We start from the raw sequence: 57,156 nt of genomic DNA, 5'->3' as shown, positions 1-57,156 counted from the left end.
GCATGGTGTTCCAGAAGCCGGTGCCGTTCCCGATGACCATCTTCGAGAACGTCGCCTACGGCATCCGCCACCACGAGAAGCTGTCCAAGGCGGACATGACCGACCGCGTCGAGCAGGCGCTGCGCCAGGGCGCGCTGTGGGACGAGGTCAAGGACAAGCTCGGGCAGAGCGCGCTGGGCCTGTCCGGCGGCCAGCAGCAGCGCCTGTGCATCGCCCGCGCCGTCGCCCTGCGCCCGGACGTGCTGCTGCTCGACGAGCCGACCTCGGCGCTGGACCCGATTTCCACCAGCCGCATCGAGCAGCTGGTCGAAGAGCTGAAGAGCGACTACACCATCGTCATCGTCACCCACAACATGCAGCAGGCCGCGCGCGTGTCCGACTACACCGCCTTCATGTACCTGGGCGACCTGATCGAGCACGACCGCACCGAGATCATCTTCTCGCAGCCCAGCAAGCAGCAGACCGAAGACTACATCACCGGCCGCTTCGGCTGAGACGCCCCGACGCCAGCCCCGCGACGCCAGGACGGCCGCGGCGACACTAACGAATCCAACGGACCTACGACATGAACACCCAGCCGAACGAGCACATCGTGAAGAGCTACGACGAAGAACAGCACCGCATCGCCGCGGAGATCGTGCGCATGGGCGAGACCGCGGTGGCGCAGCTGGAAGCGGCGCTGGACGTGGTCGAGCGCCGCGACGACAACGCCGCGCTGCGCATCGTCGTCAACGACGAGGCGATCGACGCGCTCGAGCATGCGATCAGCAGCGACGTGATGCGGCTGGCGCTGCGTGGACCGATGGCGCGCGACCTGCGCGAGATCCTCGCCGGCCTGCGCATCCCGGCCGACATCGAGCGCATCGGCGACTACGCGGCGAACGTGGCCAAGCGCTCGATCGCGCTGAACACCTCGCCGCCGATGCCGCAGACGCTGGGCCTGCGCCAGCTCGGCAAGCTCGCCGCGCAGCAGGTCCGCGAAGCGCTGCTCGCCTACCAGAGCAACGACGCCGACGCCGCGCTGCGGGTCCGCCAGGGCGATGCGCTGCTGGACGCGCAGTACACCGCGCTGTTCCGCGAACTGCTGACCTACATGATGGAAGATCCGCGCAACATCACCCCGTGCACGCATCTGCTGTTCATGGCCAAGAACCTGGAGCGGATCGGCGACCACGCCACCAACATCGCCGAGAACGTGTGGTTCCTGGTGCATGGCGACCAGCCGTTGCCGCCGCGCGACAAGCGCGACGAAACCAGCAGCACCTCGGGCATCTGAGTCCGGATTCACGCGGCCTCGACGCGGTCGATACGTGGCGACACATATCGACACGTGCAAATGATTGAATCTCCTGGAAATTTTATCGCCTATTCATCGGCTGGCGCCTAGCGTGTCGGTACGCGTGGAGCCGTTCTCCACCGACCACCCAGGAGACACCATGAAGCGCATCATCGGTTCGGTCCTCGCCCTGTCCTTGCTGGCCTCCGGCGGCGCATTCGCCGCCGGCCAGGACGACCACGATCGCGACCGCGATCCGCAGCAGGTGCGCAAGGACCATCAGGACGACAAGGGCCGCAAGGACCAGCACGGCGATCGCGGTCCGCAACAGGCGCGCAACGACGGCCGCCGCGACGATCATCGCGACGACCGCCACGACAACGGCCGCCATGAAGGTCCGCGCCACTACAAGCGCGGCGAACGCCTGGCCTCCGATCATCGCGGCGACCGCGTGCCCGACTACCGCAAGCGCGGCCTGAAGGCGCCGCCGCGCGGCCACGAGTGGCGCCGGGTCGACAACCAGTACGTGCTGATCGCCGTCGCCACCGGCGTCATCAGCAGCGTCATCGCCAACAGCCGCTGAGGCGGCGGCGCACACCAGGCCCCGCTTCGGCGGGGCCTTTTCGTTGGCGGACGGCGCAGCGCCGCATGCGGCGCACGGCGCCAGCGGGTACGCTTGGCGGACACGGCCAGCGTGGCGACGCCGGCACCACGACCGCCTGCCAGGAGAGTCCGCATGTCCATTCCCTCGCGTCCGTCCACCGCCCTCGCCGGCGCCGTCCTGCTCGGCGGCCTGGGCCTGTCCGCCTCCGCGCTGGCGATGACCGACCTGGCCCAGGGCTATGCGCTTGGCGCGCAGTCCGCGGCGCCGCCGAGCGCCGACACCGCAGCGTCCAAGGCGCCGGCGCAGCCGAAGTCCAAGTCCGCAAATGCCGCCGGCGCCGACAAGGCCGCCGAGGGCAGCTGCGGCGCGCATGCGCAGCAAGCCACCACGGCCACACCGGACAAGCCCGCTGCCGCCCCGGCCGAGCACGACGACAAGGCGATGGCCGAAGGCAAGTGCGGCGAAGGCAAGTGCGGTGGCGGCGGCTGATTCCTCCGCGCGCAGGCCGGCCGCGGCGAGCGCCGGACTCGGCCTGCGCCGCGGCCTGCTGCCGGAGCTGCTGCAGGCCGCGCCGGGAGCGTTCGATTTCCTCGAGTGCGCGCCGGACAACTGGATCGGCGTCGGCGGCCGCCTGGGCGCGATGCTGGATACGCTGGCCGCGCGCCATCCGCTGAGCTGCCATGGCCTGTCGCTGTCGCTCGGCGGCATGGCGCCGCTGGACGCGGACCTGCTGCGGCAGACCCGGCAATTCGTGGATCGGCACCGCGTCGCGCTGTACAGCGAACACCTGAGCTACAGCGCCGACGACGGCCAGCTCTACGAACTGCTGCCGCTGCCGTTCACCGACGAGGCGGTGCGCCATGCCGGCGCACGCATCGCCCAGGCGCAGGATGCGCTGGGCCGGCGCATCGCGGTGGAGAACGTGTCCTACTACGCCGCGCCCGGCCAGGCGTTGAGCGAAGCCGAGTTCGTTGCCGCGGTGCTGGCCGAAGCCGACTGCGACCTGCTGCTCGACGTCAACAACGTCTGCGTCAACGCCGCCAACCACGGCTACGACGCCCGCGCCTTCCTTGCCGCGATGCCGAGCGCACGCATCGCCTCGTACCATATCGCCGGGCATCGCGACGACGCCGCCAGCGCGCTCAAGATCGACACCCACGGCGCGGCGGTGGCTGCCGACGTGTGGGATCTGCTCGACGCCGCCTATCGGCTGCATGGCGTGCGCCCCACCCTGCTCGAGCGCGACAGCCAGTTCCCGCCGCTGTCCGAGCTGCTGCACGAGGTGCAGCGCATCCGCGACGCACAGGCGCAGGCCACGTCGGCGCAAGCAGCGCAGATGGCGCAAGCGGCGCATGGCTGACTCCCTGCACGCGCAGCAGTTCGCGCTGGCCCTGCACCTGCGCGATCCGCAGCGGCACGCGCCGCCGGCGGACATCGAGCCGCGGCGGCTGGCGGTGTACCGCGCGCTGTTCTTCGACAACCTCGCGCAATTGCTCGCCTCGCATTTCCCGGTGCTGCGCGCCACCCTGGGCGAGGACGCATGGCAGGCACTACTGCGCGCGTTCTGCGCCGGGCACCGCGCGCGCACGCCGCTGTTCCCGCGCATCGGCGGCGAGTTCGTGCGCTTCCTGCAGCAACGCGGCGAGGACGCGCAACGGCCATGGCTGGCGGAACTGGCGCACTACGAAACGGTCGAGCTGGAGGTGCAGATCGACGATGCGCCATTGCCGCCGCACGATCCGCACGGCGACCTGCTCGACGGCGTTCCGCAGCTCTCGCCCTGGCTGCGCCTGCTGCGCTATCGCTGGCCGGTGCAGCGCATCGGCCCGGCCTGGCAACCGGGCGAGGCACCGGCGCAGGCGACCTGCCTGCTGGCGCGGCGCGATGCCGACGGCCAGGCCCGCTTCGCCGAACTGGCGCCGCTGGCGCATGCCCTGGTCGAGCGGCTGCGCGACGGCGAGCACAGCGGACGCGCGCTGCTGCTGCGCCTGGCCGCCGAGCACGACCAGGACCCCGCCGCGCTGCTGCACGACGGCGCCGCGCTGCTCGAGCGCCTGCGCCAGCAGGGCAGCGTGCTCGGTACCCGCGTGCCGGCCTGAGGCGCAAAGGTGACTGATCCAGATCCAGAGCATGCCCCTGTAGGAGCGGTTTCAACCGCGACAAACGAAGCGGTATGCCTTCCGACCTCGGACAGTGTCGGGGCTGAAGCCCCTCCTACAGTGCACCCAGCCGGCGGCAAGTCGATGTGGGAGCCATTCCCAATGGCCTCGAGCCATCACCGCGACGCACAAAGCGGCAGCCAACAATCGCCTGCGCTGCCGCCTCCTGCCACGCGATGACAACCGTGATGCCGCTCGCGCAGGCCACGCCCGGCCCATCGCCACACTCGCGGCGCCTCCACCGCGGCAGCCGTTTAGCCGCGCTCTGCTACCCTGCACGCATGAACGATCACGTCGAAAGCCCGTCCCAGCCCCTCGCCGCCACTCCGATGTCGCGGCGTTTCCGCGGCTATCTGCCGGTGGTGGTGGACGTGGAGACCGGCGGCTTCGACTGGAACCGGCACGCGCTGCTGGAGATCGCCGTGGTTCCGATCGAGATGGACGACGCCGGCCAGCTGTACCCCGGCGCCACCGCCAGCGCGCATGTGGTGCCGGCGCCCGGCACCGCCATCGACCCGAAGTCGCTGGAAGTCACCGGCATCATCCTCGACCACCCGTTCCGCTTCGCCAAGCCCGAGCGCGAGGCGCTGGACCACGTGTTCGCGCCGGTACGCGCGGCGGTGAAGAAGTACGGCTGCCAGCGCGCGATCCTGGTCGGCCACAACGCCCACTTCGACCTGAACTTCCTCAACGCCACCGTGGCCCGCTGCGGCCACAAGCGCAACCCGTTCCACCCCTTCAGCGTGTTCGACACCGTGACCCTGGCCGGCATCGCCTACGGCCAGACCGTACTGGCCCGCGCCGTACAGGCGGCCGGCTTCGACTGGAACGCCGCCGACGCGCACAGCGCGGTCTACGACACCGAGCAGACCGCGCGCCTGTTCTGCAAGATCGCCAACGCGTGGCCGGCGCCGCAGATCGGCTGAGGGTCCAGCACCGACCGCAGCCGCACCGCATTGTCGGCCAGAGGGCCAGCGCTTCACCAAGCTCGCTTCGCCTTGCGGCTCTCAACTCAGGTATCAGCTGGCTATGGGAATGTTCCGGCAAACGATCATTATGGCCGCCCTGCTCTTGGCAGGCAGCGCGCAAGCGGACGATTTCCTGCGCCAAAACGTCCTTTACTTCCTGCAACACGCGTCCGTGACTGCACATGTCCGCATTGATCGCACTCGTACCGTCAATGAATTTCGCGACCTCACGACCGGGCGGGTCGGATACAAGACGTTCGAGGTGATGGCCACCGTCATCGAGGGATTCAAGGGCGTCGGACAAGGCAAGATTACGTTCCTCGTCGTCCAGGAGCAGCCTTCCGACCCGCCACGCAACGGCCAATTCATCGTCAGCCTGAATCGCGACAAGGATGGCCGTCTCGTCTTTGCGGATGACAGCGTCTTGTGGGTAGCCGCCAGCCCAGACCTGCTTGCCGCAGTCCGCGCGGGCGAATAACGAAAGAGTGCATTTGGGCAGAGCCGCCTCGCGGCTCGATGCAGGCTGAGAGCCAGATAAAAAATGTCTCAGGATCAACATCAAGAGCTTTGGTACCAGGCCGCGGGCGGGCAGTCGCTTTGCGCACTCATAAACGGTCGCGTCGGTTGTTTGATGTACCTGCGCGAAGCCGGAGACGCTGGATTCAGTTCACGCAACCCGGACTATTCCGGCCCTGAGGATGCGATGATCGAGTTCATCCTTGGCAACGGCCAATTGGATCTCTATCCGGCGTCGTGGACACTCCCGCTGACGCATATCACGCGGGCCATTGACTACTTTCAATCGACAGGATTACCGCCGCCCTTTATCGCTTGGAATAACGACTCAGAAGATGGCAGCCTGCCCGGCCCTATCACCTAAACAATTCTGATGTTGCCGATTCGAATACCTGGCCTTCGCGCGACCATGGACATGGCCACTCTCAGACCAACCATAATTGATCGATGCTCGATTTCATCGGAGAACTTGGCGGACTCGATCCATGGCTGTGGCGTGGGTGGGCGTATCTGTTTTCCTCTTCCTACCGTGCGAACCGGCACGCGCGATGGGCTGCAGAAGGCCGCATCTACGCTTTAGCGGATATCGCGTTCTCACTGGCGATCATGGCACTGGAGATTTATCTGGCCGTTGTTTTTTCAAATATTGCACTTGAGAGCATTGGCAGTCATCGCTGACAGTTCCTCAGATCAAAAGCCGCGACTGCACGCGCCAAGCGGTTACCCCACACACACCCGATCCCGCCCCCCGCTCTTCGCCCGATACAAGGCCACATCCGCACGCTGCAACAACTGGCTCGGCGTTTCCTCCCCGCTCAGCGCGACCAGGCCGGCGCTGAAGGTCACCCGCAGCGCCGGGGCGTCGGCCCACTGCAGGCGCGCGTGGAACAGGTCGCGCAGGCGCGCGGCCATGCGCTCGGCGTCGGCCAGCGGGGTGTCGCCGAGCAGCACCGCGAATTCCTCGCCGCCCAGCCGCGCCGGCAGGTCGGAGCCGCGGCAGGCGCTCAGCAACAGTTGCCCGACCTCGCGCAGCACCGCATCGCCGGTGGCGTGCGAGTAGCCGTCGTTGATCTGCTTGAAGCGGTCGATGTCGATCACCAGCAGGCACAGCGGAGTGCCGCTGCGCTGCGCGCGGCGCAACTCGCGCAGCAGCACTTCGTCGAAATGGCGGCGGTTCGGCAGCGCGGTCAATGCGTCCTCGTGGGCCTGGCGCTCGAACGCGTCGGCCTGGTCCTGCAGTTCGGCCAGCAGCTGGCTCTTGTCGGCGTCGGCGCGCAGCAGCCGTTCGGTCTGCAGTTGCAGGGCGCCGGTGCGCTGCTTGACCAGCCGCTCCAGGCGCAGATTGCGCCGCTTGTAGCGGGCGATCAGGTAGCGGTACAGCGCCACCAGTGCGAACAGCAGCGCCAGCGCGGCAGCGGCCTGCACGCTGCCGCGTTGCCACCACAGCGGGGCGACGCTGAAATGCCAGACCGCCTCGCGCGCGCTCCAGGCGCCATCCGGATGCGCCGCGGCCACGCGCAAGGTGTAGTCGCCCGGCGGCAGGCCGATGAATTCGACGCTGCGCTGCTGGCCGCGCTCCACCCACTCCTTGTCCAGGCCGTCGAGCCGGGTGCGGTAGCGGATGCGCTCGGGCAGCAGGTAGCTGAGCCCGACGTAGGACACCGCGATGCGCGTGGCGCCGGGCAGGCGCGACTGGCGCCGCCAGGCGAACGGCCGCCCATCCAGCAGCACGTTCTCGATCGCCGCTGGCGGCGGCAGGCGTTCGCGGAAGCGCTGCAGCCGGCGCGGATCGACCGTGCTGATGCCGCCGGCGGTGACCAGCCACACGCTGCCGTCGCCACGCACGATTTCCGATGGGCCGGAGCTGCCGTTGCCCTGGGCATTGGCCATGCCGTCGATCTCGTTGTAGCGGGTCACCTGCAGTCTGCCGGCGCGGCCGTCGGCGACCGCGTTCAGCGCGTCGGCGCTGGTCCGCAGCACGCCGCGGTTGCTGCTGATCCAGACGTTGCCGAGGCGGTCGCGGACCAGCTGGAACACGGTGTCCACCGGCATGCCCTGCTCCAGCCCGACCCGCGCCAGGCGGCCGTCGCGATAGCGGTGCAGGCCGCGGTCGGTGGAAATCCACATGTCGCGGCCCAGCGCCTGGAAGCCGAACACGCTGCGCGCGCCGCCCAGCGGCTCCAGCGGCAGCCGCTGCACGCGGCCGTCGCGCAGCACCGAGGCGCCTTCGACCGAGCCGATCCACAGCGCGCCATCGATGCTCGCCAGCGCGGTGATCAGGCCTTGCGGCAAGCCCGGCACGTCGGCCACGCGCGCCTGTTCGCCGTCGATGCGCACCAAGCCGCGCTGGGTGCCGATCCACACCGTGCCGGCGCGGTCCACGCTGATCGCGCGGACGTGGCCGCTGGGCAGGCCGTCGCCCTTGTCGTAGTGGCGGCGCACGCAGCCGTCGCGCAGCCGGTACACGCCGTCGGCGTAGGTGCCGACCCACAGGTCGCCGTCGCTGCCGCGCGCCAGGCTCAGCACCGATGGCGCGCTGCCGTCGGCGTTGCGCAGGCCCGCCGGCGCGATGCTGCCGTCCGCCGCCATCCGGTCCAGGCCGGCGGCGCTGCCGATCCACAGCGCGCCGTCGGGCGCTTCCAGCAGCGCGCGCACGTAGTCGCCGCTGAGCCCGTCGCGGCGCGTGTAGCTGGTGAACAGGGTTTCGCGCAGCCGGAACAGGCCGCCGTTGGCACCGATCCAGATGCTGCCCTCGGCGTCTTCGAGCAGGCTCACCACGCGCCCATTGGGCAGCACTTCGCCCGGCGCCATGTGCTCGATGCCGTACCGGCCGATGCGCAGCAGGCCCTGGTTCTCGGTGCCCAGCCACAGCGCGCCGTCGCGGTCGCGCAGCATCGCGGTGAAGTGGCCGTAGCCCGGCAGGCGGTGCACCAGCACGGCGCGCTCGTCCTGCAGCCGGTACACGTTCTCGCCGGCGACCAGCCACAGCGTGCCGGCGGGGTCGCGGTACGGCCAGGCCAGGCCGGGCGGCAACCCGAAGGCGTCCGGCGCGCGCCGCAGCACGCCCTGCGCGTCGCGGTACAGCAGGCCGTCGAGGCTGCCGATCCAGACCCGGCCGCGGTCGTCCACCGCCATCCGCGGGAAGCTGTTGGCCAGCGGCAGGTCCGGCGGCGCCGGCTGGTAGTCGAAGCGGCCGTCCGGCCACAGGCAGCCCAGGCCATTGCCTTCGAACAGCAGCCATAGCCGTCCCTGGCGGTCTTCGGTCATGGCGTGGATCAGCGCGCGCGGCCAGCCCGGCGGCTGCAGCCAGAAGCGCCAGTTGCCGGCGCGGTCGTAGCGGCCCAGGTTGCCGCGCGAATCGCTGAGCCACAGCGCGCCGTCGCGGCCGACGTACAGCGCACCGACGCCGTTGTCGGGCAGGCCGGGCCGGGTGCTGCGATCGATCACCGCGAAGTCCAGGCCGTTGTAGCGCACCAGGCCTTCCCAGGTGGCGAACCACAGGCGTCCGTCCGGGGTCTGCGCCAGGTCGCGCAGCGAGTTGTGCGGCAGGCCGTTGCGCGAGGTCCAGGCATCCACGGCGTAGTCGCGCAGCGGCGGCGGCCCGGCCGCGGACGGGTCGGCGGCCGCGGCCGGCCCCATTCCGAGCGACAGTGCGCACAGCGCCAGCAGCAGCCACGCATGCGCGGCGCGGCGGACGGCCGCCGCATGCCCCGACGCCGCCGCCCTCACCGGATCGATCCGGCCCGGAGGGCGCCAGCGCGTGCCATCGCTCCCCATGCGGGTCGCAAGAGGCTTGCGCGGGCGCGGGCTGAACCAGCGCGTCGGCGGGCAGGCGCCGCCGCGTCATGACGCCGCGCCGGACCGGCGCCAGCACGGCCCTGCGGGCCGGTGCTGCCAGGCAGCGGACGCCATGCCCGGGGGCACGGCGGCCGGCCAGGATCGGCGAGACGGGGGCGATGCTGGCTCATTGCCGGAACGGAACACGGGAACAGCGCACATGGTAGGCAAAAATCCGCCGCCGCGGGTGGACGCGCGTGCCGCGCTCAGTTCCGGCGCAGCGGCGCCGCCCATTGCACGCAGGCTTCCAGGCCGCCTTCGGGCAGGTTGCGCAGGCGCAGCGTGGCGCCGTCCTTCTCGGCCAGCGCACGGGCGATGGTCAGGCCCAGGCCAGCGCCGCCGGTTTCGCGCGAGCGCGACGTCTCCAGGCGTACGAACGGCGCGAACACGGTCTCCAGTTCGGCCTCGGCGATGCCCGGGCCGCGGTCGCGCACGTACACGGCGAGCGTCCCGTCGGCATGGCGCTCGGCGGCCACCCGCACCGACCCGCCGTACTTCAGCGCGTTGTCGACCAGATTGGAGAACAGCCGGTGCATCGCCAGCGGGCGCAGCGGCAGCACCGCGCCGCAGCCGTGTTCGAAGACCGCGTCGGCGCCGGCCTCGGCCGCGTCCTCGACCACGCTCTGCAGCAGCGAATCCAGGTCCAGGGCGGCGCGCTGTTCGGCGGTCTCGGCGCTGCGCGCCAGTTCCAGGCCTTCGCGGATCAACGCCTGCATCGCCGCCAGGTCGCCGATCAGGCGCTCGCGCAGCGCTTCGTCCTGCACGTTCTCCAGCCGCAAGCGCAGCCGCGTGGACGGGGTCTGCAGGTCGTGGGTGATCGCCGCCAGCATCTGCGTGCGTTCGCCCAGATGCCGCTGCAGGCGCTGCTGCATCGCATTGAAGGCCTGCGCGGCGCGGCGCACTTCCAGCGGCCCGCGCACCTGCAGCGGCGGGCGCTGCAGGTCCTGGCCGAGGTCGGCGGCGGCATCGGCCAGCCGCTGCAGCGGCGTGCTGGCGATGCGCGCGACCACGTAGGCCAGCAACGCGATGGCCAGCGCCAGCAGCGACAGGAACAGCGGGTCCACCGCCAGCGCGGTCTGCCGCGCGATCGGCTGGGTCTGCAGGCCCAGCCGCAGCGGCGTGCCGTCGTCCAGGCGCAAGGCGATCAGCCGGCAGGTCGGCGGTTCCAGCGAGGCGTCCTGGCGGTCGAAGTCGCGGCGCTGCGGCGGCGGCAGGAAATCCGGACGCTGCGGCATGCAGGCGGGCATGTCCAGGCGCGACACCTGCGCCGGCGCGAGTGCGCCGCCGCGCGCGCCGAGCACCGCGGCGAAGACCGGGTCCGGCGCCTGCCCGCGCGCCGTGGCCGGCAGGATGCGGATGCCCGGGCCGCCCAGCGACAGCAGCCGCGCGCGCAGTTCCGGGCCGGCGCTCTGCAACAGTTCGACGAAACTCTGCAGGCGGTCGGCGGCGCGCTCCATGTTCTGCCGGTCGAATTCCTGGCGGCGCTTGGCATTGGCCAGCAGCGTGGCGAAGCTGGCCGCGCAGGCCATGCCCAGCAGCAGGATCAGGAACAGGCGCCCGGCCATCGAGGCGAAGAACCGGCGCAGCCGCTTCATTCCAGCGCCACCGCCGCGGCCAGCACATAGCCTTCGTTGCGCACGGTCTTGATCAGACCGTCGCCGCCGCTGTCGCCCAGTTTCTGCCGCAGGCGGCTGATCTGCAGGTCGATCGCGCGGTCCTGCGCCTCGTACTGGCGGCCGCTGCTCAGCGCCACCAGCTGTTCGCGCGACAGCACCTTGTTGGCATGGCCGACGAACACCCGCAGCAGGCGGAATTCGGCACCGGACAGCACCACCACCCTGCTGCCCGGATCGACCAGGTGGCGTTGCTCCAGGTCGAACAGCCAGCCGCCGAAGCGCGCGCGGCGGATCGCCAGCGGCTCCAGGTTGGCCGGCAGCGCCTCGGTCCGGCGCAGCACGTTGCGGATCCGCGCCAACAGTTCGCGCGGTTCGAACGGTTTGGCCAGGTAGTCGTCGGCGCCCATCTCCAGGCCGAGCACGCGGTCGATCGGCTCGCTGCGCGCGGTCAGCATGATCACCGGCGTGCTCGACTTGGCGCGCAGGTCGCGGCACAGGGTCAACCCGTCCTCGCGCGGCAGGTTCAGGTCGAGCACGATCAGGTCCACGTGTTCGCGCTCCAGCACCTGGCGCATCTGCGCGCCGTCGCTGGCGGTGCTGACCTGATAACCGGCGCGGCCCAGCTGTTCGGCCAGGAGAGTGCGGATGTCGACGTCGTCGTCGACCACCAGCAGGCGATGCATGGTCGGTTCTTCCTTCATGCGGCGATGATCCATCCTAGCCGATCGGCGCGCGCGCCCGGTGCGTGTCGCCGCGTATCGCCAGCCTGGCCGGAAACACTTCGATACGGGCCACGCTGAACCCGATACACGCCGACACAGAGCGTGCGTTGAGGCCGGGCGGGCGCGGCCGCCATGCTGCTGTCGACGCCGCAGCACGCGGCCAGGCTACAGGTCCCGCCTCCGTGAAATCCGCGCTTCCCAAGACACGACGCAACCGCATCGTGCTGCTGATCCTTGCGCTGCTGCTGCTCGCCGCGATCGCGGCCTGGTGGCTGCGGCCGCCGCCGGCACCGACCCTGGCCACGTCGCCGGTAGTGCGCGGCGACATCGAGCAGACCGTCGAAGCCACCGGCACGATCAAGCCCTCGCAGCTGGTCAGCGTCGGCGCGCAGGCATCCGGCCGCATCGAGTCGCTGAAGGTCAAGCTCGGCGACAACGTCAAGGCCGGCGACCTGATCGCCGAGATCGATTCGCGCACCCAGCTCAACACGCTCAAGAGCGCGCAGGCGGCGCTGCAGAACGCGCGCGCCACGCGCCAGGTGCAGGTCGCCAACCTGCGCCAGTACGAACTGGCGTTCAAGCGCCAGCAGCAGATGCTGGCCGCCGAAGCCACCTCCCAGGCCGACTACGACAGCGCGCGCGCCACGCTGGAAGGCACCCGCGCGCAGATCGCCGCGCTCGACGCCACCATCGCCGAGCAGCAGACCACGGTGGACAGCGCGCAGACCACCCTGGGCTACACCAAGATCACCGCGCCGATCGACGGCACCGTGGTCGCGGTGGTGTCCAAGCAGGGGCAGACGGTCAACGCCAACCAGAGCACGCCGACCATCGTCATGCTCGGCAACCTCAACACCATGACCGTGTACGCGGAGATCTCCGAAGCCGACGTGGTCAAGACCAAGGAAGGCCAGCCGGTGTACTTCAGCATCCTCGGCAATCCGGACAAGCGCTATACCAGCACCCTGCGCGACATCGCCCCGGCGCCCGAATCGGTCACCAGCGAGGACAGCACGTCCACGACCACGTCCTCCTCGTCCACCTCCACCTCCAGTTCGGCGATCTACTACTACGGCCTGTTCGACGTGGACAATGCCAGCCGCGAACTGCGCACCTACATGACCGCGCAGGTCAGCATCGTGCTCGGCAAGGCCAGCAAGGTACTGAGCATTCCCTCGGCGGCGCTGGGCGACAAGCGCGGCGACGGCCGCTACACGGTGCAGGTGGTCGGCGCCGACGGACGCCCGCAGCCGCGCACCGTGCGCATCGGCCTCAACAACAACGCGCAGGCCGAAGTGAAGAGCGGCCTGCACGAGGGCGAGCAGGTGGTGGTCGGCGAGGCCACCGCCGCGACCAAGCAGGCCGCGAGCGAGAAGAACAGCCAGCGCCGCGGCGGTCCCGGCGGCGGCCCGCCGCCGATGGGCATGTGAGGCGCCGGCCATGAGCGAAGCACTGCTGCAGCTGCGCGACCTGCGCCGCGAATTCCCCGCCGGCGACGAGACCCTGGTGGTCCTGCGCGACGTCAACCTGGATATCGCCGCCGGCGAGATGGTGGCCATCGTCGGCCAGTCCGGTTCCGGCAAGTCCACCCTGATGAACATCCTCGGCTGCCTGGACCGGCCCACCGCCGGCAGCTACCGCGTGGCCGGCCGCGCCACCGGCGCGATGCAGCCGGACGAGCTGGCGCAGCTGCGCCGCGAGCACTTCGGCTTCATCTTCCAGCGCTACCACCTGCTCGGCGACCTCGACGCCAGCGGCAACATCGAAGTGCCCGCGGTGTATGCCGGCATGCCTGCGGCGGCGCGCAGCGCGCGCTCGGCCGAGCTGCTGCGCCGGCTCGGGCTCAGCGACCGCGCCGGGCATACCCCGGGCAAGCTCTCCGGCGGCCAGCAGCAGCGCGTCTCGATCGCGCGCGCGCTGATGAACGGCGGCCAGGTGATCCTGGCCGACGAACCCACCGGCGCGCTGGACACACGTTCGGGCGAGGAAGTGATGGCGATCCTCGGCGAGCTGCATGCCGAAGGCCACACCATCATCGTCGTCACCCACGACATGTCGGTGGCGCAGCACGCGCAGCGCATCATCGAGATCCGCGACGGCGCGATCATCGCCGACCGCGCCAACCCGGCGATCGACGCGCACCGCGCCGCGCGCCGCCTAGAGCCGGCCGCGGCCGGCGGCAGCCGCTTCCAGGCGCTGCGCGACCGGTTCACCGAAGCGTTCCGGATGGCGCTGCTGGCGATGAACGCGCACCGCCTGCGCACCTTCCTGACCATGCTCGGGATCATCATCGGCATCGCCTCGGTGGTCTCGGTGGTGGCGCTGGGCAACGGTTCGCAGCAGCAGATCCTGTCCAACATCTCCGCGCTCGGCACCAACACCATCGAGGTCTATCCGGGCAGCGGCTTCGGCGACATGCGCTCGGGCCGGGTGCAGACGCTCAAGGCGCGCGACGCCACCGCGCTGGCGCAGCAGAGCTACGTGGACAGCGCCACGCCCAACGTCTCCACCTCGGTCACCGCGCGCTACGGCAACCAGTCGTCCACCGCCCAGGTCAGCGGCGTCGGCGAGCAGTACTTCCGGGTCAAGGGTCTGAAGCTGGCCGAAGGCGCGTTCTTCGGCGCCGAGGCGGTGTCGGGCATCGAGCAGGTGGCAGTGATCGACCAGAACACCCGCGCGCAGTTCTTCGGCAAATCGCCGCGCAGCCCGATCGGCCAGGTGATCCTGCTCGGCAACGTGCCGGTGCGCGTGGTCGGCGTGGCGCAGAAGCAGACCACCGGCTTCGGCAGCAGTTCCACGCTGAGCGTCTGGGTGCCCTATACCACCGCGATGTCGCGCATGCTCGGCCAGAGCTACGTGTCCAGCATCACCGTGCGCGTGTCCGACGCCACCCCGATGGATGCGGCCGAGCAGGCGCTGACGCGGCTGCTGAAGCTGCGCCACGGCAGCGAGGATTTCTTCCTCAGCAACAGCGCCGAGATCCGCGAGACCATCGAGAAGACCACGCAGACGCTGACCCTGATGATCGGCGCGATCGCCGCCATCGCGCTGGTGGTGGGCGGCATCGGGGTGATGAACATCATGCTGGTGTCGGTGACCGAGCGCACCCGCGAGATCGGCGTGCGCATGGCGGTCGGCGCGCGGCAGAGCGACATCATGCAGCAGTTCCTGATCGAGGCGGTGCTGGTGTGCCTGCTCGGCGGCCTGCTCGGGGTCGGCCTGGCGCTGGCGCTGGGCCGGGTGTTCGCCGCGGCCGGCGGCAGCTTCAGCATGATCTTCTCGACCGGCTCGATCGTCGCCGCCTTCGCCTGCTCCAGCCTGATCGGCGTGGTGTTCGGCTTCCTGCCCGCGCGCAACGCCGCGCAACTCGATCCCGTGGAGGCCTTGGCCCGCGAATGAACATGCTCTCCTCCATGCGCCCGGCGCTGTTGCCGCTGGCCCTGCTCGCCACGCTGTCCGGCTGCGTCAGCACCGGCCAGTACCGCGCCTCGCCGATCGCCGTGCCGCAGCGGTACGCCGCCGGTGCAGACACGGCGGGCGACGCGCGCCAGCCGCTGGCGCTGCAGGCCACCTACCCCGCCCACGACATCGCCGCCGACGCCTGGTGGCAGGGCTTTGGCGATCCGCGCCTGGACCGGCTGGTGGCGCGTGCGTTGGCGGTCAACGCCGACCTGGCCACGGCCGGGTTGCGCCTGCGCAAGGCGCGGCTGCAGGCCGGCCTGAGCGAGACCGAGCTGTGGCCCAGCGCCAGCGGCAGCGTCAGTGCCTCCGGCAGCCGCGCCACCGACCATCACGACGACGTCTCCCGCAGCAATGCCGCCAGCGTGTCGCTGAGCTGGGAGATCGACCTGTGGGGCAAGCTGCGCGCGCAGCGCGACGCCGACCGCTGGGAAGCCGAGGCCACCGACGAGGACCGCGAGAACACCGCGCTGGCCCTGGTCGGCGAGGTCTGCGACCAATACTGGCAACTCGGCTATCTCAACCAGAGCATCGCCGCCGGCGAGGAGAATCTCGCGCGCCTGGCCAAGACCCTGCAACTGGTGCAGGTGCAGTTCCAGGCGGGCGACGTGTCGCGGCTGGAAGTGCGCGAGGCCGAGCAGAACCTGGAAAGCCAGCGCACCGAGCAGAGCAAACTGCTGCAAGAGCGCGTGGAAGCCCGCAACAAGCTGACCGTGCTGCTGGACGGACAGCCCTGGCCGCAGGCCGAGGAACCGCAGAATCTGGACGCGTTCGCGCGCCCGCCGCTGGCGCCGGGCCTGCCGGCGCAACTGCTGGCGCGCCGCCCGGACCTGCGCGCGGCCGAACTGCGGCTGCGCAGCGCACTGGCCGACATCAAGGTCACCGCGACCAGCTATTACCCGACCCTGAGCCTGACCGGCTCGCTCGACGGCAGCAGCGCCACGCTGGCGAACGTGCTGAAGAATCCGCTGGCCACGCTCGGCGCCGGACTGACCCTGCCGTTCCTCAACCTGCACCAGGCCCAGCTCAATACCCGCATCACCGGCACCAGCTACGAGATCGCCGCCAGCACCTTCCGCACCACGCTGTACACCGCCCTGGGCGACGTCGACAACGCCTTATCGGCGCGCACCCAGTTGGAAACGCAGGTGGCCTCGGCGCAGAAGTCCTTCGACGCCGCGCGCGACGTGGAGCGCATGTACGAAGTGCGCTACCGCAGCGGCGCCACCGACCTGCGCACCTGGCTGGACGCGCAGCAGACCCGGCGCAGCGCGGAACTGACCCTGGCCCAGGCCAGGCTCGACCAGCTCAACAACGACGTCACCCTGTACCAGGCACTGGGCGGCAGCGGTGCGACGGCATCCGATGCAGGTGCAACGGCGACGACGGCCTTGGCGGCGACGAGCGCAGCAATCGACCAGCGCTGAAGCGGAACATCGCCGCGAACGGCTCCAGGCGGCTTGGGGCCATGGACCAGACCGAAGGTCGGCCCGCACGGGCCCGGTCGGGGCTGAAGCTCCTCCTACAGTGCACCCAGCCGGCTCGCCGCAATCCCTCCAGGAACGGCTTCGAGTGGCCTTGTGTCATCCGCCGGACGCAGCCCCGACCTTCCGCCATCATGCAGTCGGGGCTGAAGCTCCTCCTACAGTGCACCCAGCCGGCACCTCCGCCGTCCCCGCACAAACTCCCGTAGGAGCGGCTTCAGCCGCGACAGGCAGCGTGGCGGGCCTTCGGCCTTCGGATACCGAAGCCCCTCCAAAGCGCATCCGGCCAAGCATGCGGCGCCCACTGTGGGAGCGACTTCAGTCGCGACGAGCGAAGTGGTGAGTCGAACGACTTTGGTCAGGTCGGAGCTGAAGCCCCTCCTACGAATGCACCAGACCGGCGCATGCGTTGCGTGCAGCAAAACCCTCCACGACGCGACGCGCGTGGACGGCGCCTCACCCCATGCGCTGCCGCACCGCCTCGAACAGGGTCACGCCGGTGGCCACCGACACGTTGAGGCTCTCGATGTCGCCCGGCATCGGAATCTTGACCAGGCCGTCGCAGTGCTCGCGGGTCAAGCGGCGCAGGCCGTCGGATTCGCCGCCCAGCACCAGCGCCACGTTGCCGCGCAAGTCCTGCGCGTACAGCGAGGTCTCGGCCTCGCCGACCAGGCCGTAGATCCACACGCCCTGCTTCTGCAGGTCGCGCAGGCAGCGCGCCAGGTTGGTCACCGCCACGATCGGAATGCGGTCGGCGGCGCCGGCCGAGGTCTTGCGCACGGTGGCGTTGACCGGCGCCGACTTGTCCTTCGGGATCACCACCGCGGTCGCACCGGCCGCGGCCGCACTGCGCAGGCAGGCGCCGAGGTTGTGCGGATCCTGCACGCCGTCGAGCACCAGCAGCAGCGCGCGGCCCTCGGCGGCGGCGACCAGGCCTTCCAGTTCGTTCTCGCCCCAGGTACGCGCCGCCGCATAGCGCGCGGCCACGCCCTGATGCCGCACCGAGCCGCCGACGCCGTCCAGCGCCTGGGTGTTGACCCGCCGCACCTCGATGCCCTTGCGCCGCGCGTTCTCCTCGATCTCCACCAGCCGCGGATTCTTGCTGCCCGCCTCGATCAGCACTTCGCGCACGTTGTCGGCATCGTTCTCGATCGACGAGGCCACGGCGTTGACGCCGACGATCCACTGGTTCTGCTTGCTCATGAGGCGGGGACTGCGAGGAAGGAAAGCGGGAATGGTAGGCGTTGCCGGCGCCCACGTCACATCGCCTGCGGTGCATGACCGCGCCGACCGGGCATCTGCGCCCTGCGCAGCAGGGCGACAGGACCCGACGGCACAGCAGCCGCGCCGCGGCGACGGGCAGCCGGGCGCGCACGGGACTCCCGCTTGCCCGGCACGCCCGAAGCCGCCTGCCGCGACCGCGACGACACCGCGGCACGCCCGAACGCCGACGCGGCGGCACTGCCCCGTGCCACCCATGTCTTCGGCGGAAACCGCGGCGGGCAGGCCCTGGACCGGCATCCGCCGCGCTCCTGCGACATCACGCTCAGCCCGGCCAACGCTCGGTGTCGTGGTCCGGATGCTGGTGCGACACCACCTGCGCCAGGAACGGCGCCGCGTCCAGATCGGCCTCGGTGCGGATCGACGGCAACCGGTGCAGGCCATCCACGAACGGCAGCTTGCCTTCCAGCCCGTACTGGATCCGCGGCGGCAGCGCCGCCGGGTCGTCGAACGCACCGGCGGCCACCGCGATGCCGTCCGGCGCTTCGTAGGTCAGCGGCGTGCCGCAGTCGGCGCAGAAACCGCGCCGCACCAGGTTGGAAGAGTGGAAATGCTTCAGCGCGCCACGCGTCCACACCAGGTCCGCACCGCGCGTGGAGACCAACGGCGCGTAATAGGCACCGAATGCCTTCTGGCACATCCGGCAATGGCAGATCGAGGCGTCGTCGAGCCGGCCGCGCACCCGGAAGCGCACCGCACCGCACTGGCAACCGCCACTGTACTGGTCGTGATTCATGCATGCTCCTTGGTTGCGGTCCTGGCAGCCGTTCGGCCCAGCGTGTTTTACCAGAACACCGCGATACGGGCAGTGGGCTGCGCGCACCTTGCTCAGGACAAGTCTCCTCGCCGCAGGGGCGACCTATTCTGCGCCGCCGCGATCGTGGAGCTGCGTTTCGAATGCCACCTTGCCCAAGCGGCTCTTGACCCGATACGTCCCTTCGCCGAGTTCCGCAGATTTAAACAGATCGCGCCTGTCGATGAATCCCGGTACTTCGTGCATCCAGATCCGTTCGACCTTTGCGCTTCCTTGGCGCGCGACTTCGCAATACCAGGCTTCGCCAACGTCGGAGTTCAACAGCTTGACCACAGTGACGTTCCGCTTGCCGTCCTTACTGCGTTTTGCAAGCCTTCCGATCGGAACCAGCAGTTGCAAACCAGCATTCAAGATCGCGTCAGCGGTGGAGTCCACGAGCTTGACGAGCACGTCGTTGCCGCCACGGCTTGTGGCAATTGCAAGCAGCGCGCCACGCAGTGCTTCCAATAGCCTGATGTCCTGGCCGGGCCGGCCCAGCGACAAAAAATGTTCGAAATCAAAGACTTCGACAAACACATGGGTCACGCCCAACACGTTATCGAACGCATCTTCTTGGCCGCGCGGGCCCAGTGACACCACGATCTTGCTGGAGCCGTTGATCTCCACCGTCGGCAGCAGCGCCATGAACATCTGCGTGATGTGATGGCTCAACCGACGAATACCCATGCCCTCCGGGAGAACGGCCGCGTCGCTTTCCTGCAGGACGAGTAGATTCAGATGCATTGCTGTTCGCAACCATGAACCACATCGCGCGAACGGTGTGCCCGCCGCGCGCCACTTGCGCGATCGCGGCGGGCGCCAGGCGGCCCGCCGCGACGCCGCGCCGTCAGTACTTCTTTTTCTTGCGCTTGGCCGGCTGCTGCTGCCCACGTTCCGGCGGCGGCGGCATGTCGGTCATCGGCTCGCCTTCCACGACCAGGCGGAAATCGATCTTGCGCTCTTCCATGCTGGCCTTGAGCACCAGGATGCGGACCCGGTCGCCGAGGCGGAACTGCATGCCGCGGCGCTCGCCGGACAGGGTCTTGCGCACCGCGTCGAACTGGTAATAGTCCTGCGGCAACTGGGTCACGTGGATCAGGCCGTTGACCTTGGACTGGTCCAGTTCCACGAACAGGCCGAAGCTGGTGACGCCGCTGACCACGCCGTCGAACTGGCCGCCGACGTGCTTCTCCATCCACGCCGCACGGTAGCGCTCGTCGACCTCGCGCTCGGCCTCGTCGGCACGGCGCTCGCGCTCGGAGCACTGCAGCGCCAGCGCCGCCATCTCGCGCGGCGAATACAGGTACTTGTCCGGCGCGCCGCGGGTCAGCGCGTACTTGATCGCGCGGTGCACCAGCAGGTCCGGATAACGGCGGATCGGCGAGGTGAAGTGCGCGTACGCCTCCAGCGCCAGGCCGAAGTGGCCGGCGTTGTCCGGCGAGTAGACCGCCATGCTCTGGCTGCGCAGCAGCACCGACTCCAGCAAGGCCGCGTCGGGGCGCTCGCGCACCTTCTTCAGCAGCTTGGTGTAGTCGCCCGGCACCACCTTGCTCCATGGCGGCAGGCTCAGCTTGAATTCCTTGAGGAACTCGAGCAGGTCGGCGTACTTGGACTCCGGCGGCCGCTCGTGCACGCGGTACGGCGCCGGGATGCGCGCCTCCAGCAGGTGCCGCGCCGCGGCCACGTTGGCGGCGATCATGCATTCCTCGATCAGCTTGTGCGCGTCGTTGCGCACCAGCATCCCGGCCTGGGTCACCTCGCCGGTGTTGTCGAGCACGAAGCGCACTTCCGAGGTCTCGAACTCGATCGCGCCGCGGCGCGAACGCGCCTTGGCCAGCACGTGGAACAGCTGGTACAGGCGCTCGATCTGCGGCAGCACCGCGGCCACGTCCTTGCGCACCTGCTCGTCTTTCTCGCCCACCGCCTGCCACACCTGGTCGTAGGTGAGCCGCGCATGCGAATTCATCACCGCCTCGTAGAAGCGCGCGCCGGCCACCTCGCCCTGGCGATCGATCTGCATGTCGCAGACGAAGCACATGCGGTCGACCTTGGGATTGAGCGAGCAGATGCCGTTGGACAGCGTCTCCGGCAGCATCGGCACCACGAAGCCGGGGAAATACACCGAGGTCGCGCGGCGGATCGCCTCCACGTCCAGCGGCGTGCCCGGACGCACGTAGTGCGACACGTCGGCGATGGCGACCACCAGGCGGAAGCCTTCGGCGTTCGGCTCGCAGAACACCGCGTCGTCGAAGTCCTTGGCGTCGGCGCCGTCGATGGTCACCAGCGGGGTCTGCCGCAGGTCCACGCGGCCCTTGATCGCGGCCGGCTCCACCGTCATCGGCACCGCCGCGGCTTCGTCGAGCACCGCCTGCGGGAATTCGTACGGCAGCTCGCGGCCGTGGATCGCGGTTTCCACCACCAGCGATGGGGTCAGCTTGTCGCCGAGCACCGCGATGATCTTGCCGATCGGCGGGCGCCGCCCGTCCGGGGTGGAGGTGAGTTCGCACACCACCAGCTGGCCGTCGCGGGCCTCGCCCATCGCATCGGTCGGGATCTGGATGTTGCGCTGGATGCGCTTGTCGTCCGGCACCACATAGGCGATGCCGCCCTCCATGCTGAAGCGGCCGATCAGCCGGCTCAGGCCGCGCTCGAGCACGCGCGCGATGCTGCCTTCGCGGCGGCCGCGGCGGTCGATGCCGGTGACGTTGGCCAGCGCGCGGTCGCCATGCAGCACCTTACGCATCTCGTAGGGCGGCAGGAACAGGTCGTCACCGCCTTCGTCCGGGCGCAGGAAACCGAAGCCGTCGGGATTGGCGATCACCACGCCGGGGATCAGGTTGGTCTGCTGCACCGGCGCGTAGCCGCCGCGGCGGTTCTGCACCAGTTGCGCCTCGCGCAGCATCGCGCCCAGGCGCTTGCTCAACGCCTCCATGCGCGACGGTTCGGTCAGGCCGAGCTGCCCGGCCAGTTCCTCGAGCGTCTGCGGGCCGTCGCAGCGGTCCAGCAACTGCAGGATCGCCTCGCGGCTGGCGATCGGCTCGGCATAGCGCTCGGCCTCGCGGGCGGCGAACGGATCGGCCACCGCGGCGGCCGGCTTCTTCCGCGAGGACGGTGCGGGCACGGGCTCGGGCGGATGCAGCGGCTGCAACGGCGGCTTGGGGCTACGCCGCAGGAAACTGGGGAGGCTGGGCATCCACGACGGCATCTTGGATTTCTTCGGCGGCGGCGGAGCCGCCGGGGCGCCGGCCTTGCTGGCGGGCGTGTCGTGGGATGCGGATTTGCCGGGCTTGCCGGACTTGGTTTTTCTATTGGTCATCCACCCATGGTACTCGCTGGGTCGTCAACGCAGGCAAACCGGCGACCAGACCCGGCGGCAGAGCGGCCCAGAAACGACGAGGCCCGCGTCAGCGGGCCGGTCGTTGCGGGAGTTCAGCGCTCCCGCGTGTTGCATGTGGTGCCCAGAAGAGGACTCGAACCTCCACGAAGTTGCCCCCGCTAGCACCTGAAGCTAGTGCGTCTACCAATTCCGCCATCTGGGCGATGGAGGCCGCGAATTCTGCGGGCGTCGCGCGCCCTTGTCAATGCCGGCGCGCGACGCGCGGTCCGGCGGCGCGCGCCACCGCCAGACGCAATGCGCATTCCGGGACCCCCCCGGCTCGATCGCCCGACGCGCCAGGCGACGCACATCCACCTGCGGCATGCGACGGCGCCGCCCACAACGCAGCGCGGCGCCGGATCGCAAGCGGCAACGTCCGGGCGGCACCGGCATGCGCGAGCACGGCGCATTCGGCAGAAAACCGCATCTTTCGTGCGGATCCGGACACGACGCGAAACCTGCGCCGGGGCGAGCGGACCTGCTTCGAACAAGCGCTGTGACGCAGCCAGGAGAACGCGATTTTGTCGGTTGACCGCGCAGCGCAAAGGGCTAGCGTGCGTGCGGCGAACCGCCCCTCCCCCACGCTCCGGAGCTCCGCATGAAGTCCCTGCCCCTGTCGCTGCTCGCCGCCTCGCTGCTCGCTTTCGCCCACTCCGCCGGTGCCGCCACGCGGCTCGATTCGCTCGCCGAGATCGAACGCTCGCTGCAGAGCGGCGCCTCGGTCGCGGTCGCGATCGACCTGAGCCAGTGCACGCCCAGTGCCGGCGGCGCCACCCCGACCCAGACCCGCGGCGGCCTGCGCATCGGCGCATACCGGGTGATCGAAGACGGCACCCTGTCCTTCGCCGACGAGCACCTCACCGTGGGCCGCGACGGCAAGCCGATCCAGCAGTTCCTGCGCTACCAGGTGCACCCGGACAGCCGCATCGACTTCAGCATGGCCGTGTTCGCCCTGCCCGGCTACCAGCAGAACGGCGCCACGCTCGGCTACCGCTGCGCGATCAACCAGGGCCTGCGCTTCACCGCCAGCTGATGCGCCGGCAGGCGGTACGTGCGCCGCAGGCACAGCGCACGCACCGCCGAAGCGCGCGTGCAAAACGCCGCTTGACAGCGACACGCGCAACCGACAAAATTCTCGGCCTGTATCGCCCAGGTGGCGGAATTGGTAGACGCACTAGCTTCAGGTGCTAGCGGGGGCAACTTCGTGGAGGTTCGAGTCCTCTCCTGGGCACCATTCGATACAGCAGCAAAGAAAAACCCGCTCCGGCGGGATTTTTTTTGCCTGTCGTTTGCTGGCGTGCCGCGATGGTTCGCGCAGCGGCGCGGCCGGCGCACGACTCCGTGCAGGCCTGCATGGAGGTTTTCTGCTGGAGGGACACCTCCGCCCCGGGGCTTCACTGGAAATGGCGTGTCTGCGCTGACGTGTCGATGCCGCACGGCGCCTCGGCGGTTGCCGATGCGGCCGGCATTCCCTACCCAAGTCGCGTTGTCGCGACCGGAGCGTCATGCCGCCGATCGTCCGGCATGCGTGGGCCAGTTGCAGCAGCGATGCGGCGCACTACAGCCGCTGTCGCGTGGCCGCCGCGCCGGACCTGCAAGAACCTGCTTGACAGTCCCCGGCACTGCCAGCAAAATTCCGCGCCTGTATCGCCCAGGTGGCGGAATTGGTAGACGCACTAGCTTCAGGTGCTAGCGGGGGCAACTTCGTGGAGGTTCGAGTCCTCTCCTGGGCACCATCGATACGGCAAGCGTTGTAAAGAAAAACCCGCTTCGGCGGGTTTTTTGTTGCCTGCGGCGCAGGCGATGCCCGCCGCAATCGGCAGCGGCGAACGAACCAGGCAGGATTCCGCGACCGTAGCGCGGCAACGTACGTCGCCGCGTCCCGGCCACCGCACGGCGCCGCCCCGCACGCAACGGCGCAGCCGCCGCGCGCTCAGCGATACGGCGGGCGGAACGCGCCGATGTCCACGCGCACGCCGTCCACCCACACCGCGACCATGTACGCCCGATAGCCCGGGTTGTGGCGCTCGGCCGCGCGCGCGGCCAGATACGCGTTGGCGGCGTGGACCAGGACGTACAGTGCCGGCTCCAGGTGCGCCACGCGCCGCAGCTTCACTTCGTAGGTGGCCATGCCCCACCCTCCGCCGCGGCGGCGGCCGCACGCCGCTCGCTCGCCGCGGCCTGGCCTGCCCGGGGAAAGAACGCCACGGGGCGCCGCTGCGCCGTCGCTGCAACGGCAATGGAAACTAGGCGAAATACCATGCACTCCTCGGTCGTCCGTGTCCGCTGTGCGCGCCCTCACGCGTCAGCGCGGCCCGCACCGCCAAAGTATCGAATCTCCGAACATCTAGAGTCAAGCATGGCTGTACGACAAGGTTACGGATGCTCCATATCTTGGTAGGCCCCGTAACTGCAAGGCCCACCGCGATGAAAAGCTTCGGCGACCGTTTGCGCGAAGCCAGGAAAGCCGCCGGGCTCACCCAGGAGCAATTGGGTTTCGCGCTGGGCGTGACCAAGTCGTCGGTGTCGGCGTGGGAGAACAATCGCGAGACCCCGAGCTTCCGCCTGTTGCCGAACCTGCGCGGCGTGCTCAAGCGCTCGCTGGACGAACTGATCTGCGGCCAGGGCGGCGCGCGCCTGCACGACCTGCCGGCCGATTACGCGCTGCAGGCGCACGACACGCACGAACAGGCGCTGCTGACCCGCTACCGCAACCTGCCGGCGCGGCGCCGCGAAGCGGTGCTGGAACTGCTCAAGCCGGACAAGGGCTGAGCGCGCCGCCGCGTCCGCCAGCGTGCCTCCCCTGTAGGAGCCGCTTCAGCCGCGACAGGCACCTTCGGTAAGTTCCTGTCGCGGCTGAAGCCGCTCCTACAGGGGCTTCCTGGCAGCGCGTTTCAACCGCCGACGCCGATCTCGCGCAGCGCCTCGCCCCAGATCCGGTAACCGTCCTCGCTGGGATGGGTGCTGTCGGGCATCAGCGCCTGCGGCAGGCGCCCGTCGGGTTGCAGGAAGCGCGCGCCGATGTCCAGCCAGCGCACCGCCGGATCGTGGCCGAAACGCGCGGCCAGCAGGCGGTTGGTCTGCGCGATCGGGGCGCGCAGCGGCGCGTCGGCGGCGAAACCGCGCGGCAGGATGCCCATCAGCACGATCTTGCTGCGCGGCAGCCGCTGGCGCACCTCGGCGACCACCGCGGCCACGCCGTCGGCCGCTTCCTGCGGCGTGCTGGCCCGCGCATGGTCGGTGCCGGTCAGGTTGTTGGTACCGATGTTGATCACCACCCAGCGCGGCGCCAACCCGTCCACTTCGCCCTGCCGCAGCCGCCACAGCACGTTCTGGGTGCGATCCCAGCCGAAGCCCAGGTTCAGCACCCTGGCCGCGCCGAAGGTGCGCTGCCAGGCCTGCGCGCCGCCGACCCGGGTGGCCTGCGGCGGCCCGCCCCAGAAGTGGGTGATCGAGTCGCCGAGCATCACCACGTCGGGCCGCAACCCGCGCGCCGCCTCCAGCGCCGCGTGGTGGCGCGCGTACCAGTCGTAGGAATCCTGCTCCAGCCACGGCACCGGCACGAGCGCGGGATTGACCTCGGTCATCGCCGCCAGCGGCACCCGCGGCGGCTCGCCGAGCAGGCGCGCCAGGGTCGGCTCGATCGCCTCGGCCATGCGCCGCTGGCCGCGCGTGTCCGGGTGCAGGGCGTCGCCCGGCGGATGCAGCCGCGGATCGTAGAACAGGCTCTGGTCGAGCGCGCCGTCCTTGCGGAACGCCGCGCCGATGTCGAGATAGGCGACGCGCGGATTGTCGCCGTAGCGCACCGCCAGCGCGCGGTTGACCTCGGCGTCGCGCGCGCTCTTCTGCGCCGATCCGGCGCTGGGCAGCAGGCCGAGCAGCAGGATCCGCGTCTTCGGCAGGCGCTGTTCCAGGGTCGCCACCACCGCGTCGATGCCGAGCACGGTGTCTGCGGCGCTGTGCCGCTCGTGGCCGGTGTTGTTGGTGCCGATCAGCAGCATCGCGACCTTGGGCTGCAGGCCATCCACTTCGCCGTGCTGCAGCCGCCACAGCACATGTTCGGTGGCATCGCCGCTGAAACCCAGGTTCAGCGCGCCGCGGCTGCCGTAGAAGGTTTGCCAGGTCGGCTGGAAATCCTCGTCCGGCGCATTGGCCTTGTCGTAGTTGTGGGTGATCGAGTCGCCGATCAGCAGCAGCGGCGTGTCCGGATGCGCGCGCGCCTGCTCCAGCACCTGCTGGTGGCGCTGCGCCCACCAGGCTTCGTGCAGGCGGTCGGTCGGGGTGATCGCCGCCACGTTCGGCTCGGCCTGCGCGCTGCCGACGCCGAGGGCGCCGAGGCACAGCAGCAGCGCTGCACACTGCCGGGCGCGTGCAGCGCCGCGGCGCGGCCGCGAGGAATCCGAGCGGGACCACAAGGCGCGCAGAAAACGCTGCATGTCCGAACCTGCCGATGCTTGCGAGGGAGCGGCATTCTGGTCCGCCGCTCGCCGCGGCGGCAAGCGCGCCTGCCGCCGCCGCACAAACGAAACCCCGCACGCGGCGGGGTTTCGTCGTTGCCGGCGCGCCGGACTCAGTGACCGCCCGCCGCGGCCGCGCCGCCGCCGCCCGCGAACGGCGGCTTGGCCAGCCACAGGAAGAAGATGATGCCCAGGAACGTCCAGCCCAGCAGGTAGAAGATGTCGTTGAAACCCATCTGCGAGGCCTGGTGGTTGATGGTGTTGTTGAGGAAGGCGGCACCGGTCTGCAGGTCGCCCTGCCCCATCGCCTGCACCTGCTCCTGCATCCCCGGCGTGTACGTGGAGATGTGCTCGGTCAGGTGCGCGTGGTGCAGTTGGGTGCGCTTGGCCCACAGGTAGGTGGTCAGCGAGGCGGCGAAGCTGCCGCCCAGCGTGCGCAGGAACGTGGCCAGGCCGGAACCGGCGGCGATCTCGCGCCCGTCCAGGTCCGACAGCAGGATCTGCAGCACCGGCATGAAGAACAGCGCCACGCCCACGCCCATCAGCAACTGCACCCCGGCCACGTGGGCGAAATCGACCTGCAGGTTGAAGTCCGAACGCATGAAGCTGGTCGCCGCCATGAAGATGAAGGCGATGCTGGCGAGCATGCGCAGGTCGAAGCGCGAGGCGTACTTGCCGACGAACGGGGTCATCAGCACCGGCAGGATGCCGATCGGCGCGGTGGCCAGGCCGGCCCAGATCGCGGTGTAGCCCATGTCGCGCTGCAGCCACTGCGGGATCAGCAGCGACACGCTGAAGAACGCGGCGTAGGCCACGATCAGCGCCATGGTGCCGGCGCGGAAGTTGCGGTGGCGGAACAGGCGCAGGTTGACGATCGGATCCTTGTCGGTCAGCTCCCAGATCAGGAACACCGCCAGCGCCACCGCCGAGATCGCGGCCAGCACCACGATCTTGTCCGAACTGAACCAGTCCTCGTCGTTGCCCAGGTCCAGCACCAGCTGCAGGCAGCCGACGCCGATGATCAGGGTGATCAGGCCGACGTAGTCCATGCGCGGGCGCTCGGTCGGTTCCGGACGGCCGCGCAGCTGCGAGCCGACCACGAGCGCGGCGATGATGCCCAGCGGCACGTTGATCAGGAAGATCCATTCCCAGCTGTAGTTGTCGGTGATCCAGCCGCCCAGGATCGGGCCGGCGATCGGCGCGACCACGGTGATCATCGCCAGCAGCGCCAGCGCCTGCCCGCGTTTCTCGCGCGGGTAGATCGACACCAGCAGGCTCTGCGTGATCGGATACATCGGCCCGCACACGAAGCCCTGGATCGCGCGCGACACCACCAGCATGCCCATGCTCTGCGCCAGGCCGCACAGCAGCGAGGCGATGGTGAAGGACAGCGTGGCCCACACGAACAGCTTGGTCTCGCCGAAGCGCCGGCTCAAAAAACCGGTCAGCGGCAGCGCGATCGCATTGCTGACCGCGAACGAGGTGATGACCCAGGTCGCCTGCTGCGAACTGGCGCCGAGGTTGCCGGCGATGGTCGGCAACGAGACGTTGGCGATGGTGGTATCGAGCACCTGCATGAACGAGGCCATCGCCAGGCCCACCGTGCACAACGCCACGCTGGGCGGGCGGAACGCGGCGGCCGGTGCGCCCGGAGCGCCGGGCGCGGCAGGAGTGGCAGCTTGGTTGGACATGGCCGGACTCAGTTCGCCTTGGCGGCGTCGGGCAGGTTGGCGTGGATGATCTGCGCGATGGCCTCGTCGGCCTGGCCCAGCTGCTGCGCGTAGACGTCGGTATCCAGCAGCGTGCCGGTGGCGAACTTGGTCGGCAGCACGCCGCCGTTCTGCTGGTGCAGGTTCACGTCCACCTTCATCGACAGGCCGATGCGCAGCGGATTCTGCGCCAGCTGCTTGGGATCGATGGCGATGCGCACCGGCACGCGCTGCACGATCTTGATCCAGTTGCCGCTGGCGTTCTGCGCCGGCAGCAGCGAGAACGCGCTACCGGTGCCCAGGCCCAGGCTCTGCACCGTGCCCTGGTAGCGCACCGCGCCGCCGTACAGGTCCGACTCCAGTTCCACCGGCTGGCCCAGGCGCATGTGCTTGAGCTGGGTTTCCTTGAAGTTGGCTTCCACCCACACCTGCTCCAGCGGCACCACCGCCATCAGCGCGGTGCCGGGCTGCACGCGCTGGCCGACCTGCACCGAGCGCCGCGCGACGTAGCCGGACACCGGCGCGACGATCGCGCTGCGGGCATTGTTGAGGAACGCCTGGCGCACCTGCGCGGCGGCGGCCTGCACGTCGGGCTGGTGGGCCACGCCGTTGTCGTCGATCAGCGCGCGGTTGCGCTCCACCGTCTCGCGCGAACCGCTGACCGCGGCCTCGGCGGCGGCCAGCTGGTCGCGCGCATGCGCCAGTTCCTCTGCGGAGATCGCGCCGGTGGCGACCAGGCTGCTGCGGCGGGCGACGTCGGCGCGGGCGCGCTGCAGGGTCACCTGCTGCGACGACAGTTCGGCCTGCGCGCCTTGCACGCTGCGGAACAGGCCGCGCACCTGGCGCACGGTGCGCGCCAGATTGGCCTCGGCCTGCTGCAGCGCGACCTGGGTGTCGGCCGGATCGAGCTTGACCAGCAACTGGCCGCGCTCCACGCGCATGCCGTCGTCGGCGCCGATGCTGACCACGGTGCCGGCCACCATCGGCGTGATCTGCACCAGGTTGCCCTGCACGTAGGCGTCGTCGGTGTCTTCGTGCCAGCGGCCGGAGACGAAGTACCAGATCGCCAGCGCGATCAGCACCAGCACCACCAGCACGGCCAGGCCGCGCAGCAGCATGCCGCGCCGGCTCGGGGCGGGAGCGGAGGAATCGGGAGTCGTTGTCTGATTCATTGCAGCGGTCTCAGGAATGCGTGGAAGCGGAGGAGGTCGACGGCGCGTCGGCGGCGGAGGTGGCTTCGTAGCCGCCGCCCAGCGCCTGGTTCAGGCGCACCGACACCAGGATCTGGTTGGACTGCAGCGAGGCCAGGCGCTGCTGCGCCTCGAGCAACTGCTGCTGCACGCTCAGCACGTCCAGGTAGTTGCCGATGCCGGCGCGGTAGCGCTGCTGCGCCAGGTCGAAGGCGGCCTGCGCGGTGCCCACCGCCTGCGCCTGCTGTTGCGCCTGCTGGGCCAGCGAACGCGCTGCGTTGACCTGATCGGCGACCTCGCGCAGCGCCGCCACCAGCGCCTGGTTGTAGGTGGCCACCGCCAGGTCGTATTGCGCATCGCGCTCGGCCAGCTGGCTGCGCAGGCGACCGCTGTCGAACAGCGGCAAGCTCACGCTGGGCGCGAACACGCCGAGCAGTGCGTCGCCCTTGAACAGGTCGGCGGGATTGGTCGCGGCGACGCCGCCGAGCGCGAGCAGGTTGATGCTCGGATAGAACTGCGCCTTGGCCGCGCCGATGCTCTGCGACGCCGCCTCGACCCGCCAGCGCGCGGCGACCACGTCCGGGCGGCGCCCGAGCAGATCGCTGGGCAGCACCGACGGCAATTGCACCGCCACCGGGTCGAGCGGCCGCGGGCGCTCGATCTCAAGCCCGCGATCCGGGCCGCGGCCGAGCAGCGCCGCCAGCGCGGTACGCGCCTCGTCGATCTGCTGCTGCGCCGCCTGCTGCTGCTGGCGCGCGGCCGGCACCCGCGCCTCGGCCTGGCGCAGCTGCAGGTTGCTGTCGATGCCGGCGCCGACCCGCTGCCGCACCAGCTTCAGGCTGTTGTCCGAGCGCGCCAGCTCTTCGCCGGCCAGGTCGTACAGGCGCCAGGCGTAGCCGAGCTGCGCATAGGCGCGGGCCACGCCGGCCGACAGGTCCAGGCGCGCGGCCTGCGCATCCACCTGCGCCGCATGCGCCTGGTCCACCGCCGCTTCCCAGGCCGCGCGCTTGCCGCCCCACAGGTCGAAGCCGTAGCTGAAGTCCAGCAGCGCCTGCTCGTTGTGGATGTACTTGCCGCCGATCTCGTCGCCGGCCAGTCCCTTGGGCAGTTGCAGGCCGGTATAGCCGGCCGACAGCGACAGCTTGGCGCCGCGGTCGGCATTGGCCGCGCCGGCCTGCGCCTGCGCCAGGCGCAGCCGCGCGTCGGCCGCCTCCAGGTTCGGCGTGCCCTGCAGCGCCTCGGCGATCAGCGCGTCGAGCTGCGGGTCGCCCAGCGCCTTCCACCAGTCCTGCTGCGGCCAGGCGGCCGGCGCCAGCTGGTCGGCGGCCAGGTTCTTGCCGGCCTGCAATTGCCGGTCGGCATCGAGCCGGCGGCCCTGCGGTTCCAGGCCACGGCTGCTGGCGCAGGCGGCCAGCGCCAGGGTGAGTGCCGCGGCCGCGAACGGGCGCAGGCGATGGGACGAAGCGGAGAGGTTCATAAGCGGAGTCATGGCGAATTGAGGGAGTCGCGGACGCGGGTCAACAACGATGTGAGGTGTTCGCGCTCGTCGGCCGAGAGGTCGCGCAGCGCGCTGGCGATGGCCTCGTCGCCGCGCTGCTTGAGCTGCTGCCACAGCGCGCGGCCCTCGTCGGTCAGCACGATCTGCAGGGCACGGCGGTCCTGCGCATGTGGTTCACGGCGTACCCAGCCCAGGTCCTGGAACTTGTCCAGCAGGCGGGTGACCGCGCTGGGGTTCTGGTCGATGGCCTGGGCCAACTCGTTGGCGGTGCAGGGCGACATGTACGCCAGCGCCTTCATGCCGATGTAGTGGCTGAAGCCCAGGCCTAGCTGGAGTTCGGTCATGGAGGCGTCCAGGCGGCGCATCAGCCCGTCGCGCACCTGCCGCAGCAGCAAGCCGAACGAGGGCGGACCAGGGAGGGAGGGAGCGCAGTTCATGGACGCCAATTATTTTCATCTGGAAATATATGTCAAGAAAATATCTCGGAAATAAGTAAATGCTGCGTTGCAGCAGCGGAACGCTGGCGCGCCGCCACTCTAGCGCCGCGGCGGCCTGGCCCAGTATTACAATCGGGACAATGGATATCGAAAACCAGCCATTCGCCTCCCTCCCCTCGCCACAGCGCGGCGCATCGGCCGACCTGCACGATCCGCGCATCGCCGAATGGTTCGATCAGGCCGACGGTCCGCCGCTGCTGGCGTTCCTGGCGCAGACCCCGGTCGCGCTGGAACACGAGGTGGACTGGCACCGGCATGTCCGCGGGCAGATGATCTGCGTGGAAGAGGGCTTGCTCGGCACCCGCACCGAGCACGGCCACTGGACGCTGCCGCCCGGTTGCGCCGGCTGGATGCCGCCGCAGGAGCTGCACACGGTGCAAATCGCCGGACCGCTGCGCATCTATGTGCTGCTGGTCCACCCGGCAGCCTGCGCGGAGCTGGCCGATCGTCCGTGCGTGATCGGCATGAACGGCCTGCTGCGCGAGCTGCTGCTGCGGGTGGCCGCGTGGGGCATGCCGCAGGCCCTGGATGCGGACCAGCAGCGGATCTGCGCGGTGCTGCTGGACGAACTGCGCCAGGCGCCGATCGAGCGCCTGCACCTGCCCATGCCCAGCGACCGCCGCCTGCTGCGCATCGCCGCGCAATTGCTGGCCACCCCTGCCGATCACCGCTCGCTGGCGCAGTGGGCGCAGTGGGCCGGACTGTCGCCGCGCAGCTTGAGCCGGCATTTCCGCGAGGAAACCGGGCTCAGCTTCGCCGGCTGGCGGCAGCAGGCGCGGCTGGCCGAGGCGCTGCGCCAGCTCAGCGACGGCAGCAGCGTCGCCGATGCCGCGCACCGGCTCGGCTACAGCAGCCCCAGCGCCTTCGTCACCGCCTTCCGCGGCCATTTCGGCAGTCCGCCGGCACGCTATCTTGCCGCTGCCGACCGCGCCGGCGCGACGCGCGGCTTGGCATCGCCGGCCGCATCCGGATAATCGACCGGCTGACCTGCGGCGCCCGCCGCCGCGTTCCCCTATAGGTATTTCCTGCGCATGACCGATCTCGCCCGCCCCGCCTTCCATGGTTTCGAACAGCTGCCGCTGCGCGAATACGCCGAACGCGCCTATCTCGACTACTCCATGTACGTGGTGCTGGACCGCGCCCTGCCGTTCCTCGGCGACGGCCTGAAACCGGTGCAGCGGCGCATCATCTACGCGATGAGCGAGCTGGGCCTGAACGCCACGGCCAAGCCGAAGAAGTCCGCGCGCACCGTCGGCGACGTGATCGGCAAATACCACCCGCATGGCGACAGCGCCTGTTACGAGGCGCTGGTGCTGATGGCGCAGCCGTTCTCCTACCGCTACCCGCTGATCGAAGGCCAGGGCAACTTCGGCTCCACCGACGACCCGAAGTCGTTCGCGGCGATGCGCTACACCGAATCCAAGCTGACCCCGATCGCCGAAGTGCTGCTCGGCGAGCTCGGCCAGGGCACGGTGGACTGGTCGCCGAACTTCGACGGCACCATGGACGAGCCGACCTGGATGCCGGCGCGGCTGCCGCATCTGCTGCTCAACGGCACCACCGGCATCGCCGTGGGCATGGCCACCGACGTGCCGCCGCACAACCTCAACGAGATCGTCAGCGCGCTGATCCGCCTGCTCGACGATCCCGACGCCAGCGTCGCCGACCTGTGCGAACACGTGCGTGGGCCGGACTACCCGACCACCGCCGAGATCATCACCCCGGCCGCCGATCTGCGGGCGATCTACGAGACCGGCCACGGCAGCGTGCGCGCGCGCGCCACGTTCCAGAAGGAACACGCCAACATCGTGGTCACCGCGCTGCCCTACCAGGTGTCGCCGTCGAAGGTGATCGAGCAGATCGCACAGCAGATGCGCGCCAAGAAGCTGCCGTGGCTGGAAGACATCCGCGACGAGTCCGACCACGCCAACCCGGTGCGGGTGGTGCTGGTGCCGCGCTCCAACCGGGTCGACGCCGAGCAGCTGATGGGCCACCTGTTCGCCACCACCGACCTGGAGCGCAGCTACCGGGTCAACCTCAACGTGATCGGCCTGGACGGCCGCCCGCAGGTCAAGAACCTCAAGACCCTGCTGGAGGAGTGGCTGCGCTTCCGCAGCGACACCGTGGTGCGCCGGCTCAACCATCGCCTGGAGAAGGTCGAGCGCCGCCTGCACCTGTTGGAAGGCCTGCTGGTCGCGTTCCTCAACCTGGACGAAGTGATCCGCATCATCCGCAGCGAGGACGAGCCCAAGCCGGCGCTGATCGCGCGCTTCGCGCTCAGCGAGGAACAGGCCGACTACATCCTGGAAACCCGCCTGCGCCAGCTGGCGCGGCTGGAGGAGATGAAGATCCGCGGCGAGCAGGACGCGCTGGCCAAGGAGCGCGAACAGCTGCAGGCGGTGCTGGCCAGCAAGACCAAGCTGAAGAAGATGATCAAGGACGAACTGGTCGCCGACGCCAAGAAGTTCGGCGACGCGCGGCGCTCGCCGCTGGTGCAGCGCGGCGCGGCGCAGGCGATCGACGAGACCGAGCTGGTGCCGAGCGAGCCGATGACCATCGTGATGTCGGAGAAGGGCTGGATCCGCGCGGCCAAGGGCCACGACGTGGACCCGGCCGGCCTGTCCTACCGCGACGGCGACAGCCTGCTGGCCGCGGTGCGCGGGCGCAGCACGCAGCAGGTGGCGTTCCTGGATTCGGAAGGCCGCGCCTACTCCACGCTGGCGCATTCGCTGCCGTCGGCGCGCGGCAACGGCGAGCCGCTGACCGGGCGTTTCTCGCCGGCCTCCGGCGCGTCGTTCCAGGCCATGGCCAGCGGCGAGAACGACAGCCGGCTGGTGCTGGCGTCCTCCCACGGCTACGGCTTCGTCACCCGCTTCGAGAACCTGACCAGCCGCAACAAGGCCGGCAAGGCGATGCTCAACCTGACCCCGAACGCCAAGGTGCTGACGCCGGCGTCGGTGAGCAACCTGGACACCGACCGCATCGTCGCGGTGACCAGCGCCGGCCACCTGCTGGCGTTCCCGATCGCCGACCTGCCCGAGCTGGACAAGGGCAAGGGCAACAAGATCATCGACATCCCCAAGGCCAAGCTCGGCACCGAGCGGGTGGTGGCGATCGCCGCGGTCGCGCCGGGCAATACGCTGCTGGTGAAGAGCGGCCAGCGCACCATGTCGCTGTCGTTCAAGGACCTGGACGCCTACCTGGGCGTGCGCGCCAGCCGCGGCGGACTGCTGCCGCGCGGGTGGCAGAAGGTGGACGATCTGGCGGTGGAGTGATTGAAGAGCCGGGATTGGGGATTCGGGATTGGGGATTCGCAACAGCGAGCGGCAAACAGCAAATCGGCCCTTTCGGGCCGATTTTTTTGCTCTAAAAAGCCAGCGCGCATACCAACCAGAAGCGGCTTGAGGGCTTGTCGATGGCCATAGAATCCACTGCCTTCGGCCAGAATCATGCGACCGCGCGTGCAGAGCATGGATACGCGCGCTCTGCGCGCCAATCTCAGGGCGGAGTTGGCTGGATGATCTGTTCGCGGCCATGCGCCCGGGTCTGCAGCGCCACGCTACCGCGTTTGGACGCGCCCAGCGCTGGATCGTTCCTCGCACGGCGGCCAGCGCTGATTTGATCGCCTTCCCGCAGCGGTGTCAGGCGACTGACTGCGACGTACGCGGCGAAATGGGCACCTGTCGGCGTCCCCATAGGATGAAGGCCGCCAGCGGCAGCAGGACTGCGTTCAAGGGCAAAGCAGCGAACTCGCCACGCATCGAGTGGAACGCAATGGCGGCGAGTTGAAGCAATACGCAACCCAGCGCTGCCAGAACGGTCAAGTTGGGCCGGATACGCGTCAGCGCGGGCAAGAGGAGGCCAAGGCCGCCAGCCACGTCGATGGCGCCGGTCACGTGCAGCAACAACGGATGCTCGACCGGCCACGAGGAATGCCACATCGCTGCCAGGGCTTCGGGAGCCACGAACAATTTCTGGAAACCGAAAAGCAGGAACGCCAGGAACATCAGCGTTTGCACGATCCACAGGCTGATGCGCAAGGCCTTGCCCGCAGCAGGCTGGGAAGTAACGAAGATTTGCATTGGAGAATTCCAGTCGATTGGGATGGGATTTACGGCAGGTTGTGCGATATGCGCCCGGGCGGCCGCCAACGCCCATGAAGCGCCGTCCGGTCCGTGGCTGACGCCTTCGATTCCGATCGTCTGCACATGGGTGATGCCCATGAAGCCGAGCACCAGGCGCAGATAGGGCCTGGCATGGTCCAGCGCCGCGGTTTGGCCTTCGAAGTGGATGCCGCCAGCAACGACCCCACTGTAGGCACGACCACCAATCGTGTAAACGGGTAAAATATCGATCCAACTTATCCATTTTGTGGATGGACCTTGAAGCCTCACCCCACCATCGATCAACTGGAAGTCTTCGTGGCAGTGGTGGAGCACGGCGGATTTTCGGCGGCCTCCCGAGCGCTTCACCGCACGCAATCGGTCGTCAGCTACACGGTGGCGAACCTGGAAGCGCAGCTCGGTTTGACGTTGTTCCAACGCTCGGGCACCAAGCGCCCTCGCCTCACGGAGGCTGGGCGCTCGGTCCTGGAGGATGCACGCAGGCTGATGGGAGACCTAGACCTGCTACGTTCGCGCCTGAAGGCACTCAACGACGGGCTGGAAGGCCAGCTGGGCGTGGCCATAAGCAACGCGGTGCCCTCCGACATCGTGGTCGAGGTCCTGCGTGCGTTTCGCGAGCGCTATCCGACGGTGTCCTTGAACGTCACTGTCGGCACGCTCGGCACCGTGATGGAAGCCGTCCTCTCGGGCAAGGCTGTCCTCGGCTTTGGGGGTGCGATGGACAACGCAGGCAGCGCCGTCGTGACCGAGCGCATCGGCTGGGCCATGACGGTGCCTGTCGCCGCGCCGGGTCATCCGCTGGGCCGGCTGGGACGCGAACTGCAGCCGGCTGACGTGCGGGACGACACGCAAATCGTCGTCTATGACGCCTCGGGGCTGACCAAGGGACGGGACTTCAACGTGTTCTCGCTCAAGACCTGGCGCGTGAGCGACAACGCGACCAAGCTGCTGTTCATCCGCAGCGAGTTGGGCTGGGGCGGGCTGCCCGAGTCGCTGGTCCGCGAGGATTTGGCCGATGGACGCTTGGTGCGGCTCCCGTTTCCGGCCTTCGATCAGGGCAAGTCACCGATCTACGCGATTCGCAGCGCGGTCAACCCGCCGGGGCCAGCGGCTCGGTGGCTGACCGAGGAGACGGAACGCCAGTTCCAGCGTTTGAGCGCGGAGTAAACACTCTGCAGCGCGGGCGGGAGGCGGTGCCAGGGGCTCAGGCGTCCTTGCCGGAAACGCCGCCGTCGCCGATCTTCGAGGTCTGGTACAGCGCAATGCCCAGGCGCTTGATCAGGCCCAACTGCTGTTCCAGCCACCAGGCGTGGTCTTCTTCGGTGTCCTGCAGCTGCTTGAGCAGGATGTCGCGGCTCACGTAGTCGCCATGTTCCTCGCACAGCTTCATGCCGGCGGCCAGGTTCGCGCGCACTTCGTATTCGACCTTCAGGTCCTTCTGCAGCATCTCTTCGACCGTGCGCCCGGGTTCGAACGCATGCGGACGCATGTCCGGGTCGCCTTCCAGGAACAGGATGCGCCGCAGCAGCGCATCGGCGTGCTCGGTCTCCTCTTCCATCTCGTGGTTGATGCGCGCGTACAGCGCCTGCAGGCCCTGGTCCTCGTAGCGCCGCGAGTGGATGAAATATTGATCGCGTGCGGCAAGTTCGCCGCGCAGCAGGTCCTTGAGGCATTGCACAACTTCAGGATGTCCCTTCATGGGGCAGGCTCCGTAACGTCTAAGGCGGCCATAGTGCCCGAGCCGCGCGCACCGCGTTCCAATCGGAATCATTAGCATCCCGATTTTCCATCGGCACGGACGCGTGCAGCGGCGCGAGCGAAGCTGACCCCGGCCCAACCGCTCGCGAACGCCCGCCGGATGTACGCAAGAACGACACGCAGTCGCGTCTAGAATCCAGGATTGGCCGGCGGAGATGCCTGGATGCGGAGCAAGTGGAAACGGGGACTGCTGTGGCTGGCGGCGCTGGCGATCGGACTGGTGTTGGCGACATGGCTGCTGCTGCGCGGCAGCCTGGCCACGCTCGACGGCCAGGTCGATCTGGATGGGCTGGCGGCGCCGGTGCGGATCCAGCGCGACGCGCAGGGCACGGTCACCATCGACGCCGGCAGCGAGGCCGATGCGATGCGTGCGCTCGGTTACGTGCATGCGCAGGAACGCTACTTCCAGATGGACCTGATGCGCCGCGCCGCCGCCGGCGAACTGTCGGACCTGGTCGGCAACGCCACGCTCGGGGTGGACAAGCAACGCCGCATGCACCGCCTGCGCGCGCACGCCGCCGCGCAACTGGCCAGCTTCGGCGGCAGCCATGCCGCGGCGCTGCAGGCCTACAGCGCCGGCGTCAATCGCGGCCTGCACGCGCTGCGGGTGCGGCCGTGGCCCTACCTGCTGCTGGTCAAGGCGCCGCGCGACTGGCAACCGGTGGACTCGGTACTGGCCGGCGACGCGATGTATTTCGATCTGCAAGGCCGCCAGCTCGGCCGCGAACTGTCGCTGTACCGCCTGCAACAGCACTTGCCGGCGCCGCTGTTCGCGCTGCTGCGCCACGACGGCAGCAGCTGGGACGCGCCGCTGGATGCGCAGGCGCGCGGCGACGCCACGCTGCCCGACGCCAGCCAGGTCGATCTGCGCACCCTGCCCGACGCCCCGCGCGATGGCAGCACCGCGGACCATGCCGCACCGGGCAGCAACAACTGGGCGATTGCCGGCAGCCGCAGCGCCGACGGCCGCGCCATCGTCGCCAACGACATGCATCTGCAGCTGGGCGCGCCCAGCCTGTGGTTCCGGGTGCGCCTGCGCTACGCCGACGCGCAGGCGCCGGGCGGCCGCGTGGACGTCACCGGCTTTTCGCTGCCGGGCCTGCCGGCGGTGATCGTCGGCAGCAACGGCCATGTCGCCTGGGGCTTCACCAACAGCTACGCCGACACCAGCGACTGGTACCGGTTGACGCCGTGCGCGGCCGCGCCGCAGCCCGGCTGCACCGCGGTCGTTCATCACCGCGAAAGGATCAAGGTGGCCGGCGGCCTGGACGTCACGCTGGACGTGGAAGACACCGCGTACGGCCCGATCCTGCAGCACGAGCCGGACGGCACCGCGCTGGCGCAACGCTGGGTGGCGCAGTTGCCCGGCGCGCTGAACCTGGGCCTGGCCGACCTGGCCCGCGCCGATTCCCTCGCCAGCGCCTTCGCCAGCGCGCAGCACATCGCCACCCCGGCGCAGAACCTGGTGCTGGCCGACAGCGCCGGGCATATCGGCTGGCGCGTGCTCGGCGCGCTGCCGCTGCGCGGACCCAATTGCCGCAGCGACGCACTGGTCCATGACGTCAGCGCGGCAGTGCCGGCAGCGCAGCGCTGCGCGCCCTGGCCGGTCTCCACTGCGCATTCGCCGCAGCGGATCGATCCTGCCGACGGGCAACTGTGGACCGCCAATGCGCGCGTCGTCGGCGGCGAAGACTTGGCGGCACTCGGCGATGGCGGCTACGCGCTGGGCGCGCGCGCGCAGCAGATCCGCGACGACCTGCGCCTGCATCCGCAGCTGGACGAACGTCAACTGCTGTCGATCCAGCTCGACGATCGCGCGCTGCTGCTGCAACGCTGGTGGACCTTGCTGCAGCAACGCGACGGCGGCGCCGCCACGCCGGCGCTGCATGCGCTGGCGCAGGCCGGCAAGCACTGGGAGGGCCGCGCCAGCACCGATTCGGTGAGTTACCGGCTGGTGCGCGCCTGGCGCCTGGCGCTGCTGACCCGGATCCGCGACGGCCTGATCGCCCCGGCGCGCGCCGAACTCGGCGCCGACTACGCCATGCCGCCGCTGCCGCAGCTGGAAGCGGTGGCCTGGCCGATGCTGCAGCAGCAACCGGCGCACCTGCTGCCGCGCCGCTACGCCAGTTGGCAGGCCTTGCTGGAGGATGCCGCCGCCGAGGTCCGCGACCAACCCGACCAGGACGTGCCGTTGCCGCAGCGCCGTTGGGGCGAACAGAACACCGCCGCGATCTGCCATCCGCTGGCGCGCTCGCTGCCGGGAGTGCTGCGGCCTTGGCTGTGCATGCCGACCGAGGGCTTGCCCGGCGACAACGACATGCCGCGGGTGCAGCGTCCGGACTTCGGCGCGTCCGAGCGCATGGTGGTCGCGCCCGGCCACGAAGCCGACGGCATCGCGCACATGCCCGGCGGCCAGAGCGAGCATCCGCTGTCGCCGTTCTGGGGCGCCGGCCACGACGACTGGGTGCAGGGCCGCGAATCGCCGTTCCTGCCCGGCCCGGCCCGCTACACGCTGACATTACGGCCACCTGCGCGACAATGAGGCCCTTGTCGCGCTGATGCGCACCACGCGATCCGACCTGCCGCCGCGGCCCGCGCGCGGCGTCTGCGGTCCTCCCCTCCCTCCCCCCAGCGGAGCCTGTATCCGATGAATGCCCGTCCCCTGCTCGCCCTGTTGTTGCCGCTCGCCGCCTGCCTGTCGAGCGGCTGCGCCACGGCCGCCGCCCCCGCCTCTGCCGCCACCGACTGCAGCGTGCGCGCCGAGCCGGGCGACGACCTGCAGGCCGCGGTGGACCGCGTGCCCAACGACGGCAAGCCGGCCACGGTATGCCTGACCGCCGGCGATTTCCACGTGACCAAGCTGCTGTCGATCCAGCGCGACGGCCTGCGCCTGCGCGGCCAGGGCGACGCCACCGTGCTGCGCATGCAGGACGGCGTGCAGCAGCCGGTCATCGTGGTCGGCGACTACCAGAACGAACGCCCGCAGCGGCCGATCCGCGATGTCGTCGTCGAGCAGTTGCAGATCGTGGGCGGCAGCGCCGAGAAGGAATTCATGCCCGAGCGCCCGTACCTGAGCAACAGCCTGGTGGTGGTGCGCGCCGGCCAGAACATCCGCCTGTCCGGGCTGCGCGTGAGCAAGTGCCGCAGCGCCTGCCTGCTCAGCGAGTACGACAGCCGCGACCTGCTGATCGAGCGCAACGACGTGTCCGGCGCGATCTGGGACGGCGTGTCGTTCAACCGCACCACCAAGGTCAAGCTGATCGACAACTACATCCACGACAACGTCGCCGCCGGCATCACCACCGAGCACCTGGAAGACAGCGAGATCCGCAACAACCGCCTGGAACGCAACGGCAGCCAGGGCGTGTACCTGGCCGATGCGCGGCGCAACCTGTTCGTCGGCAACCAGTTCACCGGCAACAAGGGCGCCGGCATCTACCTGGCCTGCTCGATCCGCCAGCGCACCCCGGAGATCCTGTGCTGGGACAACAGCATGAGCCAGGACAACACCTTCGAGAACAATATCTTCAAGGACAATCCCTACACCTACACGATCGGCGTGGACCGCGCCGCCAACTGCAGCGGCCCGGACTTCCGCCAGAACCTGTGGCGCAAGAACAACCAGGCCGACGCCTCCGGCGTGGACATCCAGCCGGAGCGCTACGGGCGCTGCATGCGCTTCGAGTGAGGCCGCGACTCGGGACTCGGGACCGGAAGAACGGAAGTCGGTAGAGCCTCGGATCGCGGCAGCGCGCTTTCCCGAGTCCCGGGTCCCGCTCCCCTCAAGCACATCCCGGCTAGGCCGATAACCGGGGATCGATCCTGGGCAATCGAGGCACCGCACCGTGGGCATCGTCCACGCCAAGACCCGACAGCCGCAGGTCTTGAAGGGCATAGATGACGTACCAGACCCACATCCGCCAGGTGCTGGCGCCTTCCATCATGGCGGTGCAGTGGCTGACCATCGTGGTGTGGCTGGCGACCCTGCTGCTCAATCCGCACCTGCAGCGGCCACTGGACCACGCCTATGCGCTGGCTTTCGCCGCCCTGGTCGGCACGGCAGCGAGTTCGGCGCTGGCCGGGCGGTTCTGGCAATGGCGCTTGAGCGGTGCGCTGTACGTGCTGGCGCTGGCCGCGGCCTATCGGCTCGAACTGCACGGCATGGGGCGGCACGGCGACTTCTGGCTGCTGCCGGTGTCGGTCACGCTGTGCCTGGGCGTCAACCTGCTGTTCCTGTTCTCGCGCGACTACCTGCTGGTGCTGGCCTGCACCTGGTCGATCATGCTGGTGGCGCATCCGGCGCCGGTCCCGGCCAGGTCCGACCTTCCGTTGCTCGCGCTGCTGGTCGTGGCGGTGTCGCTGATCGGCTTCGCACTCAACCGCATGTTCGTGCGCAGCATGCGCACCACCTTCGCGCTGCAGGAAGACTACCGGCGCATCTCCGAAACCGATGCGCTGACCGGGCTGGCCAACCGGCGCGCGCTGACCGAGCAGCTACAGACCCTGGCCGCCTTACGCGGCGAGCGCGCGTTGCATTTCGCGATGCTGGACATCGACGACTTCAAGCAGGTCAACGACACCTATGGTCACGATGTCGGCGATGCGGTGCTGCTGGCGCTGGCCGCGGAACTGGCGCAGTTGGGTGACGGCTGCCGGGTCGGCCGGCTCGGCGGCGAGGAGTTCGGCATCCTGTTCGAACGCATGAGCGATGCGCAGGTCGGCGAGTTGCTGCATCGGTTGTTGGACCGTGTCTGCACGCTGCGGGTGAACGACGTGGCGTTCGCGTTCAGCGCCGGGGTCGCGCGGCTGCACCCCGGCGGCACGGTGTCGGACCTGCTCAAGCGTGCGGACCGCGCGCTGTACGCGGCCAAGCGCGAGGGCAAGGGCCGCATCCGCATCGAAACCGGCGCCGGCGCGGCGCCCGCGGACCGCGCCAGCGAACACGGCGGCCCGCTGCCGCAGCCATCGGAGTGAGCCGCGGCCGCTGCGCAGGCGGCCGCACGATCGCGGCAATCGCCGTACTGCCAAGCATCGCCGCTGCCGCGTAGCGCCGGCACGTCGCCGGCGCTACGCGCGGGTTCACGCCCCCAGCGCCTGCTCGTGCACTCCGGCCACCGCGCGGCCGGACGGATCGGCCATCGTCGCGAAGCTCGCATCCCAGGCGATCGCAGCCGGCGAGGAACAGGCGATCGACTTGCCGCCGGGCACGGTCTCGGCTGCGGCCGGCGTGGGGAACACGCGCTCGAATAGCGTGCGGTAGTAATAGGCTTCCTTGGTCTGCGGCGGGTTGACCGGGAAGCGCTTGTCGGCCGCAGCCAGTTCGCGGTCGCTGACCTGCGCCTCGGCGTGCGCCTTGAGCCCGTCGATCCAGCCGTAGCCGACGCCGTCGCTGAACTGCTCCTTCTGCCGCCACAGGATCGAATCGGGCAGATAGCCTTCGAAGGCCTCGCGCAGCACGCCTTTTTCCATGCGGATCGCGCCGCTGCTGGTCTTGTCGATCATTTTGTACCGCGCGTCCATGCGCATCGCCACGTCCAGGAACTCCACGTCCAGGAACGGCACGCGCGGCTCCACGCCCCAGGCCATCATCGACTTGTTGGCGCGCAGGCAGTCGTAGTTGTACAGCGCGTCGAGCTTGCGGATCAGCTCCTCGTGGAATTCGCGCGCGTTCGGCGCCTTGTGGAAGTACAGGTAGCCGCCGAAGATCTCGTCGCTGCCCTCGCCGGACAGCACCATCTTCACCCCCATCGCCTTGATCCGCCGCGCCAGCAGGAACATCGGCGTGGACGCGCGGATGGTGGTGACGTCGTAGGTCTCGATGTGCCGGATCACTTCCGGCAGCGCGTCCAGGCCTTCCTCGAAGGTGTATTCGAAGCCGTGGTGCACGGTGCCCAGCGACTCGCCGGCGATCGCCGCGGCGGCCAGGTCGGGCGAGCCCTTCAGGCCGATCGCGAACGAATGCAGGCGCGGCCACCAGGCCTCGGCCTCGTCGTTGTCCTCGATGCGCTTGCGCGCGAACCGCGCCGCCACCGCCGCGACCAGCGACGAATCCAGCCCGCCGGACAGCAGCACGCCGTACGGCACGTCGGTCATCAGCTGGCGGTGCACGGCGCGCTCGAACGCCTCGCGCAGTTCCTGCTTGCCGACCTGTACGCCCTGCACGGCGTCGTAGTCGCGCCACGGCTTGCGGTAGTACTGCTGCAGTTCGCCGCTGGCGCTGTCGTAGTAATGGCCGGGCGGGAACTGGGCCACGTCGGCGCAACTGTCGGCCAGCGACTTCATCTCCGAGGCCACGCGCAGCCGGCCCTGGGTGTCGTGGCCCCAGTACAGCGGGCACACGCCCATCGGATCGCGCGCGATCAGCACGCGGCCGGCGGCCTTGTCCCACAGCGCGAAGGCGAAGATGCCGTTGAGCCGGTTGAGCAGCGCGGCCGGCGCCTGCTCGCGGTACAGCGCATTGATCACCTCGCAATCCGAGCCGGTCTGGAACGCGTACGGCTGGGTCAGCTGCTTCTTCAGTTCGCGGTGGTTGTAGATCTCGCCGTTGACCGCCAGCGCCAGCTGCCCGTCTTCGGAGAGCAACGGCTGCGAGCCGCCGGCCGGATCGACGATGGCCAGGCGCTCATGCACCAGGATCGCGCCGTCGTCGACATACACGCCGCTCCAGTCCGGACCGCGATGGCGCTGCCGCTGCGAGCAGTCCAGCGCCTGCCGGCGCAGCGCCTGCAGGTCGTCGCCCGGTTGCAGGCCGAAGATGCCGAAGATCGAACACATGGAAAAGCTCCTGGATGGTGTGTGGGGGTAACAGGTCGTTGCGGCGATGGTCTGCAGCGGTTGCCGGCCGGCACCGCGCTGCGGCGAAAAATCTCACACATAAAAAAACCCGCATCGGCCGATGCGGGTTTTCTGGATACTGGGCGTGGTGTTTCGGTAGCGCCTAGTCGCAGACCCGCATCGGCCGCGCACGATTATTCGCCAGCGCATTATTGCGGCCGTTGGCGTGGATCGGGCGGAGGGCGGACAGCGAGGTCATGCGGCGAACGTAACCCGGCCGGCGCAACGGCGCAACTGTTACGACAGCAACCGTTCGATCAGGCGCAGGTACAGCGCCGGCAGCGCCTCCAGGTCGGCGACGCGCACATGCTCGTCCACCTGGTGGATGCTGGCGTTGACCGGACCGACCTCGATGCATTGCGCGCCCAGCGGCGCGATGAAGCGCGCATCGGAGGTGCCGCCGCCGGTGCTCTCTTCCGGCGCCGCGCCGGCGAAGTCGCCCAGCACTTCGCGCGCGACGCTGCGCAGGCGCCCTTCCGGGGTGTAGAACGGCTCGCCGCTGCGGTGCCAGCGCAGCGTGTAGTCCAGGCCGTGGCGGTCGAGCAGCGCGGCGATCTCCGCTTCCAGTCGCGGCGCGTCCCAGTGCGGGTTGTAGCGCAGGTTGAAGGCCACCTGCAGGTCGCCGGGGATCACGTTGTTGGCGCCGGTGCCGGCATGCACGTTGGAGATCTGCAGGCTGGTCGGCGGGAAGCTCTCGTAGCCGTCGTCCCAATGCCGCGCGACCAGCTCGGCCAGCGCCGGCGCGGCCAGGTGGATCGGATTGCGCGCCTTGTGCGGATAGGCCACGTGGCCCTGCACGCCCTGTACCGCAAGCGTGGCGGACAGGCTGCCGCGGCGGCCGACGCGCAGCAGGTCGCCGAGCCGTTCGGTGGAGGACGGTTCGCCGGTGATGCACCAGTCGATGCGCTCGCCGCGCGCACGGAACGTCTCGGCGACTTTGCGCACGCCATCCAGCGCGTCGCCTTCCTCGTCGGAGGTCAGCAGCAACGCCAGCGTGCCGGGGTGGTGCGGATGCGCGGCGACGAACCGTTCGGCGGCGACCACGAACGCGGCCACCCCGCTCTTCATGTCGGCGGCGCCGCGTCCGTACAGCACGCCGTCGCGGATCTGCGGCACGAACGGATCGCTGGCCCAGGCCTCGCGCGGCCCCGGCGGCACCACGTCGGTATGGCCGAGCAGCGCCAGCACCGGCGCGCCGCTGCCGTGCGTGGCCCACAGGTTGTCGACCTGGCCGAAACGCAGCCGTTCGATGGCGAAGCCGGCACGCGCCAGCCGCTGCGCGATCAGGTCCTGGCAGCCGGCGTCGTCGGGCGTGACCGACGGGCGGGCGATCAGGTCGCAGGTGAGGTCAACGACGTCGGTCATGGCGAGGAATCACTGTAGGAGCGGCTTCAGCCGCGACAAGATGCAAGAGTGTCACGCACGCCATCCATTGCGAACGATCCAGGTCAGATGGGGTTCTGACGTCACGGTCGCGGCTGAAGCCGCTCCTGCAGGGAGCGCAACTGCGCGCGACCGACGCTCAGCCCACGCCGAAGCGCTGCTTGAAGCCGTTGTCCGAGAATCCCTGGCTGAGCTGGCCGTCGTCGGTGACCACCAGCGGCCGCCGGATCAGCTGCGGGTATTCGCGCAGCAGCAGTTTCCATTCGGCGTCGGACCCCGGCGTTTTCTTGTTGTCCGGCAGCTGCCGCCAGGTGGTCGAGGATTTGTTGATCAGCGCATCGAAGCCGCCGGCCTTGCCGGCCCACTCGACCAGGGTCTCCGGGCTCGGCTTGTGTTCGCGGTAATCGACGAACGCATAGGCTACGCCGAAGCGGTCCAGCCACTTGGTCGCCTTCTTGCAGGTATCGCAGTTCTTCAGTCCGTACAGCGTGGTCATGTCATGGAGTTCCTGTGGTTGCGCGGCGCGCATCGGCGCGCGCCATCAGGCCTGCGGCAAGCAGTTCGGGCGCCTGCCCGCGGGCAGGCAAGAAGATCACCGGTGCATCCGCGGCGTGCACCCGCAGCGCCAGGCGCACCGGCGGAATCAGCCAGGCCGGCTCGACCGCGCGCAGCTCGCGCAGGTCGATGCGCTGCCGCTGCCCCTGGCGCTCGACCAGCAAGGCATCGCCGGCGTCGTAGACCTGCGCCCAGCGCGCCGGTTGCCGCAGCCAACGCAGGGCCATCGCCACCACCAGCGCCGGCACGATCCAATGCCACGGCCCGCCGGTCGGAACCGTAGGGTCGCGGGTCAGCACGCCGACCGTGTAGAGCACGACCCAGCCCAGCCAGAACGCCGGGATGCCCCACCTCACCCAGCGCGACGCGGCCCGGGAGAGGATGCCGTCGCGCGCGCCCGGTTGCGTGCTCAATCGGCCAGGCCGCGCAGCAGGTCGTTGACGCTGGTCTTGCTGCGGGTCTTGGCATCGACCTGCTTGACGATCACCGCGCAGTACAGCGAGTGCGAGCCGTCCTTGGACGGCAGCTGGCCGGACACCACCACGCTGTACGGCGGCACGTAGCCGTAGGAGACCTCGCCGGTGGCACGGTTGTAGATGCGCGTGCTCTGGCCGATGAACACGCCCATGCCGATCACGCTGTGGTGGCCGACCACTACGCCTTCCACCACTTCCGAACGCGCGCCGATGAAGCAGTGGTCCTCGATGATGGTCGGGCTGGCCTGCAGCGGCTCGAGCACGCCGCCGATGCCGGCGCCGCCGGACAGGTGGCAATGCTTGCCGATCTGCGCGCACGACCCCACCGTGGCCCAGGTATCGACCATGGTGCCCTCGCCCACGTGCGCGCCGATGTTGGTGAAGCTCGGCATCAGCACCACGTCCTTGCCGAAGTAGCTGCCGCGGCGCGCGATCGCGCCCGGCACCACGCGCACGCCGGCCTTGCGGAACTCGGCCTCGTGGTAACCGGCGAAGCGCGACTCCACCTTGTCCCAGAACGGCGCCGGCTGCGCCTCGACCACGGCCATCTCGTTGACCCGGAAATACAGCAGCACCGCCTTCTTCAGCCACTCGTTGACCTTCCAGCCGCCGTGCCCGTCGGGCTCGGCGACGCGGAACTCGCCGCTTTCCAGGCCATCGATGACGCGGTTGACCACCGGCCGGGTCGAGCCTTCGATCTCGTCCAGGGTCAGGGCGGCACGGCGCTCGAAGGCGCTGTCGATGGTGAACTTCAGTTCGTCGGCGCTGGGACCGGCAGCCGGCTTGGAACGCACCGGCCTGGCCGGCGATTTCGGCGCGGCCACCGGCTTGGCGGCGGTGCCGGGGGTGGCGGGCTTCCTGGCCGCGGCCTTCTTCGCGGCGGTCTTGCTGGCGGCGGCGGTCTTGGCAGCAGGCTTGTTGGCGGCGGCAGGCTTCTTGGTGGCCATTAGCGGGATTCTCCAGGCGGGGTATCGGGGTCCAGACAGGCCTGCAGTGCGGCGTGCAGCGCCTGGCGGGAGGAATCGGGCAACGGCAGGTTGTGCTCGTCGGTGATCTGGAACACGTCCTCGGCGCGCTCGCCGAAGGTGGCGATGCGCGCGTCGTGCACGCGCAGCTGCTGGCGGCGCAGCACCTGCGCCACGTTCGACAGCAGCCCGGGCCGGTCCGGCGCGACCAGGCTCAGGCGGGTGCGGCGGCCGTCCACGCTCTCGCGGAATTCGATGCGCGGGGCGAAGCGGAAATGCCGCAGCTGGCGCGGCACCACGCGCCGCGCCGGACGCAGCCGGGTCAGGTCGCCGGACAGCGCCTCGCGCAGCGCCGCTTCCAGTTGCGCGGTGTCGCCGCTGGCGAAGGCATCGGCCGGCATCACCTCGAAGGTATCGAAGATCGCCTCGTGCGGCGCGTCGAGCACGCGTGCGCGGTGGATGCCGTAGCCGAGCCGGTCCAGGGTCATCACGATCGCGGCGAACAGGCCGTCGCGGTCGGGCGAATAGACGAACACTTCCAGCGCGTCGTCGTCCGGGGTGACCGGGCGCACCTTGACCAGGGTGCCGCCCAGTTCCACTTCCATCAGCGAGCTCGCCTGCCAGGCCAGCTGTTCGGGGCGGAAGCGCAGGAAGCTCTCGTCCGGCATGCCGGCGAACTGGCGGTCGATGACCGCGTCGTCATGGCCCTGGATGTGCATCAGCGCGCGGGTCGCCTCGCGCGCCTCCTGCACCCGCTCGGCGAACGGGCGCGGATGCTCCAGACCATCGCGCAGCGCGCGCCGCGCGGCGAAGTACAGGTCGGCCAGCAGCCGGTCCTTCCACGCGTTCCACAGCTTGGGGCTGGTGCCGGCGATGTCGGCGCAGGTCAGCAGGTACAGATAGTCCAGGCGCTCGCGGTCGCCCACCAGGGTGGCGAAGCGGTGGATCACGTCCGCATCGGAGATGTCCTGCTTCTGCGCGGTCACCGACATGCGCAGGTGCTGTTCGACCAGCCACACCACCAGGTCGGTATCGGCCGCACTGAGTCCGTGGCCGGCGCAGAACGCGCGCGCATCCACCGCGCCGAGTTCGGAATGGTCGCCGCCGCGGCCCTTGGCGATGTCGTGGAACAGCCCGGCCAGCAGCAGCAGTTCCGGCTTGCGCAGCCGCGGCCACACCTCGTGCGCGATCGAGAAACGGTCGTCGGCGCGGGCGCTGGCGAACACCGCGATGTTCTTCAGCACCATCAGCGTGTGCTGGTCCACCGTGTACACATGGAACAGGTCGAACTGCATGCGCCCGGAGACCTGCGCGAACGCCGGGATCCATTGCCCGAGCACGCCCAGCCGCGCCATCCGGGTCAGCGTCTGCACCGCGCGCGGGCCGCGCAGCAGCGCCAGGAACCGCTCGCGCGCCAGCGCGCTGGCGCTGCCGTAGGCGGGCAACTGCGGCAGCGCTTCGGCCAGCGCGCGCGCGGTCAGCGAATGCAGGCCGCGCACCTCGCCATGCGCGGCCCAGATCGCGAACAGCGCGAACACCTGCACCGGATCGGCCTGCGGCCAGGTCTCGGCATCGGCCGCCAGGTAGCCGCGACGCAGCGAGAAGCCGGCGCCCAGCGGCTGCGGCTGCGCCTCGCCGTCGAACTGTTCCTCGAAGCGCTGCAGCAGGCGATCGCTGAGCCGGCGCACGATCGCCGCGCTGCGGTAGAAGCGCTGCATCATCTTCTCCACGCCCAGGCTCTCGGCGTCGTCGGAGAAGCCCAGCCGCTGCGCCAGGGTCTTCTGGTAGTCGAAGCGCAGGCGCTCCTCCGGGCGATTGGCGACCAGGTGCAGCCCGTAGCGCAAGCGCGCCAGCTCGCGGCGCTCGCGGCGCAGCGCCGCGGCCTCGTCGCTGCCGACGTGGCCGAGTCCGACCAGCGCCTCCAGGTCGCGCACGCCGAACGCGCGCAGCGCCATCCAGCCCAGCGTGTGCAGGTCGCGCAGGCCGCCCGGGCCGTCCTTGATGTCCGGCTCAAGGTTGTCGGCGGTGTCGCCGAAACGCTGGTGGCGGGTCTGCAGTTCCTCGCGCTTGGCCAGGAAGAACGCGCGCGGCGTCCACACCCGCTGCGGCGCGATCGCCGCGGCCAGCGCCGCCCGCGCGGCGGCATCGGCGAGCAGCGGGCGCGCCTCGATCAGCGCGGTCAGCACGGTCTGGTCGGCACAGGCGGTGGTGCATTGCGCGGCCGAACGCACCGCATGGCTGACCGGCACGCCGGCATCCCAGAGCAGCGCGAACAGCCGCGCCAGCGCCTGCTCGTGGGCGCGTTGGCGCTCGGGTTCGCCGAACACCAGCAGGTCGATGTCCGAGCGCGGAAACAGCTCGCCGCGGCCGTAGCCGCCGACCGCGTACAGCGCCAGCCCGGCATCGCGCGGCAGGCAGCGGTTCCAGGCATGCTTGATCAGTTGGTCCAGCGCGCGCGCGCGCAGCGCCAGCAGGCGGTCGATGTCGTCGCCCTGGTCGAAGCGCTTGCACAGCCGCGCGTCGGCCTGGACCAACAGCTGCCGGGCCGCCGCGGCCCACTCGGCATCGTCGGCGGCCGCGTCGGGCATGCCGGCATCGGTACCGGCCGGCAACAGGCTCACGGCTCGCCGAGGCCGCCGGGCGACAGGGTCAGCACTTCCACGCCGTCCTCGGTGACCGCGATCATGTGCTCCCACTGCGCCGACAGCTTGCGGTCCTTGGTCACCACGGTCCAGCCGTCCGGCAGCACGCGGGTATGGCGCGCGCCTTCGTTGATCATCGGCTCGATGGTGAAGGTCATGCCCTGCTTCAGCACCAGGCCTTCGCCGGGGCGGCCGTAATGCAGCACCTGCGGCTCGTCGTGGTAGACCTTGCCGATGCCGTGGCCGCAGTACTCGCGCACCACGCTGAAACGCTCGCCTTCGGCGTACTGCTGGATCGCGTGGCCGACGTCGCCGAGCGTGGCGCCCGGGCGCACCGCGCGGATGCCGCGCCACATCGCCTCGTAGGTGGCCTCGACCAGCCGCCGCGCCATCACCGACGGGGTGCCGACGTAGTACATGCGGCTGGTGTCGCCATGCCAGCCGTCCTTGATCACGGTGACGTCGATATTGACGATGTCGCCGTCCTTCAGGACCTTGCTGTCGCTGGGAATGCCGTGGCAGATCACGTTGTTCACCGAGCTGCATACCGTCTTCGGGTAGCCGCGGTAGCCGACGTTGGCCGGCACCGCCTGCTGCACGTTGACGATGTGGTCGTGGCAGATGCGGTCGAGCTCGGCCGTGGTGACACCGGGCTTCACATGCGGCCCGATAATGTCGAGCACTTCGGCGGCCAGGCGGCCGGCGATGCGCATCTTCTCGATGTCCTGGGGAGTTTTCAGATTGACGGTCATACCCGCCATTATCGCTCATTCGGGGCTTTCCTGAACGCGCCCGTGCGTACTGCCGGTTTTTCGGCACCGGGCTGCCGCCCCACCGTCTTCACAAACTTCAACCCGCGAAATCGGGGTTGTCATCGAAACCGAAAACTAGATGCACATCCAGAAATATGTGCACTGGCCCACACTTTGCATTGGCTCGGGCACCGACGGACTCCGTCATTCCGAAGAGCCTCACCTCATGCAAGCATTCCACCGTGCACTCGCCGTCACCGCCTTGCTGGCCGCCGGGACCGGCGTGGCTTACGCCCAGACCGACTCGCGCACCTTCAACGTCAAGATCCAGATCACCAGCGTCTGCGACATCCAGACCGCCCCGACCGACGTCGATTTCGGCAGCGTCAACTCCACCCAGACCTCGATCAACAGCACCGGTACGTTGAACGTGCGCTGCACCTCGGGCACCCCGTACAACATCGCGCTCAACGCCGGCAGCGGCTCCGGCGCGACGGTGACCTCGCGCACCATGGGCAGCGCCGATGCGGGCAATACCGCACGCGTGCCGTACGCCCTGTACCGCAACTCGGCGCGTACCCAGAACTGGGGTTCGACCATCGGCAGCGACACCCAGGCCGGCACCGGCAATGGCGCGGTGCAACCGCTCGTCGTCTATGGCCAGGTCGCCAGCACCAACTACCCCGCCGGCGCGTACAGCGACGTCGTCACCGCCACCGTCACCTGGTAACCGGAGCGCTCCATGTCCCTGCACCGAATCCTTTCGTTGCGCCTGCCGATCGCCGCCGCGCTGTGGCTGGCGGCGATCCTGGCGGCCGATGCCGCCAGCCTGCAGGTCGCACCGACCTCGGTGCAGCTGACCGCGGAACAGTCGGCGCAGGGCCTGTGGCTGAGCAACAGCGGCGACACGCCGCTGCAGGCGCAGGTGCGGGTGTTCCGCTGGCGCCAGCAGGACGGCGAGGACCTGCTCGATCCCAGCGACAGGATCGCGATCAGCCCGCCGATGCTGGAACTGGCGCCGCACTCGCGGCAACTGGTGCGCATCATCCGCCTGGACGATGCGCCCAGGACCACCGAGGAGACCTATCGGGTCCTGGTCGACGAACTGCCGTCGGCGGACGCCACGGCCAGCGCGTCCGGGCTGCAGTTCGTGCTGCGCTACTCGGTGCCCATCTTCGTCAAGCCCGCGGACGCCGCGGCCCCCGCGCTGCAGGCACGGCTGATCCGCGACGCCGCCGCACCGGCGCTGGAGGTCGTCAACCGGGGCAGCCAGCACGCGCAGCTGGTGGACCTGCATTTCGTCGCCAGCGACGGCACCCGTGCCGCGATCGCCGACGGCCTGGCCGGCTACGTGCTGCCGGGCCAACACAAGCGCTGGCCGCTCCCTCCTGCGCTGGTACGTGCCGACGGCACGTTCAAGGCCACGATCAACGGTGAGCCCATTGCTCAGTCGCTCGCGCTGGACGCACAGGCTCCTTGAGCTGCTGCTGGCGCTGTGGGCAAGCGCCGCGCAGCTCGCCGCCGCCCAGCCTGGCGGCCCGCCGCCGGACCGGGAAACGCTGTATCTGGAGGTCACCCTGAACGAAACCCGCAAGCCCGGGCTGTTCCGCTTCCAGCGCGACGGCGCGCGCATGCTCGCCGATGCGGCCACGCTGCGTCAGCTGGGCCTGCGCATCGACGCCGACGCCGACACCGCGGCGATCGCCCTGGAAGACCTGGACGGGGTGCGCTATCGCTACGACGCCGGCCTGCAGCAACTGGCGATCGATGCGCCGGTGGCGCTGCTCGACGTGCCGCTGACCCGCATCGACGCGCAGAACAGCGGCCCGGCGCTGCCGGCGACCAGTTCGCCCGGCGCCCTGCTCGACTACGACGTATACGCCAGCCGCCAGGGCAGCGCCAGCAACCTGACCACCAGCGGCGAATTGCGCGCCTTCGGCCTGGGCGGCGGCCTGTTCGGCCAAGCCATGTTCCGGCAATCCTTCGTCGCCCGCCTCTACCGCGAGCCGCAGCGCGACTGGCGCAGCCAGGCGATCCGCCTGGACACGCAGTGGCAGTGGTCGCTGCCCGACCGCATGACCAGCGTGGTGCTCGGCGACACGCTCAGCAGCAGCACCAGCTGGAGCCGCACGCTGCGCCTGGGCGGCGTGCGCGTGGGCCGCGATTTCGGCCTGCAGCCGTACCGCGTGACCACCCCGCTGCCGGAATTCCTCGGCGAGGTGACCGTGCCCTCGAGCGTGGACCTGTACGTCAACGGCATCCGCCAGTACGGCTCGGAGTTGCCGGCCGGACCGTTCCAGCTGTCGGCGGCGCCCGGCGTGGACGGCGCCGGCAACGCGCAGCTGGTGATCACCGACGCCTACGGCCGCAGCCGGTCGGTCGAATTCCCGTTCTATGCCACCCAGGACCTGCTGGCCGATGGCCTGGACGACTGGTCGCTGGCGCTGGGCCGGGTCCGCGAAGGCTATGGCAGCGACGCCTTCGCCTATGCCGGCGACATGGTCGGCAGCGCCAGCTGGCGCCGCGGCCTCAGCGCCGGCTTCACCGCCGAGGCCCATGCCGAGGCCGGTGCCGGCATCCGCAACGCCGGCGCCGGCGGCATCTGGCTGCTGCCGCGGGCCGGGGTGGTCGGCGCATCGCTGGCGCACAGCCAGGGCAATGGCCTGAGCGGGCGCCAGTACGCGCTCAGCTACCGCTGGAACAACGGCCGCTTCAACGTCTCGGTGGATACCCAGCGCGCGCAGCGCGGCTATCGCGACGTGGCTTCGCAGTACGGCGCGCCGCCGCCGCGGATCAGCGAACGCGCGCTGGCCGGCGTCAGTTGGGAGCAGGTGGGCAACGTGTCGATGAGCTATGTGCGCCTGGCCTACCCGGACAGCGGCGACGTGCGCTATGCCAGCCTGTTCTGGACCCGCACGCTGCCGTGGCAGTCCTCGCTGAACCTGAGCGTCAACCAGAATCTGGACCAGGCCAGCGATCGCAGCGTGTACCTGGGCTGGTCGATCGCGCTCAGCGGCGCGCGCCAGGCCAGCGTCGCGCTGCAGCGGGTCGGCGAGCGCATGAGCGTGGCGGCCGATCTCAGCCGCTCGGCCGCCGCCGACGGCGGCAGCGGCTGGCGGCTGCAGGCGCGCAGCGGCCAGGACAGCGCCGGCGGCCTGGCCGAGGCCACCTGGCGGCGCGACACCGCACGCTATGCCGCGGGCCTGGCCAGCTACGGCGGCCAGGCCTACGGCTATGCCGAAGCCTCCGGCGGCCTGGCCTGGATCGGCGGCGGCTGGTTCCCCAGCCGCGATCTCGACCAGGCCTTCGCCCTGGTCTCCACCGGCGGCATCGCCGACGTGCCGGTGTTGCTGGAAAACCGCCCGATCGGGGTCACCGACGCGCGCGGCTTCCTGCTGATCACGCCGCTGATGGGCTGGCAGCACAACCAGGTGTCGATCGATCCGATGCGCCTGCCGCCGCAGATGCGTCCGGAGCGGGTCGACCAGATCGTGGTGCCGCGCGACCGCACCGGCGTGGTGGTGGACTTCCCGATCCGCAACAGCGACGGCGTCCTGGTGCAGTTGCACGATGCGCACGACGCGCCGCTGCCGGTCGGCAGCCGGGTGCGCGGCCCGGGCATCGCCGCGGTGGTCGGCTACGACGGCGAGGCCTACCTGGAAGGGCTGAAGCCCGGCCGCAACGAACTGGAGGTGGACATGGCCGCGGGCAGCTGCAGGGTCACGATCGAACACACGCCGCAACGGCGCCCGGCCCGCCTGGGACCGCTGCGCTGCAGCGCAGGGCCGGCGCCGTGACCCGCGGCGCATGGCAGTGCGGCGCCTTGCTGGCGCTGGCCGTGGCGCTGGCGCCAGCGCCGGCCATCGCCGCCACCACCTGTACGGCGGTGACCACCGCACTGGATTTCGGCAACGTCTCCGCCAGCGCCGCGACCGACAGCAGCGCGCAGATCACGGTCACCTGCCAGACCGGCGCGCTCAGCATCCTGGGCACGATCTACGTGCGCATGTGCCTGAACATCGGCGAGGGCGCGCAGGGCGGCGGCCTGGGCATCGCCCCGCGGCGCATGCTCAACCCGCTCAACGACAGCCTCGGCTTCCAGCTGTACCGCGACAGCGCCCGCAGCCTGATCTGGGGCAGCGCGCTGAACGCGTCCACGCCGCTGCAGGTGGACCTGACCTACTCGTCGCTGCTGACCGGCGGCAGCGGCAGCGCCAGCTACACCATCTATGGGCGCGTCCCGTTGCAGAGCGGCATCGCCACCGGGCTGTACCAGAACAGCTTCAGCGGGGCGTTCACCAACCTGCAGTACCGCTACGACGAGCCGCTGATCGGCACCCCGGCCAGCATGCCGGCCTCCTGCACCAACGGTGGCACCGGCGGCGCCACCGCGGCGCAGTTCCCGTTCGTGAGTTCGGCCAACGCGGCCCCGCTGTGCACCATCGCCAGCATCGCCGACCTGGACTTCGGCAGCCACTCCGGCCTGGTCGATACCGCGCTGAACTACACCACCGCGCTGAGCATGAATTGCCGCCGGCGCACCGCCTGGCAGGTCAGCCTGGACAACGGCCAGTACGCCAGCGGCAGCATCCGGCGCATGCGCAATGCCGCAGGCCAGTACCTGCGCTACGAGCTGTACCGCGACGCGGCGCGCAGCCAGCGCTGGGGCAGCACCCTGAACAGCGATACCCAGACCGGCACCGGGACCGGCAGCACCCAGTCGCTGACCCTGTACGGCCAGGTGCCGGCCGCGCAGACCCCGCCCCCGGGCAGCTACAGCGACGTGGTCAAGGTAACTGTGACCTACTGAGGGCTAAACGCCGGCGCGGAGGCGGTAAAGTTGCCGCACGGCACGCCGTTATCTGTCGCATCCTCCTGGGAATACCGCCATGACCGCCAACCCGTTCATGCAATCGCTGCTGCTCGCCGGCCTGTGCGCCGTCTGCGCGAGCGCGGCGGCGCAGAACCCAGGCGCGAACGAAAGCACGGCGTTCCGGGTCGGCATCCGCCTGCTGGGCAGTTGCGAGATCGATACCGCCGGCCGCCGCCAGCCGGGCGCGGCCGCCGCGCAGGTGGCCTGCAGCCGCCCGTTGCCCTACCAGGTCAGCATCGACGGCGCCGCCGCCCCCAACGCCGGTGCGCTGGCACTGAGCCTGAGTCTGGCCGACGGCCTGCAGCGCCAGGATGCGCGCTACGCCACGGTCGCGTTCTAAGTGGTCGGCCGCTCCCGCGGTCGGATCGCCGGCCTGCTGCTGGCGCTGCTGCCGGGCCTGGCCGCGGCCGCCGGCGTACGCATCAGCCCGACCATCGTGCAGATCCCGCCCGGCGCCCAGACCGCCGAGGTCTGGCTGAGCAATACCCAGGACCGGCCCTGGCTGGCGCAGGCCAGGCTGTACCGTTGGCACCAGACCGAGGGCATGGAGCAATTGCAGGCGACCGACGACGTGCAGGTCAGCCCGCGCCTGATCGACATCCCCGCGCAGGGGCGGCAGCTGCTGCGGGTGGTGCGCACCGGCCCGGCCGCGACCGACGGCGAGATCGCCTACCGCCTGGTGCTGGAAGAACGCCCGGACGCGGATGACGCCCCCGCCGACCCACGCCTGCTGCTGCGCTATTCCACCCCGGTGTTCCTGTCCCCGCCCGGTGCCGCGCCGACCGCCGCGCTCAGCGCCAGCCTGGTCGCCGGCGCCTACGGCCACGAACTGCAGGTACGCAACCGCGGCAAGGCGCACGCCCGGCTGAGCGACCTGAGCTTCGTCGGCGCCGACGGGCGCCAGCTGACCCTGTTCCACAACCTGGCCGGCTACGTGCTGGCCGGAGAACAGAAGCGCTGGCCGGTGCCGGCCGAGGTCGGCAGCGCGCGCGGCGGCCATTTCGCCGCCCGGCTCGACAGCCAGGGCGAGCTGCAGCCGCTGCTGGCCGAATGACCCGGCCGGCGCGCATTTGCGCGCGAGGCCGCGGCCCGCTATAGTTCCGCGGCTTCGTTGCGCCCGCCCGGGCCAGCGAACCGTCCACGCCGGACGCACCGGCGAATACACACCTGCCGCCATCGCCCGTGCCGGGGTGCTCCGCGAGGAGTTCGGTCACGGAGGCTGCAGGGAGGCCCAACCCCGGAATCGTCGTGCACGCCGTCGCAGGCCTGCACGTCCATGCGCGGCTTCACCCTATCCTGCCCGCGCACGGCCGGTTCCCCATCAGGAGTCACTGCAATGCCCCAAGTCACCA

At 69.8% G+C, this 57,156-nt stretch carries 50 protein-coding genes and 3 tRNA genes (2 of these 53 only partly in view); 30 read left to right on the top strand and 23 right to left on the bottom strand.

Annotated elements, in window-relative coordinates; translation table 11 throughout:
* The 10 genes from pstB to JR064_RS13480 form a co-directional block, all read left to right on the top strand.
* Positions 1–494, top strand: partial view of a phosphate ABC transporter ATP-binding protein PstB gene (gene pstB / locus JR064_RS13525; protein ID WP_179565786.1) — the 3' portion only. The gene continues 334 nt to the left of window position 1, outside the view; only the last 494 of its 828 coding nucleotides appear in the window; the start codon falls outside the window, past its left edge; it ends in the stop codon at positions 492–494.
* A gap of 71 nt (positions 495–565) precedes the next feature.
* On the top strand, positions 566–1,276 hold the full coding sequence (phoU, locus tag JR064_RS13520; protein WP_179565788.1) for a phosphate signaling complex protein PhoU: 711 nt from the start codon (positions 566–568) through the stop codon (positions 1,274–1,276).
* 160 nt (positions 1,277–1,436) lie between these two features.
* Entirely contained in the window at positions 1,437–1,859 is a 423-nt protein-coding gene (locus JR064_RS13515) for an RcnB family protein (protein ID WP_179565790.1), read from the top strand.
* Positions 1,860–2,012: 153 nt separating this feature from the next.
* Complete coding sequence (locus JR064_RS13510; RefSeq protein WP_206230043.1) at positions 2,013–2,369, top strand: HvfA family oxazolone/thioamide-modified RiPP metallophore; 357 nt, start codon at positions 2,013–2,015, stop codon at positions 2,367–2,369.
* Positions 2,356–3,240: an HvfB family MNIO-type RiPP peptide maturase gene (locus JR064_RS13505; protein ID WP_206230042.1), complete on the top strand. Its 885-nt coding sequence runs from the start codon at positions 2,356–2,358 to the stop codon at positions 3,238–3,240. Before JR064_RS13510 ends, JR064_RS13505 begins: the two co-directional genes overlap by 14 nt.
* Positions 3,233–3,979 carry an HvfC family RiPP maturation protein gene (locus JR064_RS13500; protein WP_206230041.1) on the top strand — a complete coding sequence of 249 codons (747 nt, stop codon included), beginning with the start codon at positions 3,233–3,235 and terminating at the stop codon, positions 3,977–3,979. Before JR064_RS13505 ends, JR064_RS13500 begins: the two co-directional genes overlap by 8 nt.
* A gap of 341 nt (positions 3,980–4,320) precedes the next feature.
* Positions 4,321–4,965: a ribonuclease T gene (rnt, locus tag JR064_RS13495; protein ID WP_179565798.1), complete on the top strand. Its 645-nt coding sequence runs from the start codon at positions 4,321–4,323 to the stop codon at positions 4,963–4,965.
* A gap of 130 nt (positions 4,966–5,095) precedes the next feature.
* Positions 5,096–5,485, top strand: coding sequence for a hypothetical protein (locus JR064_RS13490; protein WP_206230040.1), 390 nt, complete (start codon positions 5,096–5,098; stop codon positions 5,483–5,485).
* A 63-nt stretch (positions 5,486–5,548) separates the two neighbouring features.
* Positions 5,549–5,887 (top strand): Imm1 family immunity protein, encoded by a 339-nt coding sequence (locus JR064_RS13485; RefSeq protein ID WP_206230039.1) that lies wholly within the window; start codon positions 5,549–5,551, stop codon positions 5,885–5,887.
* Between the two features lie 83 nt (positions 5,888–5,970).
* On the top strand, positions 5,971–6,201 hold the full coding sequence (locus JR064_RS13480) for a hypothetical protein (protein ID WP_206230038.1): 231 nt from the start codon (positions 5,971–5,973) through the stop codon (positions 6,199–6,201).
* 42 nt (positions 6,202–6,243) lie between these two features.
* Here JR064_RS13480 and JR064_RS13475 read toward each other — a convergent pair whose 3' ends face one another.
* From JR064_RS13475 to JR064_RS13465, 3 genes are all read right to left on the bottom strand, one after another.
* Positions 6,244–9,162: a ligand-binding sensor domain-containing diguanylate cyclase gene (locus JR064_RS13475; RefSeq protein WP_206230050.1), complete on the bottom strand. Its 2,919-nt coding sequence runs from the start codon at positions 9,160–9,162 to the stop codon at positions 6,244–6,246.
* 404 nt (positions 9,163–9,566) lie between these two features.
* On the bottom strand, positions 9,567–10,955 hold the full coding sequence (locus JR064_RS13470) for an ATP-binding protein (RefSeq protein WP_206230037.1): 1,389 nt from the start codon (positions 10,953–10,955) through the stop codon (positions 9,567–9,569).
* Positions 10,952–11,677, bottom strand: coding sequence for a response regulator (locus JR064_RS13465; protein WP_206230036.1), 726 nt, complete (start codon positions 11,675–11,677; stop codon positions 10,952–10,954). Before JR064_RS13465 ends, JR064_RS13470 begins: the two co-directional genes overlap by 4 nt.
* A 203-nt stretch (positions 11,678–11,880) precedes the next feature.
* Here JR064_RS13465 and JR064_RS13460 point away from each other — a divergent pair, with 203 nt between their 5' ends.
* Genes JR064_RS13460 through JR064_RS13450 form a run of 3 tightly spaced genes read left to right on the top strand, consistent with a single transcriptional unit; the run spans position 11,881 to position 16,584 of the window.
* Positions 11,881–13,128 (top strand): efflux RND transporter periplasmic adaptor subunit, encoded by a 1,248-nt coding sequence (locus JR064_RS13460; RefSeq protein WP_206230035.1) that lies wholly within the window; start codon positions 11,881–11,883, stop codon positions 13,126–13,128.
* 10 nt (positions 13,129–13,138) lie between these two features.
* On the top strand, positions 13,139–15,097 hold the full coding sequence (locus JR064_RS13455) for a MacB family efflux pump subunit (RefSeq protein ID WP_206230034.1): 1,959 nt from the start codon (positions 13,139–13,141) through the stop codon (positions 15,095–15,097).
* Between the two features lie 2 nt (positions 15,098–15,099).
* Positions 15,100–16,584 (top strand): efflux transporter outer membrane subunit, encoded by a 1,485-nt coding sequence (locus JR064_RS13450; protein WP_241093044.1) that lies wholly within the window; start codon positions 15,100–15,102, stop codon positions 16,582–16,584.
* Positions 16,585–17,097: 513 nt separating this feature from the next.
* Here JR064_RS13450 and rlmB read toward each other — a convergent pair.
* From rlmB to JR064_RS13425, 5 genes are all read right to left on the bottom strand, one after another.
* On the bottom strand, positions 17,098–17,844 hold the full coding sequence (gene rlmB, locus JR064_RS13445; protein ID WP_003467227.1) for a 23S rRNA (guanosine(2251)-2'-O)-methyltransferase RlmB: 747 nt from the start codon (positions 17,842–17,844) through the stop codon (positions 17,098–17,100).
* A gap of 343 nt (positions 17,845–18,187) precedes the next feature.
* Positions 18,188–18,658, bottom strand: coding sequence for a GFA family protein (locus JR064_RS13440; RefSeq protein WP_206230032.1), 471 nt, complete (start codon positions 18,656–18,658; stop codon positions 18,188–18,190).
* 123 nt (positions 18,659–18,781) lie between these two features.
* Positions 18,782–19,459: a hypothetical protein gene (locus JR064_RS13435; protein WP_206230031.1), complete on the bottom strand. Its 678-nt coding sequence runs from the start codon at positions 19,457–19,459 to the stop codon at positions 18,782–18,784.
* A gap of 103 nt (positions 19,460–19,562) precedes the next feature.
* The gene (rnr, locus tag JR064_RS13430) at positions 19,563–22,031 is read right to left on the bottom strand and encodes a ribonuclease R (protein ID WP_241093043.1); all 2,469 of its coding nucleotides are present in this window, start codon (positions 22,029–22,031) and stop codon (positions 19,563–19,565) included.
* A 136-nt stretch (positions 22,032–22,167) separates the two neighbouring features.
* A tRNA-Leu gene (locus tag JR064_RS13425) sits at positions 22,168–22,254 on the bottom strand.
* 435 nt (positions 22,255–22,689) lie between these two features.
* Between JR064_RS13425 and JR064_RS13420 the strand changes: the two genes are divergently transcribed.
* The 3 genes from JR064_RS13420 to JR064_RS13410 all read left to right on the top strand — a co-directional run bounded on the left by JR064_RS13420 (position 22,690) and on the right by JR064_RS13410 (position 23,827).
* On the top strand, positions 22,690–23,124 hold the full coding sequence (locus tag JR064_RS13420; protein WP_206230030.1) for a VirK family protein: 435 nt from the start codon (positions 22,690–22,692) through the stop codon (positions 23,122–23,124).
* A gap of 114 nt (positions 23,125–23,238) precedes the next feature.
* Positions 23,239–23,325: transfer RNA gene (locus tag JR064_RS13415), tRNA-Leu, on the top strand.
* 415 nt (positions 23,326–23,740) lie between these two features.
* Positions 23,741–23,827 (top strand) — tRNA-Leu (locus JR064_RS13410).
* A 197-nt stretch (positions 23,828–24,024) separates the two neighbouring features.
* Here the strand turns inward: JR064_RS13410 and JR064_RS13405 are convergent.
* The gene (locus JR064_RS13405; protein WP_191825593.1) at positions 24,025–24,222 is read right to left on the bottom strand and encodes a hypothetical protein; all 198 of its coding nucleotides are present in this window, start codon (positions 24,220–24,222) and stop codon (positions 24,025–24,027) included.
* A gap of 296 nt (positions 24,223–24,518) precedes the next feature.
* Between JR064_RS13405 and JR064_RS13400 the strand changes: the two genes are divergently transcribed.
* Positions 24,519–24,863, top strand: a complete 345-nt coding sequence (locus tag JR064_RS13400) for a helix-turn-helix domain-containing protein (protein ID WP_179565821.1) — start codon at positions 24,519–24,521, stop codon at positions 24,861–24,863.
* 122 nt (positions 24,864–24,985) lie between these two features.
* On the opposite strand, the gene JR064_RS13395 is transcribed toward JR064_RS13400, so the two are convergent.
* The 5 genes from JR064_RS13395 to JR064_RS13375 form a co-directional block, all read right to left on the bottom strand.
* Positions 24,986–26,527 carry a GDSL-type esterase/lipase family protein gene (locus tag JR064_RS13395; protein ID WP_206230029.1) on the bottom strand — a complete coding sequence of 514 codons (1,542 nt, stop codon included), beginning with the start codon at positions 26,525–26,527 and terminating at the stop codon, positions 24,986–24,988.
* A 134-nt stretch (positions 26,528–26,661) separates the two neighbouring features.
* The gene (locus JR064_RS13390) at positions 26,662–28,239 is read right to left on the bottom strand and encodes a DHA2 family efflux MFS transporter permease subunit (protein ID WP_179565825.1); all 1,578 of its coding nucleotides are present in this window, start codon (positions 28,237–28,239) and stop codon (positions 26,662–26,664) included.
* A gap of 8 nt (positions 28,240–28,247) precedes the next feature.
* Positions 28,248–29,429: an HlyD/EmrA/EmrK family protein gene (locus JR064_RS13385; protein ID WP_179565827.1), complete on the bottom strand. Its 1,182-nt coding sequence runs from the start codon at positions 29,427–29,429 to the stop codon at positions 28,248–28,250.
* Positions 29,430–29,439: 10 nt separating this feature from the next.
* Complete coding sequence (locus tag JR064_RS13380) at positions 29,440–30,924, bottom strand: efflux transporter outer membrane subunit (protein WP_206230028.1); 1,485 nt, start codon at positions 30,922–30,924, stop codon at positions 29,440–29,442.
* Positions 30,925–30,932: 8 nt separating this feature from the next.
* A complete protein-coding gene (locus JR064_RS13375) occupies positions 30,933–31,382 on the bottom strand; it encodes a MarR family winged helix-turn-helix transcriptional regulator (protein ID WP_206230027.1) in 450 nt (149 codons plus the stop codon).
* Positions 31,383–31,522: 140 nt separating this feature from the next.
* Here JR064_RS13375 and JR064_RS13370 point away from each other — a divergent pair, with 140 nt between their 5' ends.
* On the top strand, positions 31,523–32,416 hold the full coding sequence (locus JR064_RS13370) for an AraC family transcriptional regulator (protein WP_206230026.1): 894 nt from the start codon (positions 31,523–31,525) through the stop codon (positions 32,414–32,416).
* 57 nt (positions 32,417–32,473) lie between these two features.
* On the top strand, positions 32,474–34,717 hold the full coding sequence (parC, locus tag JR064_RS13365) for a DNA topoisomerase IV subunit A (protein ID WP_191825597.1): 2,244 nt from the start codon (positions 32,474–32,476) through the stop codon (positions 34,715–34,717).
* 366 nt (positions 34,718–35,083) lie between these two features.
* Here the strand turns inward: parC and JR064_RS13360 are convergent, their stop codons facing one another.
* Positions 35,084–35,851: a DoxX family protein gene (locus JR064_RS13360; RefSeq protein WP_206230025.1), complete on the bottom strand. Its 768-nt coding sequence runs from the start codon at positions 35,849–35,851 to the stop codon at positions 35,084–35,086.
* On the opposite strand from JR064_RS13360, the gene JR064_RS13355 reads away from it, so the two are divergent.
* A complete protein-coding gene (locus tag JR064_RS13355) occupies positions 35,825–36,733 on the top strand; it encodes a LysR family transcriptional regulator (RefSeq protein WP_179565839.1) in 909 nt (302 codons plus the stop codon). The genes JR064_RS13360 and JR064_RS13355 overlap by 27 nt on opposite strands.
* Positions 36,734–36,770: 37 nt before the next feature.
* On the opposite strand, the gene bfr is transcribed toward JR064_RS13355, so the two are convergent.
* Positions 36,771–37,265 (bottom strand): bacterioferritin, encoded by a 495-nt coding sequence (bfr, locus tag JR064_RS13350; RefSeq protein ID WP_206230024.1) that lies wholly within the window; start codon positions 37,263–37,265, stop codon positions 36,771–36,773.
* A 222-nt stretch (positions 37,266–37,487) separates the two neighbouring features.
* Between bfr and JR064_RS13345 the strand changes: the two genes are divergently transcribed.
* The 3 genes from JR064_RS13345 (at position 37,488) to JR064_RS13335 (ending at position 42,298) form a co-directional block, all read left to right on the top strand.
* Positions 37,488–39,866, top strand: coding sequence for a penicillin acylase family protein (locus JR064_RS13345; protein WP_206230023.1), 2,379 nt, complete (start codon positions 37,488–37,490; stop codon positions 39,864–39,866).
* 105 nt (positions 39,867–39,971) lie between these two features.
* On the top strand, positions 39,972–41,012 hold the full coding sequence (locus JR064_RS13340; protein WP_206230022.1) for a right-handed parallel beta-helix repeat-containing protein: 1,041 nt from the start codon (positions 39,972–39,974) through the stop codon (positions 41,010–41,012).
* A 209-nt stretch (positions 41,013–41,221) separates the two neighbouring features.
* Positions 41,222–42,298, top strand: a complete 1,077-nt coding sequence (locus tag JR064_RS13335) for a GGDEF domain-containing protein (protein WP_206230021.1) — start codon at positions 41,222–41,224, stop codon at positions 42,296–42,298.
* A 105-nt stretch (positions 42,299–42,403) separates the two neighbouring features.
* Here JR064_RS13335 and asnB read toward each other — a convergent pair whose 3' ends face one another.
* From asnB to map, 7 genes are all read right to left on the bottom strand, one after another.
* Positions 42,404–44,098: an asparagine synthase B gene (gene asnB / locus JR064_RS13330; RefSeq protein ID WP_206230020.1), complete on the bottom strand. Its 1,695-nt coding sequence runs from the start codon at positions 44,096–44,098 to the stop codon at positions 42,404–42,406.
* Positions 44,099–44,395: 297 nt separating this feature from the next.
* Positions 44,396–45,523: a succinyl-diaminopimelate desuccinylase gene (gene dapE, locus JR064_RS13325; RefSeq protein ID WP_206230019.1), complete on the bottom strand. Its 1,128-nt coding sequence runs from the start codon at positions 45,521–45,523 to the stop codon at positions 44,396–44,398.
* A gap of 157 nt (positions 45,524–45,680) precedes the next feature.
* Entirely contained in the window at positions 45,681–46,037 is a 357-nt protein-coding gene (locus tag JR064_RS13320; RefSeq protein ID WP_179565853.1) for an arsenate reductase, read from the bottom strand.
* Position 46,038: 1 nt separating this feature from the next.
* A complete protein-coding gene (locus JR064_RS13315; RefSeq protein ID WP_206230018.1) occupies positions 46,039–46,509 on the bottom strand; it encodes a hypothetical protein in 471 nt (156 codons plus the stop codon).
* The gene (dapD, locus tag JR064_RS13310) at positions 46,506–47,519 is read right to left on the bottom strand and encodes a 2,3,4,5-tetrahydropyridine-2,6-dicarboxylate N-succinyltransferase (RefSeq protein ID WP_206230017.1); all 1,014 of its coding nucleotides are present in this window, start codon (positions 47,517–47,519) and stop codon (positions 46,506–46,508) included. Before dapD ends, JR064_RS13315 begins: the two co-directional genes overlap by 4 nt.
* Positions 47,519–50,125, bottom strand: coding sequence for a [protein-PII] uridylyltransferase (locus JR064_RS13305; protein WP_206230048.1), 2,607 nt, complete (start codon positions 50,123–50,125; stop codon positions 47,519–47,521). The genes dapD and JR064_RS13305 overlap by 1 nt, the downstream gene beginning before the upstream one ends.
* A 29-nt stretch (positions 50,126–50,154) precedes the next feature.
* The gene (gene map, locus JR064_RS13300; RefSeq protein ID WP_225209945.1) at positions 50,155–50,931 is read right to left on the bottom strand and encodes a type I methionyl aminopeptidase; all 777 of its coding nucleotides are present in this window, start codon (positions 50,929–50,931) and stop codon (positions 50,155–50,157) included.
* A 226-nt stretch (positions 50,932–51,157) separates the two neighbouring features.
* Between map and JR064_RS13295 the strand changes: the two genes are divergently transcribed.
* From JR064_RS13295 to rpsB, 7 genes are all read left to right on the top strand, one after another.
* Positions 51,158–51,661, top strand: a complete 504-nt coding sequence (locus JR064_RS13295; protein ID WP_206230016.1) for a Csu type fimbrial protein — start codon at positions 51,158–51,160, stop codon at positions 51,659–51,661.
* 12 nt (positions 51,662–51,673) lie between these two features.
* Entirely contained in the window at positions 51,674–52,411 is a 738-nt protein-coding gene (locus JR064_RS13290) for a fimbrial biogenesis chaperone (RefSeq protein ID WP_206230015.1), read from the top strand.
* Positions 52,365–54,728 carry a fimbria/pilus outer membrane usher protein gene (locus JR064_RS13285; RefSeq protein ID WP_206230014.1) on the top strand — a complete coding sequence of 788 codons (2,364 nt, stop codon included), beginning with the start codon at positions 52,365–52,367 and terminating at the stop codon, positions 54,726–54,728. The genes JR064_RS13290 and JR064_RS13285 overlap by 47 nt, the downstream gene beginning before the upstream one ends.
* Positions 54,725–55,741, top strand: a complete 1,017-nt coding sequence (locus JR064_RS13280; RefSeq protein WP_206230013.1) for a spore coat protein U domain-containing protein — start codon at positions 54,725–54,727, stop codon at positions 55,739–55,741. Before JR064_RS13285 ends, JR064_RS13280 begins: the two co-directional genes overlap by 4 nt.
* 79 nt (positions 55,742–55,820) lie before the next feature.
* On the top strand, positions 55,821–56,144 hold the full coding sequence (locus JR064_RS13275; RefSeq protein WP_206230012.1) for a hypothetical protein: 324 nt from the start codon (positions 55,821–55,823) through the stop codon (positions 56,142–56,144).
* Positions 56,145–56,858: a fimbria/pilus periplasmic chaperone gene (locus JR064_RS13270; protein ID WP_206230011.1), complete on the top strand. Its 714-nt coding sequence runs from the start codon at positions 56,145–56,147 to the stop codon at positions 56,856–56,858. It abuts the gene before it with no gap.
* Between the two features lie 282 nt (positions 56,859–57,140).
* Positions 57,141–57,156 carry the 5' end (the start) of a 30S ribosomal protein S2 gene (gene rpsB, locus JR064_RS13265; protein WP_179565872.1) on the top strand. It continues 782 nt past the right edge of the window, so the window shows 16 of its 798 coding nt (coding positions 1–16); its start codon is at positions 57,141–57,143; the stop codon falls past the right edge of the window.

Origin of the sequence: Xanthomonas bonasiae, from assembly GCF_017163705.1 — a bacterium.
Lineage (GTDB): Bacteria > Pseudomonadota > Gammaproteobacteria > Xanthomonadales > Xanthomonadaceae > Xanthomonas_A > Xanthomonas_A bonasiae.
Note: the sequence above shows the minus strand (reverse complement) of the source record. Positions and strands in the feature narration are given on the sequence as shown.

Bases quoted from the DNA above. Each gene is read 5' to 3' on its own strand.
- phoU (WP_179565788.1), top strand. From the start codon at position 566: ATGAACACCCAGCCGAACGAGCACATCGTGAAGAGCTACGACGAAGAA.
- JR064_RS13515 (WP_179565790.1), top strand. From the start codon at position 1,437: ATGAAGCGCATCATCGGTTCGGTCCTCGCCCTGTCCTTGCTGGCCTCC.
- JR064_RS13510 (WP_206230043.1), top strand. From the start codon at position 2,013: ATGTCCATTCCCTCGCGTCCGTCCACCGCCCTCGCCGGCGCCGTCCTG.
- JR064_RS13500 (WP_206230041.1), top strand. From the start codon at position 3,233: ATGGCTGACTCCCTGCACGCGCAGCAGTTCGCGCTGGCCCTGCACCTG.
- rnt (WP_179565798.1), top strand. From the start codon at position 4,321: ATGAACGATCACGTCGAAAGCCCGTCCCAGCCCCTCGCCGCCACTCCG.
- JR064_RS13490 (WP_206230040.1), top strand. From the start codon at position 5,096: ATGGCCGCCCTGCTCTTGGCAGGCAGCGCGCAAGCGGACGATTTCCTG.
- JR064_RS13485 (WP_206230039.1), top strand. From the start codon at position 5,549: ATGTCTCAGGATCAACATCAAGAGCTTTGGTACCAGGCCGCGGGCGGG.
- JR064_RS13480 (WP_206230038.1), top strand. From the start codon at position 5,971: ATGCTCGATTTCATCGGAGAACTTGGCGGACTCGATCCATGGCTGTGG.
- JR064_RS13475 (WP_206230050.1), bottom strand. From the start codon at position 9,162: ATGGGGCCGGCCGCGGCCGCCGACCCGTCCGCGGCCGGGCCGCCGCCG.
- JR064_RS13470 (WP_206230037.1), bottom strand. From the start codon at position 10,955: ATGAAGCGGCTGCGCCGGTTCTTCGCCTCGATGGCCGGGCGCCTGTTC.
- JR064_RS13465 (WP_206230036.1), bottom strand. From the start codon at position 11,677: ATGAAGGAAGAACCGACCATGCATCGCCTGCTGGTGGTCGACGACGAC.
- JR064_RS13455 (WP_206230034.1), top strand. From the start codon at position 13,139: ATGAGCGAAGCACTGCTGCAGCTGCGCGACCTGCGCCGCGAATTCCCC.
- JR064_RS13450 (WP_241093044.1), top strand. From the start codon at position 15,100: ATGCTCTCCTCCATGCGCCCGGCGCTGTTGCCGCTGGCCCTGCTCGCC.
- rlmB (WP_003467227.1), bottom strand. From the start codon at position 17,844: ATGAGCAAGCAGAACCAGTGGATCGTCGGCGTCAACGCCGTGGCCTCG.
- JR064_RS13440 (WP_206230032.1), bottom strand. From the start codon at position 18,658: ATGAATCACGACCAGTACAGTGGCGGTTGCCAGTGCGGTGCGGTGCGC.
- JR064_RS13435 (WP_206230031.1), bottom strand. From the start codon at position 19,459: ATGCATCTGAATCTACTCGTCCTGCAGGAAAGCGACGCGGCCGTTCTC.
- rnr (WP_241093043.1), bottom strand. From the start codon at position 22,031: ATGACCAATAGAAAAACCAAGTCCGGCAAGCCCGGCAAATCCGCATCC.
- JR064_RS13420 (WP_206230030.1), top strand. From the start codon at position 22,690: ATGAAGTCCCTGCCCCTGTCGCTGCTCGCCGCCTCGCTGCTCGCTTTC.
- JR064_RS13405 (WP_191825593.1), bottom strand. From the start codon at position 24,222: ATGGCCACCTACGAAGTGAAGCTGCGGCGCGTGGCGCACCTGGAGCCG.
- JR064_RS13400 (WP_179565821.1), top strand. From the start codon at position 24,519: ATGAAAAGCTTCGGCGACCGTTTGCGCGAAGCCAGGAAAGCCGCCGGG.
- JR064_RS13395 (WP_206230029.1), bottom strand. From the start codon at position 26,527: ATGCAGCGTTTTCTGCGCGCCTTGTGGTCCCGCTCGGATTCCTCGCGG.
- JR064_RS13390 (WP_179565825.1), bottom strand. From the start codon at position 28,239: ATGTCCAACCAAGCTGCCACTCCTGCCGCGCCCGGCGCTCCGGGCGCA.
- JR064_RS13385 (WP_179565827.1), bottom strand. From the start codon at position 29,429: ATGAATCAGACAACGACTCCCGATTCCTCCGCTCCCGCCCCGAGCCGG.
- JR064_RS13380 (WP_206230028.1), bottom strand. From the start codon at position 30,924: ATGAACCTCTCCGCTTCGTCCCATCGCCTGCGCCCGTTCGCGGCCGCG.
- JR064_RS13375 (WP_206230027.1), bottom strand. From the start codon at position 31,382: ATGAACTGCGCTCCCTCCCTCCCTGGTCCGCCCTCGTTCGGCTTGCTG.
- JR064_RS13370 (WP_206230026.1), top strand. From the start codon at position 31,523: ATGGATATCGAAAACCAGCCATTCGCCTCCCTCCCCTCGCCACAGCGC.
- parC (WP_191825597.1), top strand. From the start codon at position 32,474: ATGACCGATCTCGCCCGCCCCGCCTTCCATGGTTTCGAACAGCTGCCG.
- bfr (WP_206230024.1), bottom strand. From the start codon at position 37,265: ATGAAGGGACATCCTGAAGTTGTGCAATGCCTCAAGGACCTGCTGCGC.
- JR064_RS13345 (WP_206230023.1), top strand. From the start codon at position 37,488: ATGCGGAGCAAGTGGAAACGGGGACTGCTGTGGCTGGCGGCGCTGGCG.
- JR064_RS13340 (WP_206230022.1), top strand. From the start codon at position 39,972: ATGAATGCCCGTCCCCTGCTCGCCCTGTTGTTGCCGCTCGCCGCCTGC.
- JR064_RS13335 (WP_206230021.1), top strand. From the start codon at position 41,222: ATGACGTACCAGACCCACATCCGCCAGGTGCTGGCGCCTTCCATCATG.
- asnB (WP_206230020.1), bottom strand. From the start codon at position 44,098: ATGTGTTCGATCTTCGGCATCTTCGGCCTGCAACCGGGCGACGACCTG.
- dapE (WP_206230019.1), bottom strand. From the start codon at position 45,523: ATGACCGACGTCGTTGACCTCACCTGCGACCTGATCGCCCGCCCGTCG.
- JR064_RS13320 (WP_179565853.1), bottom strand. From the start codon at position 46,037: ATGACCACGCTGTACGGACTGAAGAACTGCGATACCTGCAAGAAGGCG.
- dapD (WP_206230017.1), bottom strand. From the start codon at position 47,519: ATGGCCACCAAGAAGCCTGCCGCCGCCAACAAGCCTGCTGCCAAGACC.
- JR064_RS13305 (WP_206230048.1), bottom strand. From the start codon at position 50,125: ATGCCCGACGCGGCCGCCGACGATGCCGAGTGGGCCGCGGCGGCCCGG.
- map (WP_225209945.1), bottom strand. From the start codon at position 50,931: ATGACCGTCAATCTGAAAACTCCCCAGGACATCGAGAAGATGCGCATC.
- JR064_RS13295 (WP_206230016.1), top strand. From the start codon at position 51,158: ATGCAAGCATTCCACCGTGCACTCGCCGTCACCGCCTTGCTGGCCGCC.
- JR064_RS13290 (WP_206230015.1), top strand. From the start codon at position 51,674: ATGTCCCTGCACCGAATCCTTTCGTTGCGCCTGCCGATCGCCGCCGCG.
- JR064_RS13275 (WP_206230012.1), top strand. From the start codon at position 55,821: ATGACCGCCAACCCGTTCATGCAATCGCTGCTGCTCGCCGGCCTGTGC.